Below are 56,129 nucleotides of genomic sequence, written 5' to 3'. Positions count from 1 at the left end.
TCGGTTTGTTCTTCACGGTGCACGCGGCAGCGGGCTGGATCTGGTCCTACCAGGTGAAGTCCTTCCCGAATCCCTTCCCGGACGGCGCGTTGCGCGTCGCCGATGTCAGTGTGGGGTACGGCAGCCTCGGCATCTTCGCCGTCGTCGGACTGGTGATGGCCCTGCTGTATCTGCTGTTCCGCTACACCGCGATCGGGTTGGCGATGCGGGCGGTGGCGTGTAATCCGCAGTCCGCCAGGCTCGTCGGCATCCGGGTCGGCACCGTGCTCTCGCTGGGGTGGGGGCTCGCGGCGCTGGTCGGGTCGGTGTCGGGGGTGCTGTCGGCACCGCTGCTGTTCCTCGATCCCAACATGATGAGCGGCGTCCTGATCTATGCCTTCGCGGCGGCGACGCTCGGCGGGTTCGACTCCCCCGGCGGCGCGGTGGCGGGCGGTCTGATCGTCGGCGTCGCCGAAACCCTCACCGGCGCCTACGTCGACGCGATCGGCACCGAGCTCAAGATCGGTGTGCCGCTGGTGATCATCCTGGGCGTGCTGTTGCTTCGCCCCCAAGGTCTGTTCGGACACGCGGCGGTGGAACGGGTATGAGTGACGTGAAGATCTCGGCAGCGAATCCTGTAGCACCCCAGGCGGAACCGGCACGTCCGGGAATCCGCGTCCCCCGGCTTCCGCTGGTCTGCACGGTCGCGGTAGTCCTGCTTGCGTGTGCCGCACCGTTCCAGCTGGTGCCCTTCCACACCTTCCAGCTGGCGATGGCCATGATCTACGCGGTCACCCTGCTCGGGCTGAACCTGCTCGTCGGTCACACCGGCCAGATCTCACTCGGCCACGGCGCGTTCTTCGCGATCGGCGCCTACACCGCCGCGATCGCAATGCACCGCTGGGACACACCGTATTTGGCGACGATCCCGCTGGCGGCGGTGATCACCTTCGTGCTCGGGTTCGCGCTCGGTATCCCGGCGTTGCGCCTGCGCGGGCTGTATCTCGCACTGGTCACCCTGTCGATCGCGATCTTCCTTGTCCCGTTGCTGAAACGGTTCGACGGACTCACCGGTGGCTCGATGGGACTCGGCGTCGACAAGCCGGTGCCGCCTGCCTGGACCGGGCTCGCCGAGGACCAGTGGCTGTACTTCCTCGCGCTTGCCGTCACCGTACTGAGCTTCGTGCTGGTCGCCGGGATGCTGCGTTCCAGGGTCGGTCGCGCCCTGCACGCGGTGCGCGACAACGAGACCGCCGCCGAGGTGCTCGGGGTGAACCTGGCGCACTACAAGACCCTCGCCTTCGCCTGGAGCGCGCTGCTGGCCGGCGTCGCGGGCTGCGTCTACACCTGGGTGATCGCCTTCGTCTCCCCCGACTCGTTCGCGCTCACCCTGTCGATCACCCTGCTGGCCGGGCTCGTCGTCGGCGGACTCGGCACCACCTGGGGGCCGGTGCTCGGCGGGCTGTTCGTGATGTTCGTGCCGAGCCTGGCCCAAGACGTCAATCAGGCCGCACCCGGCGTCATCTTCGGACTGCTGATCATCGCGGTCATGTACCTCGCACCCCAGGGACTGGCCGGTCTGGCCACCCGATGGGCGCACTGGCTCGGACAACGCGTCCGGAAAGGGAGAACTCATGCGCACTAGGACAATCCAGTGTCTCGGGGTGGCCGCCGCACTGGTCGCCACGCTCACCGCGTGCGGTGGCCGCAACGCCGACACCGGGACCGTCGGCGAAGGCGACTGCCGAGGTCAGCAGACCACCGGCATCACCGACAGCACCATCAAGCTCGGCGGCGTGTACCCGCTGTCGGGTCCGGCCTCGGCCTACGGCGAGGTGCCCAAGGGCATCAAGGCCTACTTCGACTACGTCAACGCCGAGAAGGGCGGCATCGGTGGACGCCAGGTGGAATACCTCGTCCGCGACGACGGCTACCAGCCGCCCAAGACTGTCGAGGAGACCCGCCGACTGGTCGAACAGGACCAGGTGTTCGCGGTCTTCCAGACCCTCGGCACCGCCACCTCCTCGGCGGTGACCGACTACCTTGGCCAGCGCAAGGTGCCGCAGGTGTTCGTCGCCACGGGCGCCACGAAGTTCGGGTCCGAGGACAACCCGTGGACCATCGGCTGGCAACCCAGCTACCGCACCGAGGGCCTCGCCTACGCCGAGTACGTGAAGAAGCAGCGCCCCACCGCGACCGTCGCGGTGCTGTACCAGAACGACGACTTCGGCAAGGACCTGCTCGCCGCGTTCCGCGAAGGCGCCGAGGGCAGCGGGGTGAAGGTGGTCGCCGAGCAGAGCTTCGAGGTCACCGACCCCACCGTCGACGCGCAGGTGCGCAACCTGGCCAACTCCAAAGCCGATGTGATGCTGAACTTCTCGACGCCGAAGTTCGCCTCCCAGGCCCTGGCCGCCGACGTGCGCAACACCGACTGGAACCCGCTGCACGTGCTCACCCAGGTCTCCAACACCATGGCGACCCTGCGCCCGGTCGGCCTGCCGAATATCCAGGGCACGGTCAGCGCGGCGTTCCTCAAGGACCCCGCCGATCCGCGCTGGGCCACCGACCCCGGTATGCAGACGTTCAAGACCGAACTCACCCAGTACGCGCCCGGCGCCGACACCGAGAACCAGCACGCGATGGCCGGTTGGGCGATGGCGCAGAGCTTCCACAAGACCCTCGAAGCGGCGAAGTGCCCGACCAGGGAGGGCCTGCGCGATGCGATGCGCTCGCTCGACAACGTCTCCGCCGACCTGATGCTGCCCGGCATCAGCATGAAAACCGGTGCGGGCGACGGCTTCCCGCTCGAGGCGGTCGGCATCCAGACCTTCGCCGGCGAGCACTGGTCGCTGACCGAGGGCCTGATCGATACCTCCGGCAAGTAGTCCCGTGCCGCGAGGCACAAGTTCACCCACGATCGATGAGGATCACCATGAAGATGTCAACCACGCTCGCGACGGCCGCCATGACGGCGCTTGCCCTGTGCGTCGGCTCCGCGAGCGCCCAGGCCGAGCCGACCCAGACCGAGGTCCACTACGAGATCAGCAGGCAGGGCGACGCGGCCGTGCTGTCGACGAACGACGGCAAACTGCAGGTCGTCGACGGTCAGCTCGTGCTCACCACCGAGGCCGATGTGCCCGTCGCGGCGCTGCCGCTGTCGTACCGGATGGACGACAAGGTCTTCCCGATCGCGGCGGCGATCGACGGTGACCGCGCCACCCTCACACCATCACGTGACGGCGGCACACCGGCCGAGGCGGCCACGAATGTCATCAGCCAGGATGCCGCGGTGCAGCAGATCGCCGAATCCTTCACCCCCCGTGACCAATCCGCGCTCGGTGTACTCGCCCAGCGGCTCACCATCGGCAGCGCGGTGGCCGCCATCATCGGCGCCGTGGTCGGCGGCGGGGTGGGCTGCCTGGTCGGCGGTGCGGCCGGTGCGACGATCGCCAGCCCCGTGATCGTGCTGCTCGTACCGTGGGTGGGCGCCACCGTGGCGGGATGTGTGCTCGGCGCGGCCACGCTCGGCGCGGTGGGCGGGATGGTCGGGCTGGTCACCGTCGGTGGTCCGCTGGCTTTGTTCGCCGCCTACCAGTACTTCTCCACCATCCTCGCGCCGTGCCCGGCCGAGCTGGGCGCCTACTGCAAGGACCCTGCGGTACCCGCGCCCGCGAAGTAGATCTCGTCCGCTGCCGGGCCGCGAACACGGGGGTGTTCGCGGCCCGGCCCGTGCGCACAGGCGCGCCGACAACAGGGGAATCGCTGATGCGCAGAACAGTTTTCGACGCCGAACTCGTCGCCTTCCGGGCCACGATCCGGGCTTTCATCGAAGCCGAGGTCGTCCCGAGCTTCGGCCGCTGGTACCAGGACGGACTCGTGCCGCGCGAATTCTATTACCGGCTCGGAGATCTGGGGGTCTTCGGTATCGAGGTACCGGTGGAGTTCGGTGGTGCCGGGCGTGACTCACTGGCCTATCGTGGCGTGCTCGCCGAGGAGATCGCCAGGGCCGCTGTCTCCTTCGGTGGGGCAGGCGCGCACCTGGGGCGCTGCCTGCCGTTGATCACCGCGCTGGCCACCCCGGCGCAGCAGGCCAGGTGGTTGCCGGGGATCGTCAGCGGTGACACGATGTTCGCCCTCGCGGTGGCCGAGCCGGGCACGGGCACCGAACCGGAGGGGATGCGCACCACCGCGCCACTGACAGCCGAGGGCAGCTATGTGCTGAACGGTTCGAAGACCTATGTCATCGGTGGGGTGCACGCCGATCGGGTCATCGTGTGCGCCCGCACCGCACCGCCGCGGCCCGACGACCCGTCCTACGGTCTTTCGCTGCTGGTGGTCGACACGAGCGCGGCCGGTTTCCTGGTGGGCAGGCGCCTCGACACATTGGGCCGCAAGGTCGGTGGCACCGCCGAACTCACCTTCACCGATGTGCGAGTCCCCGCCACCGACCTGCTCGGCGACCCGCACCGGGCCGCCGCTCACCTGGCCGCCCAGCTGCCGCAGCAGCGACTGAATATCGCGCTCGGCGCCTACGCCCGGGCCAAGGCGGCCATCCGCTTCGCCCGCGACCACACCCGCGACCGGCTCCCGGCCGCGCGCCCCGTCGCCGCCGTCCAGCACGGCAAGTTCGAACTGGCGGGCTGCCGGGCCGAGGTCGATGCCATCGAGGCCGTGATCGATCGTGCGCTCGCCGCCCACGACAGCGCGGCACTCGACCCGGCCCACGCCGCCTCCGCCGAACTCTTCGCCACCGAGACCGCGACGCGGGTCATCGACCGCTGCCTCCAACTACACGGCGGCGCGGGCTATCTCACCGACTCGCCCATTGCCCGCCTCTACGCCGACCACCGCGTGGACCGCCTCCAAGGCGGCGACACCTCCGACGCCCTGCGCACCGTCATCGCCACGGACATGGGTCTGTAGCACCGACGACGGAGACCGCCGAGGGTCGGCGCCGGGTCAGCGGACGGTGATGCCGTCGGCGCGCATGGCATCTTTGACCTGGGCGATGGTGAGGTCGCCGAAGTGGAAGACGCTGGCGGCGAGCACCGCGTCGGCGCCCGCGTGGACGGCGGGCGGGAAGTGTTCCACCGCGCCCGCACCGCCGCTGGCGATCACCGGAACGTGCACGGCGGCGCGGACGGCGGCGATCATCGGCAGATCGAAGCCCGCCTTCGTGCCGTCGGCATCCATGGAGTTGAGCAGGATCTCGCCGACACCGAGTTCGGCGCCGCGCACAGCCCATTCGACGGCGTCGATACCGGTACCGCGCTTGCCGCCGTGGGTGGTGACCTCCCAGCCGGACGGGGTGTCGGGCTGCCCGTCGGGCACGGTGCGGGCGTCGACCGAGAGCACGATGCACTGGGAACCGAAGCGCTGCGACATCTCCGAGAGCACCTCGGGGCGGGCGATGGCGGCGGTGTTCACCGAAACCTTGTCGGCGCCGGCGCGCAGCAGGCGGTCCACGTCCTCGACCGTGCGCACCCCGCCACCGACGGTGAGCGGGATGAAGATCTGTTCGGCGGTGCGGGTCACCACGTCGAGCATGGTCGCCCGGTCGCCGGTGGAGGCCGTCACGTCGAGGAAGGTGAGTTCGTCGGCACCCTGGGCGTCGTAGGTGGCGGCCAGTTCCACCGGATCACCCGCGTCGCGCAGGTTCTGGAAGTTCACGCCCTTGACCACCCGGCCCGCGTCCACATCGAGACAGGGGATCACGCGGACGGCCAGCGTGCTCTGCTGTGTGCTGGTACCCATCGTGTTCAACCTCGTTCTTCGTCGCTGACCGCGCAGATCATGTCAAGGAGTTCTTCGTGCACACCGGGTGCGGCGGCGAGCACCGAGCCGGAGGTGATGGTCCACGGCTCGCCCGCCAGGTCGGTGACCACCCCGCCCGCGGCCCGCACCAGCGCGACCCCGGCGGCGTTGTCCCACGGATGGTGCCCGAACACCACCGCGCCGCCGAGCACACCGGAGGCCGTGAACGCCAGGTCGATTCCGGTGGCACCGTGCATGCGGACCCGGGAGGACAACCGGCTCAGCGCGCCGAGCAGGTCGAACCGGAACTGGCCCGGGATGCGGCCGGCCGAATCCAGGTTGAACGCGCCGAAGCCGATCATGGCCTCGCCGAGTTTGCCGGGCGCCAGCGGCGGCAAGGCCACCCCGTCGAGATACACCGGACCGCCGCTGACGGCGGCGTACCGGCGGCCCAGCCCGGGCAGCCAGGTCGCTCCGATCACCGGTTCGCCCTCGTGCACCAGGGCGAGCAGGATGCCCGACATGGGATGTCCCACCGAATAATTGAAGGTGCCGTCGATCGGATCGAGCACCCAGGCCGTGCCCGACGTCAGCTCCGGCCCGCCGAATTCCTCACCGTGCACCGCGATTCCGGTGCGCTGCCGCAACTCGGCGGAAATGGTGCGTTCCAGTTCGAGGTCGAGTTCGGTGGCGAAGTCGTTGCGGCCCTTGGCGACCGCGCTCGGCGCGCCGACACCCTCGAGATAGCGCGGCACCACACCGTCCAGTACCTGGGTGGCGACGGCCAGCAGGTCGGACAGTTCGGCGGTGCTCGGCGCGGTGGTCATGGCGAGGTCAGCGCACCGCGGCCAGGGCCTCGGGCAGGGTGAACCGGCCCGCGTACAACGCCTTGCCGATGATGGCGCCTTCGACACCCTCGTCGGTGAGGCCGGCGATGGCGACGAGATCGTCGAGCACCGAGATGCCGCCGGAGGCCACGACGGGCGCCTCGGCGGCATTGGCCACCTGGCTGAGGAGTTCGAGGTTGGGGCCGGTGAGCGTGCCGTCCTTGGAGACGTCGGTGACCACATAGCGTGCGCACCCGTCGCGTTCGAGGCGCTCGAGGACCTCCCAGAGGTCGCCTCCGTCGGTTACCCAGCCGCGCCCGCGCAGCCGCCATTCGCCGTCGATCTGCTTGACGTCGAGCCCGACCGCGATCCGGTCGCCGTACTCGCCGAGTACGCGGGCACACCACTGCGGGTTCTCGATCGCCGCGGTGCCGATGTTCACGCGCGCGCAGCCGGTGGCCAGGGCGGCCTTCAGCGAGTCGTCGTCGCGGATTCCGCCGGAGAGTTCGACCTTCACGTCGAGTTCGCCGATCACCTGGGCGATCAGCTCACGGTTGCTGCCCTTACCGAAGGCCGCGTCGAGGTCGACCAGGTGCACCCATTCGGCACCGGCCTCCTGCCACGCGAGGGCGGCGTCGCGGGGCGACCCGTATCCGGTTTCGCTACCGGCCTCCCCCTGCACGAGGCGCACGGCCTCCCCATTGGCGACATCGACCGCGGGCAACAGCACAAGACTCACGCCGATCAGACTAGTAGGTCTCGCTCCGTGGGCCCGCAACGGTCCTGGTCGGTGCGCTCCGCGTCACTCCACCCGCTCCGGCCGCCTGCCGGAATCACACACCAGGTCGTGTGCCACAAGTTTGCCCGATTTCCGAAGTCCATTAGCCAGCTATGCGCCAGACCTTATGTGATCGATCGAACAGACCGGGTTGACCTGCGGAAACATTCTGTTTACCAAGTATTAATGGTGATAATCACCACGTGGAATCAATTAGCAATTCGTTTCCCGCATCGATTAACTTTCCATTTTGTCGGCAGGAACACCAACCCCTACCGAGTTCATCGCCGCACCGCCCCTTTGCGTTACCAGCCTGTGATTGCAGGCACCGAAAGGAAATCTCATGACTCGCAAGACCCTCGCTGTTGCCGGTGCCCTCGCCATCGCCGTGCTCGGTCCCGCCGCCGCCGCCAACGCCTTCACCGGCTCGGCCGCCGCCGCCACCGGTTCCGCCGCCCTGGGTGCCACCGGCTCGGCCGCCCTCGGTGCGACCGGTTCCGCTGGTGCGGGCGCCGCGGGTGCCGGTGCCGCCGGTACCGGTTCCGCCGCCGCCCTGCCCGCTCTGGCCACCGGTTCGGCCGGTCTCGGTGCCGCGGGCACCGGCTCGGCGGGCCTCGGTGCCGCCGGTACCGGTTCGGCCGCCGCTCTCGCGGGCCTCGAGGTGCTCGAGACCGGCAGCTCGGCATTCGACAGCCTCACCAGTGGTGGCGCCAACATCGTCGACATCCTGCTCGGCGCGCGCGAACTCAACACCCCCGCCGAGTAATTCGGTGTAGCCGGACTTGCCGACCACTCCCCTCAGGTCGGTGTCGAATGCGGTGACGTGCCAGACGCACGTCACCGCATTCTTTTGTCTCCGAATACATTTCCGCCTGAGAAATTGCCACCATATTTGCGGCAGGATTACCGATTCCGTTGTCGGTGCCCGGCCGACAGCTGATCAGCACCGGGCACTGCCCGATTCGGCGCTGTCGGCCAGTCGGGCGGGTGCCGGTGAGGCGGTCGGAGCGTGACACAGGCGAACACCAGGCAAAATACTCACCGGTCGGTAAAGAACCTTTACCGATGAGAGGTGATGGATGAACTGGCAAGAGATCGAAACGTTCCTCGCGGTGGCCGAGGAACTGCACTTCGGGCGAGCGGCGGATCGGTTGCTGCTGTCGCGGGCCCGGGTGAGCCAGTTGGTCCAGACACTGGAGGCCCGTGTCGGCGCACCTCTGCTCGAGCGGACGAGCCGTCGGGTTTCCCTGACGCCCTTGGGCATTCAGCTCCGCGACGACCTGCTCCCGCACCACTGCGGCGTACTGGACGCGGTAGCGGAGGTGACCGAAACCGCGCGCGGCATCGACGGCGTGCTGCGAGTCGGTTTCTCCAGCCCGCTGGCGGGCAAGCTGCTGATCGGGGCGGGTGATGCCCTGCGCGCACGCCACCCCGGCTGCACTCTCGATATCCGCGAGGTGCAGCTCTCCGATCGCTACAGCGCGTTGCGCTCGGGCGAGCTGGATCTGCAGCTCATCGAATTCCCCGCCACCGAACCCGACCTGGTGTGCGGTCCGGTGCTGCTGCGCGATGCCCGGGTATTGGCGGTGTCCACCCGCAATCCGCTCTCGCGGCGACGCTCGGTCACCGTCGAGGATCTGACCGGAGAGACCGTGCTGTTCATCGGTGGGGTGCCGGGCTACTTCCTCGATCACGTGGTTCCGCCGGTGACTCCCGCCGGGTCGCCGATCCGCCGTTCGACGACGACACGGTACTGGCAGGAGTTGCTGGCCCACGTCGCCGCGGATATCGGTGTCACCGTGACGGCCGCCCAGGGCATCGAGTACTACCCGCGACCCGACCTGGTCTACGTACCGTTCGAGGAGCAGGCGCCGATCGAATACGGTCTGCAGTGGCGCGCGTCGGGTCTGTCGGCGCGTGCGGCGGCCTTCGTGCGCACCGCCGTGAAGTGCGCCGGGAGCACACGATGAACTGGCAGGAGCAGGAAACCTTCCTGGTGCTGGCCGAGGAACTGCACTTCGGGCGGGCGGCGGAGCGGCTCGCGGTATCACGCGCCCGGGTGAGTCAGATGATCCACACCGTGGAACGACGCATCGGCGAACCACTGTTCGAGCGGACGAGTAGACGGGTGTCGTTGACCCCCTTGGGAACTCAGCTGCGCGACACCCTCGCCCCGCATCACCACGGCATTCTGGCCGCGCTGGCCCGAGCGGCCGACAGCGCGGGTGCCGCGGAGGTGTTGCGGGCCGGCTTCACACACCCATTGGGCAGCGAGATGCTGATGTCGGCGGCCACGGCGTTCCGCGCCGAGCGGCCCGCGTGCACGGTGGAACTGCGTGAGGTCCAGCTGTCGGACCGGTTCGGCCAGCTGCGGCGCCGCGAACTCGACCTCGTCTTCCTCGAGTACCCCGCCGTCGAGCCGGATCTGGTGAGCGGCCCGGTCCTGTTGCGTGACGCGAAGGTCCTCGTCGTCCCGACCTCCCACCCCCTGGCCACCCGCACCTCGGTCTCCGTGGCCGACCTGGCCGACGAAACCCTCCTCACCGCACGGGGACTGGCGGGCTACTTCCTCGACCACCACTTCCCCACCCACACCCCCACGGGCCGACCGATCCATCGCTCGATGACCATGCCGTACTGGCAGGAAGTGATGGTCCAGGTGGCAGCGGGCAACGGCATAGCCCTCGCCGCCGCCCAAGCCGGCCACTTCTACCCCCGCCCCAGCCTGGTCTACCTCCCCTTCGACGATCTCCCACCCATCGAATACGGCCTGGTCTGGCGCGCCTCCGGTTTGTCGCCTGCCGGCACCGCCTTCGTCCGCACGATCACCGAGACCGTTCGCACCTCGGCCGAACCGGTGACAGCTTCCGATGCGGCGGGCGGCCCTGATCGGTGATAACGCAGGGGTACGAGGCCTACCGAGCGGAAAATCCAGCCCGCTTGTTGGCCGGACCGGGCGCGGGAGACGATCGGTAGACCATGGCCAAACAGAACCGTCGGCGTCGCACCGGACGCAAGCCCGCTCCGCCGACCGCTTTCGACGCGCTGTCGGGTGATCCGGCGACCATCGCCGAGGCGATCATCGCCGCTGCCGCGCGGGGCGGGGCCGAGTCGATCGGCACGGTGACTGTTACCGACGAGCTCGCCGCAGGGGTCGAACTGGCAGGTCGGCGGCTCATTGCCCACGCCTCTGAGCTCGGCTGGCTGCCGGGCGACATCCATCAGGCCGCGCGCCGACGCCTCGACGAGTTCGCGGTGGGGTATCTGCTGGATCTGATGGCGGCGCACCATCCCGATGCGAGGTGGGACGCAGAGCTCGACGAGCTCGGTGCCTCTGTCTGGTGGACGACTCCCCACCTGCGGGCGTGGGCCGATCGTGCCTTGCTCACCGGCAGCGCGGCGCTGACAACGGTGATCGAAGCGCTCGCGCTGTTGCTGCGACTGCCGAAGCTCGAATCGTCCGGGCCGGTCCGGCCTCGGCACGGTGTGGACGAGAAGGTGCTCGGTCGGGTGCGCGGTCTGCTCGCCAAGGCCGAATCCACCTCGTTCCCCGACGAGGCCGAGACGCTGTCGGCCAAGGCACAGGAGCTGATGACCAAGTACGCCATCGATCACCTGCTGCTCGAGCCGTCGAGCGATCTCCCCGCCACCCGTCGCATCTGGCTCGACACGCCCTACACCGATGCCAAAGCGCTGCTCATCGACCGGGTGGCGCACGCCAATCGGTGCCGCGCCATCTTCGCCGCCGAATGGGGATTCGTCACCGTGGTCGGCGACGACACCGACCTCGACCTCGTCGAGCTGCTGTCCACCTCCCTGCTGGTCCAGGCCACCCGCACGATGATCGACACCGCCGACACCGGCGAATCCCGCTCCCGCCACTACCGCAAAGCCTTCCTCACCGCCTACGCGACCCGCATCGGCGAGCGCCTCACCGAGGCCACCGACACCACGATCGCCCACGCTCCGAACCACCTCCTCCCCGTCCTCGCGGCCCGGCAACACCAGATCGACAAGGCCTTCGACACCTACTTCCCCACCGCCCGCGCCAAAGGCATCACTATCCGCAGCGCCGAAGGCTGGGCCGCAGGCACCGAAGCCGCCACCGAAGCCCGCGTCGACCCCTCCTGATCGACATATAGCCGGTCAGTACGGGTTTCGACCTCATCTGTGCGGCGTGCCCATCGATCCCGCCATCTGGGTGGCCGCCCATACCGCCTCTAAGACGCCACGACGGTCGACACGCCCCGAGCGTGTGCAGCGCCCCGCTGCGGCTGATCGGCGGCGCATACGTCACCACCCACCTACGCTGGTGAGATGCGCCCGATCGTGTCCGAAGCGGAACTGGGTGGGGGCTGGGAGGTTGCGACTCCCGATTTCAATCGGGTTCCGGGCGCGATGATGGGCGGGTTCCTGGAGCGAGTCGGGACAGGCGCGCCGATGCGGGTGTGCGCGCGGCCCGAGGTGACCGTCGTGATCCAGTTCTGCGATGCTCCGCTGCGGGTCACAGCCGGTGGTGAACAGCGGCAGCTCGGCGGTGTGGTCGCCGGACTGGCACCGGTGCCGCAGCAGGTGACGGCCGACCGCATCGAATGCCTCGAGATACGGCTGTCGCCCCTGTCCACGCGCGCTCTGCTGGGCGCCGCTCCCTCCGAATTGCGCGGCGAGGCGGTCGATCTCGACGCCGTGTGGGGACGCGAAGCAACCCTACTGCGCGAGCAACTGTCCGAAACGTCCACGTGGGCAGGGCGATTCACCATTCTGACGGCATTCCTCGCCCACCGCGAACCAGTCGGCGCCGCCGATCCCGAGGTAGCGGCATGCTGGAACCGCATCGTCGCCACCGGTGGCCGAGTACGGGTGCAGGAACTGGCCGAGTGGACCGGGTGGAGCCGGCAGCGACTGTGGTCCCGATTCACCGCACAAGTAGGTGTCACCCCCAAGCAGGCCGCGAAGATAGTGCGATTCCGGCACGCACTGGATCGCCTCGCCGCCGGACAACCCGTGGCAGACGTCGCCGCGATCTGTGGCTACGCCGATCAGCCCCACCTCCATCGCGAGATCGTCGCTTTCGCCGGCACCACGCCGCGCACCCTCGCCAACTGACCAACCGACGCACACACACCGCAACCCGCACACACCACGCCGCGACGACCGCCTCGGCCGAACGGCGCCTGGCGATCGCCAGGCCACCCGGCGTCATCTCGCACGACATCCCCGCGGCCGCCAATCCCCACACCTCATCGCGCACCGGCGCACCCACAACTCATCGCGCACCAACGCACCAACGCACCAACGCACCAACGCACCAACGCACCAACGCACCAACGCACCAACGCACCAACGCACCAACGCACGGACGCACGGACGCACGGACGCACGGACGCACGGACGCACGGACGAGCATTGCACTCCGCACCGAAAGCGGACATTCGTTCAAGACCTACCCGCGTTCCCCGCGCGACAGTTGATCCATGACGCCCTCTCTCGACAATCGGATTCGCGCGATCGAACACCGGGTTGCCAGCGCACACGGTCTGACCATCACCGAACATCCACTGCCGCAACGTGATCCGCGTGTCAGAGTGCTCAGCGTCGGCGCGGGAAGTCCGTTGATCTACCTCAACGGCATCACCGCACCGGCGCTAGGCTTCGCACCTCTACTGTCCGAACTCCCCGGTTACCGCCACATCCTGGTCGAATTCCCCGGTCACGGACTGGCCCCTGCACCGCAGTGGACCGGCCCTTCACTGCGCGAATTCGCCGTCACCACGCTGACCGGAACTCTCGACGCACTCGGCCTGCCGAAAGCAACCATCATCGCCAACTCCCTGGGCGGCCTGTGCACATTCTGGACAGCATTGGACGCGCCCGACCGAATCTCGCGCGCCGTACTCGTCGGCGCACCGGCTACCGCCCTCCCCGGCGCCCGGCCCGTTCCCGCGATGGTCTCCCTCTCCACCCCGCTCCGTGGCCGGATGGAACAGGCGCTCATGGGACTGCCCTCACCCCGGTTCCTCGCCGAAGCCGCCCTGAGCGAGGCCCTCGGCGAGCAGGCGGTCGCCGCCATGTCGGACGACCTCGTCGACCTGCACCGGCTCCCCCTCCGCCGACCGGGTCAAGCCGCCGCCTATCGCTCGCTGCTGAGGCGGCTACTCGACGGCCGTACACCGCGCCCCGAAAACATCCTCACCCCAACAGAATTGAGCCGACTCGACATCCCCTTGCTCTTCGTCTGGGGCCGCGACGACGTCATCCTCTCCCCCGCCGACGCTCTCCCCAGCATCGAACACATCCCCACAGCGCACCTCGAAGAAGTCCCCGGCGGCCACAACCCCTGGTTCGACGACCCGGCCGCCTGCGCCACCCCGATCCACGCCTTCGTCACCACCGGGCACGGCTCCGAATCCGACCCGGCACCCCACCCGCTCCACTGACGATCACCGACCGAACCCGTCCAAGAAGGGCCGAACCATGCGCAAACACGACCCCATCACCACCGCGAAAACCCTCGCCCAGTTCGACTTCCGCGAACTGGCCCCGTTCAACACCGGAGCGTTCTGCATGTATCACGGCGCCGAACTCCCCGGCTCCGACTGGGAACTGCACCCCGACACCGACGAATTCCTGATGGTCCTGCACGGCAGTGTCACCGTGGAGATCCTCACCGACGACAGCAGTCACCGAAACCGGCTCACCGCAGGACAATTCGTCGTCGTGCCGAAGGGCCACTGGCATCGCCACCTCGACATCGACAACGTCGTGGAGCTGTACTACACCCCGGGCGAGACGATCGAATCCACCGCCGCCGACCCCAGGCTCGGCTGACCTACAGCGACCCGATCCAATTGCGCAGCAACTGAGCACCCGCGTCGCCGGACTTCTCCGGGTGGAACTGGGTGGCCGAGAGCGGACCGTTCTCGACGGCGGCGAGGAACGGCACACCGTGCTCGGCCCAGGTGAGTTTCGGCGGCGGAATGTGGTCGGCTTCGGGCAGTTCCCACTGCTGGGCCGCATAGGAGTGGACGAAGTAGAAGCGGGTGTCGGCGTCCATGCCGGCGAAAAGGGTGCTGTCGGCGGGCGCTTTCACCGTGTTCCAGCCCATGTGCGGCAGGACGGGGGCCTCGAGCCCCGCGACCGTGCCCGGCCATTCACCACAGCCCTCGGTCTCCACCCCGAACTCGACACCCCGGTCGAACATGATCTGCATGCCGACGCAGATGCCGAGCACCGGGCGTCCACCGGCCAGTCGCTGCCCGATGATGCGTTCACCACGCACCGCGCGCAGCCCGGCCATGCAGGCCGCGAACGCGCCGACACCGGGGACGACGAGCCCGTCGGCCGCCAACGCCGCGGTCGGGTCGGCGGTGACCTCTACCTGGGCACCGGCTCGCACCAGCGCGCGTTCGGCGGAGTGCAGGTTGCCGGAACCGTAGTCCAGCAGCACGACGGATTTCACAGCACACCTTTCGTGGACGGCACACCGCTCACGCGGGGGTCGATCTCGACGGCCGCTCGCAGAGCCCGTGCGACAGCCTTGAATTCGGCCTCGGTGATGTGGTGCTGGTCGCGCCCGTAGAGCACCCGGACGTGCAGGGCGATCCGCGCGTTCTGCGCGATCGACTCGAACACGTGCTTGTTGAGCACCGTCGAGTACGAAGCACCGGGGCCCGCGCTCGGAATGACGGTGTGCACCAGGTGTTCCGGTTCGCCGGTGAACACGCAGTACGGCCGGCCCGACACGTCGACGGCGGCGTGGGCGAGGGTCTCGTCCATGGGAATGAAGGCGTCGCCGAACCGGCGGATGCCCTTCTTGTCGCCCAGCGCCTGCCCGAGGGCCTGCCCGAACACGATGGCGGTGTCCTCGACGGTGTGGTGCGCCTCGATCTCGATATCGCCTTCGGCGCGCACCACCAGGTCGAACCCGGCGTGGGCGCCGAGGGCGGTGAGCATGTGGTCGTAGAACGGCACACCGGTGGAGATCTCGGTCTTGCCGCTGCCGTCGAGGTTCAGCTCCACCAGGATCGAGGATTCCTTGGTGACCCGTTCCACCCGCGCTGTTCTGCTCATGGTCTGTTTCTCCACGCTTTAGTGAGTGAGGTCGGTGGCGGCGATATCGCGGCTCACGCGCAGGAACTCGTCGTTCTCGGCGGCGAGCCCGATGGTGGCGCGCAGGTAGCCGGGAATGCCGACATCGCGGATGAGTACCCCGGCGTCGAGGTAGTGCTGCCAGGCGCGGGCCGCGTCGGTGAACCGGCCGAACAGCACGAAATTGGCGTCGCTGGGGATCACCTGGAACCCGAACGAGGCGAGCGCCGCGGCGACCCGATCACGCTGGGAGGCCAATTCGGCCACACTGGCAAGGGTTTCGTCGGCGTGGCGCAGGGCGGCGCGGGCGGCGGCCTGGGTGACCACCGAGAGGTGATACGGCAACCGGACGAGCAGGATCGCGTCGATCACGGCGGGCGAGGCCGCCAGGTAACCGAGGCGGCCGCCGGCGAAGGCGAACGCCTTGCTCATCGTGCGGGTGACGACCAGCTTGGTCGGGTACCGGTCGATCAGGGTGATCGCGCTCGGCGCAGCCGAGAACTCCCCGTACGCCTCGTCCACGACCACGATGCCCGGTGCGGCGTCGAGCACACGCTCGAGGTCGTCGCTCGGGACGCTGTGCCCGGTCGGATTGTTCGGGCTGGTCACGAACACCACGTCGGGACGGCGTTCGGCGATCTGCGCGACGGCGTAGTCGATGTCGAGGGAGAAGTCGCTGCCGCGCGCGGCCTCGAGCCATTCGGTGTCGATGCCCTCGGAGATGATCGGGTGCATCGAGTACGACGGCACGAAACCCAGTGCGCTGCGACCCGGTCCACCGAAGGCCTGCAACAGCTGCTGCAGGATCTCGTTGGAACCGTTGGCCGCCCACACATTGCGGGTGTCGACGGCGACACCGGTCTGGCGGGTCAGGTACTCGGCCAGATCGTGGCGCAGCGCGACCGCGTCCCGATCCGGGTAGCGGTGCAGGTCGGCGGCGGCCGCCCGCACCGACTCGGCGACATCGTCGACGAGCGCACGGCTCGGCGGGTGCGGGTTCTCGTTGGTGTTGAGCTGCACCGGCACCGTCAATTGCGGTGCGCCGTACGGAGATTTGCCGCGCAGGTTGTCGCGCAGCGGCAGCTGGTCGAGGGTCGCCGAGGCGCCGGGCACGGTGGGGGTGCTCATGACAATGCCTCGAATCGCGCCTGCACAGCCTGGCCGTGCGCGGGCAGGTCCTCAGCATTCGCCAGGGCCACAACGTGTCCGGCGACATCCTTCAGCGCCGCCTCGGTGTACTCCACGATGTGGATGCCGCGCAGGAAGGTCTGCACGCTCAATCCCGAGGAGTGCCGTGCGCAGCCCGCGGTCGGCAGCACGTGATTGGACCCGGCGCAGTAGTCACCGAGACTCACCGGCGCCCACGGACCGACGAAGATCGCGCCCGCACTGCGCACTCGTGCCGCCACGGCCGACGCGTCGGCGGTCTGGATCTCGAGGTGTTCGGCGGCGTAGGCATCGACCACCCGAAGCCCCTGGGCGATGTCGTCGACGAGCACGATCCCGGACTGCTTGCCGCTCAACGCTTCCCGCACCCGGTCGTGGTGCTTCACCACGGCCAACTGGGCATTGACGGCGGCATCGACCGCGTCGGCGAGGGCGACGGAATCGGTGACGAGCACGCTGGCGGCGAGCACATCGTGCTCGGCCTGACTGATCAGGTCGGCGGCCACGTGCACCGGGTCGGCGGTGGCGTCGGCCAGCACGGCGATCTCGGTGGGGCCCGCCTCGGCGTCGATACCGACCAGGCCGCGGCACAGCCGCTTGGCGGCGGTGACATAGATATTGCCCGGTCCGGTGATGAGGTCGACCGGCTCCAGCGCCGCACCGTCGGTATCGGTGCCGCCGTAGGACAGCAACGCCACGGCCTGCGCGCCACCGACGGCCCACACCTCGTCGACACCGAGCAGCGCGGCGGCCGCCAGGATCGTCGGGTGCGGCAGCCCACCGAACTGCGCCTGCGGCGGCGAGGACACCACCAGCGATTCCACGCCCGCGGCCTGCGCCGGGACGACGTTCATCACGACCGAGGACGGGTACACGGCATTACCGCCGGGTACGTACAGGCCGACCCGTTCCACCGGCACCCACTTCTCGGTGACGGTGCCGCCGGGCACCACCTCGGTGACCGAGTCGGTGCGGCGCTGATCGGCGTGCACCTTCCTGGTCCGCTCGATGGCGACCTCGAGCGCGGCGCGCACGGCGGGGTCGAGGGCGTCGAGGGCTTTGCCCAGCTCGGCGACCGGCACCCGGACCGCGCTGGGGCGGACACCGTCGAACTTCTCGCTGTAGTCCAGCGCGGCTTCGGCGCCCCGGTCGCGGATGTCTTCGACGACCGGCCGCACATGATGCAGCACCGAGTCGACGTCGACCCCTCCGCGCGGCAGCGCGGTGCGCAGCTCGGCGGCGGAGGGAGTACGACCGCGCAGATCGACGCGGGCGAGCTCGATGCGGGGAGTCATATCGGAGTGCGGTCCTGTTCTGTGCGTGGCATCAGGTCAGGTACCAGCCTAATGGGCGGCAACCACCGCTTTTCCGCCACATCCTCCTCGCGCGCCGATCCGCCCGTGTGTATCGGGCGGACCAGCGGTTTTCGGCGGCTGAGCTAGCGGGTGTCGCCGTCGATGCGTAGGTTCCCGTTGTAGTTCACCACGCGCATGACCATGGACTTGGTCTGGCCGTCGATGGTGATGCTGGCCAGGCGCATATCGGTCGAGCCGTCGGCGTTGTTGCCGCTGACGGCGGTGATGCTGGTGAAGCTGGTGATGACGCGCGAGTTCCAGTACTGCCGGAACTCGGCCTCGCTGCCGTACACCTGTTGCGCGGCGGGGGTGAGCATCGACCACGACCCGGCGGGATCGCTGAAGAAGTTCTCCACCAGCAAACCGGCCGAGCCGATGTTCACGGTGCCGGTATTGGGCGCCTGACCCAGCGCGGGGATCGCCGAGGTCGTCGTCGGCGCGACAGCGGCCTGGGCCGTCGTCGTCGAATTCGCCTGCACCTGAGGCGAATCGGAGTCCGACCCACTCATGGCACTGATCGCGACGGCGATCGCGGCGATCACCGCACCAACACCCGAGCCGATCAGCACCGCACGGCCCTTGCCCGGCTGCTTGCGGGGCGCGGGGGCGGGCTGGGCCTGGGTGGGCGGATGCGCGGCGGTGTCGTAACGCGGCTGCGGGCGCGGCTGCGAACGGATCTGACGGGTAGCCGCGCTGGACGCACCCGCGTGCGAGGCACGCCTGCCGCCGGACTGCCGGATCACCTGCGTGGTCGCGGCCGAATTGCGGCGGCCGTACGCCTCGCTGGCGGGGACGAATCCCGCGGGCACCGCGTCGGCATCGTCGGCGAAGGCGGCCAGCGCGTCGCGGGCCTCGGTCATCGTCGGACGATCGAGCGGTTCCGGGTTGAGCAGGTCGAGCAGGAAATCGGTGGCCGGACCGGCATTGTGCGGTTCGCGCACCTGGCCGTTGGCGGCCGCGTAGAGCACCGCGAGCGGGTTGGCGTTGGCGCCGTAGGGCGGTTCGCCTTCCAGCGCGTGGAACAGGGTGGCGCCGAGGGCGAACACGTCGGCGGCCGGTGTCGGGTCGGCGCCGCGCGCCACTTCGGGCGCCAGGTACGCGGCGGTGCCGCAGATGAGGCCGGTCTCGGTGAGGGTCACATCGCCCGCGGCCCGCGAAATGCCGAAGTCGGTGATCTTCACCTCACCGTGCTCGCCGAGCAGGATGTTGCCCGGCTTCACGTCGCGGTGCACGAGCCCGGCCTGGTGGGCGGCGATCAGCGAGGACGCCACCTGCTCACCGATGCGGGCCACCTCGAGCAGCGGCAGCGGGCCCTTCTGTCCCAGTTCCGCGGCGAGGCTCACCGACTTCAGGTACTCCATCACCAGGCACGGATCACCGTTGTGCTCGGTGATGTCGAAAACGACGATGGCATTGGGATGCTGGAAGCGTGCCGCGTTGCGTGCTTCGCGAATCGCACGCTGGCGCAGCACATCTCGCTCGGCCTCGGGCAGGCTCGGCTTGATGTGGATCTGCTTCACCGCAACCGAGCGTTGGAGGCGTTCGTCGACAGCGCGCCATACAACGCCTGTGCCGCCGCTACCAATACGCTCGACCAGGCGGTAATGCTCCGCGATCTTCTGACCGGTATCGATGGCGCCTACTCCGAACCTTCTCGAAATTGTGACATCCCGCGTATTGACCATGGGTATGGCCCGCCGACGAGTGTAGCTCGACTGGTGGTGACCGCGTGCGGCAGCGGGGGGATTGCACGCCTGCGGAGAGTGAGATGGCTCATCGTGTCACACGAAGCATCCTGCCCGCCGACTCGACCGCCGGTCCGGAGCTGCCCGCGTCGGCGACGAACACCGCGAAGGCGAGGTCGCCACGGATTCCGACGAACCATCCGTGTGCGTGTTCGTCGTCGATGTACTCGGCGGTGCCGGTCTTGCCGAGCAGGCCGGGGATGTCGCGCAGGGCGGTGGCGGTTCCGGCGCTCACGGTCTCGGCCATCATGGCTTCCACCTGCGAGGTCACCGCGGCGGGCACCGGTTCGGTCCGGCGATCGGCGGTGCCAGGACGACCGACGACGACCGACGGCGCGGGCGCGGTTCCGTGGGCGAGCGAGGCGGCGACGAGCGCCATCCCGAACGGTGACGCGGTGACCGTGCCCTGCCCGATGCTCGCCTCCACCTGCTGCGCCGGATTCTGCGCGGAGGGAACTTTCCCGGTGACTGTCGTCAAGCCGGGTGTCACATAGTCCACGCCGAGGCCGAGTTGCGCGGCGGCCTGGGTGAGCCCGTCGGCGGGCAGGCGCACACCGAGCTGCGCCATCGTCGTGTTGCAGGACCGGGCGAAGGCGGTGTGCAGCGGCACGTCACCGAGGTCGAAACCGTCGTCGTTGGGGATGGTTCGGCCCTCGATGGTGGCGCGGCCGGGGCACGGCAGGACGGTGTCGGCGGTGACACCGCCCGCCTGCAACGCGGCCGACACGGTGACGGTCTTGAACGTCGAACCGGGCGGGTAGAGCCCGGTGAGCGCGATGGGGCCCTGCGCGTCGGCGGGTGCGTTCTGCGCGACGGCGAGCACCTCGCCCGTCGAGGGCCGCAGCGCCACGATGGCGGCGGGCGTCGGCACGGGCGCCAGCGCGCCTTCGGCGGCGTTCTGCAGGTCGATGTCGAGGGTGGTGGCGATGTCGGTGGTCGCGGTGGCGTCGGGACCGGCGATGCGCTGGGTCCCCGAGGGGGTGTGGGCGCGTACCGCCCAGCCCGCCGCGTCGTCGGCCTGGTGCTGCCACAGTTCGGCCAGTCCGGCCAGGGTCGGTGCCGCGAGGGTCTTGTCGACGGTCAGCAGCCTCGGCTGCGGTGCGAGGGTCACACCGCGCAGCCCGGTCAGCGTGTCACGAACCGGTGCGATGTCGGCCTCGCGCAGGGCGACCGCGGTGATCGGTTTGCCTTGGGCCGCATCGAGATCCGCTCTCAGGGTGGTTTCGGTGACGCCGTGCGGCGCGAGCGCGGCGGCCACGGCGGGCAGGTCGGCGTCCGGGGCGACGGTCACCAGGGTGACCACCTGTTCGGTCATCAGCTCACCACCGCTCGCGTCGAGTACGCGTGCGGGTTTCGGCGGGACGGGGCTGTAGCTGAGCGGGCCGAGGTCGAGGCCGGGCGCCACGGTGGCGGGGTTCCAGTCGATCGTCCAGTCGTTCTCGTCGGCCGTTCCGGTGCTGGTGTAGGTCCATTCGTCCTGACCGCCCGTGCCGAGCTTCCAGGTGGATTCGAGGGTGAAGCTCGCCTCGTCGGTGGCGCTCACCCGCACGGTGTCGTTCTTGCCGAGGTTCTCGAACAGGGTGGTGAGCGTCTGGCGGGCCTGGTCGGGCGCGTCGGTGAGGGCCGCGGCGGCCGCCGCGTCACCGCTGCTCAGGGCCTTCGCGAAGGCCTCGGCGACGGCCTGTGGCTGGTCCGGTCCGGACGAGCACGCGACGGGCACGACAGCGAGCGCGACGAGCAGGACCGATGCCTTGCGGGGTATGCGCACCGGTCCGAGGGTAGCCGGATCCGCGGCGCGCGTGGTGATCTCGCTCTCACCACCAACCGGTGACGGCGGCGATCTGGCGGCCCAGTTCGGGGGCGAGTGATCGGGCGTAACTGGCGGTGAGGTGGTGTTCATCGCGATAGATCAGCACATTGCCCTCGACGACCCGGCAGCGTTGCGGGCGGCACACGGCGTCGGAGAGATCGAGCAGGTAGATGTTCGGATAGCCGGCGGCCGGTGCGGCGGCCGGGTCGACCGCGTCGAGCGCCTCGGCGCGGTCCATCCCGCAACTGTCGGGGTCGCCGCGATGCGCCAGACAGTCCGGGGCCCGGTAGAACACACCGTCGCGTCGCAGCCGCGGCGTGTCGCGCAGGGCGAGCACATTGAGCCCGCGATCCTGCAGCGCCGACCACACCTCGAGGTATTCGCCGGGCACCTCGTCGCCCGGTGCCTCCTGGCGGTAGCGGGTCGACAGCGTGACCACCCAGTCCGGTTGCTCGGCGGCCAGCCGGTCGAGCACTTCCACCGACCACTCGTGACATTCGGGGAAGGGCCATTCGGCGTAGGACGGCTCGTCGACCAGCACCAGCGGGCACCCTTCCTTGAGGTAGGACACCACCCGGAAGCCGTGTTCGGCGCCGAGCACCTCGAGTGCCGGCAACCAGTGTTCGGAGTGCGAGCCGCCTACGAGCGCGATCGAGCGGGTGGCGTCGGGGTCGCCGTAGACGCAGGTGCGGACCTCGCGGTTGGGCGTGATGCACCCGTCGGTGGTCGGCGACGGGGTGTCGACGTGACCTTCGAACACGGTGGGCCGCATGGGCGCTTTGGGGAATTCGGCGCCGGAGAGCAGCGCGGTTGCGCCCGGGTAACGCAGGCTGTCGAGGTTTTCCGGTGGCACCGCCGGGTTGGCGAACAGCACCATCTGCCAGCCGAGGGCCGAGGCGAGCACGGCGACCGTGAGCGCCCCGACGAGCGTCCCGGTGGCCCGGTGCGGCGGTGTCTCCTGACCACGCGGCCCCATCCGCAGGGGCGCCTCGATCCAGCGCGCGGTGGCATAGGCGGGGATCAGGGAAACACCGATCACCACCAGCCCGTCGACGACACCCGCATCGGTCCGCCCGGTCTCGCCCAGGTAGAAGATGAGAATCGGCCAGTGCCACAGGTACAGCGGGTACGCCATCGCACCCAGTTCGGTGCACACCCGTCCCGACAGCAGCCGGGTCGCGGTGCCCGGTGTGGTGCCCGATCCGAATCCGGCGGCGATCACCAGGCAGGCGGCGGTCACCGGCCACAGGGCGGCGACGCCGGGAAACTGGGTGGCGCCGTCGAAGAGCGGACCGCACGCGAACACCATGAGGAGCCCGACCGCAGCCGCCAGGCCGCGCAGCCGGGTCGGCAGGCGCAGCCACGGCGCGGCGACGGCGAGTACAGCGCCCGCGAGCAGTTCCCACCCGCGCGCGAGACTGTCGTAATAGGTCCAAGCCTGATGGTGGCCGGTGCCGACCGCGGCGTACCAGAACGAGAGCAGCCCGATTCCGGTCAGCGCCGCGATGAGGGTCGCCCGGTCGGCCCTGCCCCGGCGGCGCAACCACGCCCAACCAGCCAGGAGCGCGAAGATCACCAGGTAGAACTGTCCCTGCACCGACATCGACCACAGGTGTTGCAGCGGGCTCACGGTCGGGTCGGGCGCGGTGTAGTCGAGTTCGGCGACGGCCAGATACCAGTTCTGGACGTAGAACATCGAGGCGAGAGTCTGCGCGGCGGTTTCGCCGAGCAGGGTGTAGGGCCGCAGGGTGATCGTCGCGACCGCGACCGCCGCCAGCACGACGACCAGCGCGGGGGTGAGTCTGCGCAGGGTCCGGCGCGCGGTCTCGGTGGCGGCCACCCGGCCGCTGCGTTCCACCCCGCGCACGATCGCGCCGGTGAAGAAGAAGCCCGAGAGAACGAGGAACACGTCGACGCCGCCGGAGACCCGGCCCGCCCACACGTGGAACGCCACGACCAGCGCGATCGCCACGCCGCGCAGCCCGTCCAGGTCCGACCGCCAGCCGGGCCGGGCAGCGGCCCCGCTCGAACGGACCCCCTGCTCCGGCTGTCCCGGCAACGCGAAATGAACCTTCGGCACAAACGACCCCACTGAATCGGACCCCACCGCAGCGATCGGGGTTTGTTTCCCGGCAAGTAACCATCAATTTGCCGTAGCGACACGATGGAAGCAAACCGCCGAGCCGTGTCAGTGGTACCGAAATGCGGTCAGGCGGTGCGCCAGGGTGTGGTGACGAGCACGTCCGCGTCGGCGGGTTCGAGTTCGATGTCGAAGACGTCGGTCAGCACTTTCGGCAGGTCGGTGGCATCGATCTCGCGGCTTTCGCTGGTGCCGTCGGGGTATTCGGTCACCAGGGTGAGGTCGTCGAGCACGTGGTGGACGTCGGGCCGGAAGCGCTGCAGGAACGGCCGGGTGGTGAACGGTGAGTGTGGCGAGGTCGACACGAAGTGGTTCCCCACCGCGAAGTCGATGCGGTACTGCGGGTTCTCGGTGAAGGTGTAGCGATCGATCCAGCCGTCACGGCCGAACTGGTAGAGCACCCACAGGTTGTCGCGGTGCTCGAGCCGGAAGCGCCAGTCCCCCATCGTGAATTCGCCCGCGCTGTCGGCCAATTCGAACGGCGCGAGCGGACCGGCACCGAACCCGACATCGCAGATCCAGACCCGGTCGTCGTCGGGGGCCGTGACGCGGAGCAGGGCGTGGGTGGCGGGCCGGATCACCCCGGTGGCCAGCGAACCGAAGGTCACCCGGCCGCTCAGCCCACGAACCTCGAAGCCGAGGCGTTCCAGCGCGGCGGCGAAAAGTCCGGCGTTCTCGTAGCAGTATCCGCCGCGAGCGTGCCGGACCAGTTTGTCCTGCAGGGATTTCAGGTCGAGCGGGATGCCGCGGCCGAGGATGATCTCGAGGTTCTCGAAGGGGATGGTGGTGGTGTGGGCGCGTACGAGGGCGTGCAGGGTGTCGACCGAGGCCGTGCGCGGCCCGGCGTAGCCGATCCGGGCCAGATAGGCGTCCAGATCGAGCTCCTCGCCCAGCCAGCGTTCGTCGCGTGCCACGGCCTCGGTCATCGCATCCTCGTTTCGGTCGGCGTCTGTTTCGCACAACCGAGCCACGCCACGCGTTGTTCCCGCACAGCACACGGTCCCCGGCACCGGGTAAGGGTGGCGGGGACCGTGGCACCCGCGTGTCGGGCGCGGGTGGCGGCGGGCGACGTCAGCGCAGGGCTACCTCCGAGCCGCGGTGCAGCTCTACGGGCGCGGTCTTGCTCGCGGTGTCGGCATTGATCCCCTTGGCGGCCGGATTCGCCTGCTCGAGTTGGGGTTTGCGGTCGAGCAGGGTCTTGGTGAGGACGCAGGCGAGGTTCGCGTCCAGGTCGTCGCGGACCACGAGCAGGTTGGGCACGACCACGGTCGGCACGTCGGCGCTCAGGCCGTAGGTGGCGGCCGGGATCGAGCCCGCCTCGTAGACGGGGTTGATCTCTTTCAGCTTCGGCAGCGCCCCCGTGATGTCGAGGAACCTGACCTTGTCCCTCGCGGTGGTGAACAGGTCGGTGATGCCGGGCGTCGGCAGGCCACCCGACCAGAACATGGCGTCGATCGAGCCGTCCTTGAGACCGTCGACAGTCTTGGTGAGGTCGAGGCGCTGGGCGGAGACGTCGGTATCGGGGTTGAGACCCGAAGCCTGCAGGACGCGCTGGGCGATCACCTCGGTGCCCGATTTGGGCGAGCCGGTGGAGACCCGCTTGCCGCGTAGGTCGGCCAGGGAGTTGATGCCGGCATCCGCGCGCACGATCACCTGGGTGTAGTTGTCGTAGAGCCGGGCCAGCGCGCGTACCGGCTGGACGCTGGTGAAGCTGCCCTTGCCCTGCACGGCGTCGGCGGCGGAGTCGGCCAGCGAGAAGCCGACCTGGTAGGTGCCGCCGACCACCTGCTGGATGTTCTGCACCGAGGCGCCGGTCTCGGCCGCAGTGGCCTTGACCTTGCCGTCGGTGGCCGCCGAGATCTGTTCGGCGTAGGCGTTGCCGAGCGCGAAGTACACGCCGGTCGCATTGCCGGTGGCGATGCCGATCCTGGTGTCCTGCTTCACTTCACAGCTCACCTCGCCGCCGCTGTCGGCCGTCGGCGAGTCCTGTCGGCCGCCGCAGCCGGTGAGCAGGGCGGCGGCGGTGCTCGCCGCGACAACGATGCCAAGTGTTCTGATCATGACGACCTCTCTCCTCGACGGCGGCGCCGCCTGCTGACCGATCACGGTGTGCCCGTGGCTTTTCGATGACGCACGCGTTCGACGGCTCCCGCCGCTGCGGCGACTACGAGCACACCGAGCCCGATCGCCGTCGCCGTCGGGTGCGGGTACAGCAGTGTGAGGCCGGCGGCGCCCGCGAGTACGCGCGGCACCGCCCCCACCGCGCCGATGCCGAGGATCCAGCCGCCGGTCGCGGCCGCCAGCGCCGCGACGCCGACGCACGCGGCCGCGGTCACCCACAGCACGTCGAGCAGCGCGCCACGGCCGAGCAGGTGCTGCCCGGAGTCGGTGAGCACGAACATCAGCGGCACGAGAAAGGCGGGCAGCGCGTAGCGCAGCGCCGACCACATGGTCGGCATGGCCTTCGCGCCGGTGACGGCGGCGGCGCCGACGGCGGCCAGCGCGGTCGGCGGGGTCACCTCCGAGAGCACCGAGAAGTAGAAGACGAACATGGCGGCGGCGGGCGCGGCGACGTGCAGGTCGAGCAGGGCGGGCCCGATGATGACCCAGCCGATCACGAACGACGCCGTCACCGGCACCGCGAGACCGAGCAGCGACAACGCGATCGCGGCGAGCAGCGCGGTGGTGGCGAGGACGACGGCGGGGTCGTCGGATAGCACCGAGCCTGCCCGCACCAGCAGCGAGGCCAGCTGGGCGCCGAGACCGGTCTTGGTGGTCATCGCGGTGATCACACCCGCTGCCGCACACACGGCCACGACCGGCAGCGCCGAGCGCATCCCGAGTGAGAGCGCGCGCAGGGCTTCGAACATGAACCACTGCGGTATTTTTCGCGTCCAGATGCCGGTGGGGGTCGATGGCTTTGTCGCCATTGCGCCGGACGACGCGTCGCCCGTCGACGCCTCACCTGATGACGGGTCGCCCTTTGACGGGTCGCCCACCGGCGTGCCGACTGCCGACTCGCCGACTGTGGACAGGCCGTCTGTCGACGTTTCGCCGGTCGATGACGCGGCTCCGGTCGCCTCGCGAGCTCGCAGCATCCGATCCGGCACGGCCAGGATCAAGGCGAGCACCGTGGCGTAGACGACGGCACGGGTCGCGCTCACGCCGGCGAGCAGCAGCACCACGATGACGATCAGCGACGAGAAGTGATACCCGAAGCGTCCCAGCAGTTTCCACCACGGGGTCGGCAGCGGGCCGTCGGCGAGATCGGCCGGGGCGCGGCCTTCCGCATGGATGCGACGGGCATCGATCTCCACCGACAGCAGGATGCCGAGGTAGTACAGCAGGGTCGGGATGAGCGCCCAGCCGAGCACGGTCACATACGACACGTCGAGGTACTCGGCGACGATGAACGCCGCAACCCCGAGCGTCGGCGGTGACAGGATCGCGCCCACGCCCGCCGCCGCGAGCATGCCGCCCGCCTGTTCCGGCCGGTACCCCGCCCGTTTCAGGATCGGCCAGGTGACCGCACCGGTACTCACCGCCGTCGCCGTGCCCGACCCGGAGACGGTGCCGAGCAGGAATCCCGACGCCACCGCCGTTCGACCGGCCGCACTGTGCGAGCGCCGGAACAGCGACACCGACAGGTCGACGAAGAACCTTGCGGCGCCGGAGAATTCGAGTACCGCGCCGTACAGGGTGAACAGCACGATGTAGCTGGCCGCCACGTCGAGCGGGGTGCCGTAGAACCCGCTGCCCGAGTTGTACAGCGCGTCGACGATCTGGTCGATGTCGAGCCCGGCGTGGGCGATGGCCCAGTTCTGCGGCAGCAGGCCGCCGTAGTAGCCGTAGGCGAGGAACACCAGGCATACGATCGGCAGGATGACACCGGTTGTGCGCCTGCATGCCTCGAGTACCAGGACCAGCAGCAACCCACCCATCGCCACATCGAGTGGAGCGAGCATGCCCTGGCGGTCGAGGAAGGCGTTGTAGCCGCCGCCCGCCTCACCGAAGGTCACCGGCAGGATCGGATACAGGCACACCACCAGGGCGATCGCCGCGAGCACCCAGTCGAGCACCGAGGGCGCGTCGGCCCGGTCGAGCCTGCCCCACCAGGACCGGTAACTCAGATACACCAGCGGCAAGGCGATCCCGAGGAACACCACCAGGTAGTACTGGCTGCCCTGGGCCAGCGGCCGGAACACCTGCCAGATCGACAGCAGCGCCACCGCGAGCGCGACGATCCCGACCAGCCTGGCCGGGAATCCCGACAGGGTCCGTGCGGGCCGTTCCTCGTCGTCCACGCCCAGCTCAGCCGCGGTGACAACGGGTGGCGCAACGCTCATGTGCGGACGATAGCAACGGGATTCGGGCGTCGGAGCGAAAACGGTGACCGGGCGGTCTGCACAAAATGGACACTAAGCGGGCGGGCGTTTCTGTCGGTGGCCCCGCTTAGGATGCGGCCCATGGTCTCGATCGATAGCGCGCAGCGGCGGGCCCGCCTGGCGATCCGGCATCGCCTCGCCCCCTCCGCCCGGTCCACCGACCCGGTCGACATCGCCCGGTCGATGGTCGTCCTGCACGCCACCGACCCCGCGACGGTGTTCCTGTCGGTCGGCGCGCGCGGTATCGACCTCACCCCGGCGGATGTGGAGAAGGCGCTCTACGCCGACCGCACCCTGCTGCGTCTGCTCGCCATGCGCCGCACCATGTTCGTCGCCCCCACCGAGCTGCTCCCGGTCCTGCAAGCCTCCACCTGCGACGCGCTCGCCCACAAGCAGCGCCGCGCCTACGGCCGCTATCTCGAGCAGGCCGGGATCGACGACGACGTCGACACCTGGTTGCGCGCGGTGGAGGCCGAGACCCACGCGGCGCTGCTGGCGCGCGGCGCGGCCACCGGCGCCCAGCTGGGCAAGGACGTCCCCCGGCTGCAGACCAAGATCAATACCGCGCCCGGCAAGTCGTATTCCAAGCCCACGAGCATCACCACCTGGGTCCTGGTGATCCTCGGTGCCGAGGGCCGCATCGTCCGCGGCCGTCCCAACGGCGGCTGGACGAGCAGCCAGTACACCTGGTCTCCTGTGGAAACCTGGCTCCCCCAAGGCTTTACACCGATGCCCGCCGAGGATGCCCGCACCGAACTGGTCCGCCGGTGGCTCTACGCCTTCGGCCCTGCCCCCGTCAGCGACCTGAAGTGGTGGACCGGCTGGACTCTCAGCGAGGTCCGAAAGGCCCTGTCCCCCTTGGACACCACCGAAGTCGATCTCGACGGCACCCCCGGCATCATCCTGTCCGACGACCTCGCCCCCGTCCCCACCCCCGAGCCCTGGGCAGCCCTGCTCCCCGCCCTCGACCCCACCCCCATGGGCTGGCAGTCCCGCGACTGGTTCCTCGGCCCCCACGCCGCCGCCCTCTTCGACACCAACGGCAACATCGGCCCCTCCATCTGGGCCGACGGCCGCATCGTCGGCGGCTGGGCCCAACGCCCCGACGGCGAAATAGTCACCCGCCTCCTGGAAGACGTCTCCCCCGAAACCCGAAAACTCATCGACACCGAAATCGACCGCACCACCACTTGGTTCGGCACCACCCGCGCCATTCCCCGCTTCCGCACCCCCCTCCAACGCGAACTCACGACCTGACCACCGGACCATTTCCGCTGCCTCGGTCACAATGGTCAGATGATCCCTGTCGAGCCCGAGTGGATTCTCCTGCTGAGTTACGACGCCATCAAAGGCGCACCGCGACCGATCAGCGCATTACGGGGTTGACTGCGCGACCGCGGGATCGACTGGATGCCTTTCGCCGCCGATGAGATCCGCGTCGACCTCCCGCGAGTCCAACACCCCGACGGCCGTTTCGGCTGTTCGGTCTGCGTATCCGTCCGCGGCGAAGTCCTTCGACCGCTGGGACTACATCCCGACCAGCCCGAATCACGACCCGCCCACCCGTCACCGCCCACCTGGTGGCACGCTGCGGCGGAACGCAATTCGTGAGCGCAGCTGTGAGCGAAAGAAAATTGTGCCGAATATCTCAATTTCGATGTGAAGTCGGAAGAGTCACAAGATTTGCCCGGCTGAAATTTTCTCAGGTTGAATCATCGCGTCCCATCGACAATTCGTTACATGAAAAAAAGGGGGGAATATGACTCGTCGTCATGCCACCAGGTCTTTGAGCCGCGTACTCGCTATGGGCGCGCTTCCGGTGGCGATCGCCGTGACGTGTGCGGACGTGGCTTCCGCCGCACCCGTCGCACCGGTCGCGCCCGTGGTGTCGAGCATCGAACGCACCACTTCCTATGAGGGACACACCATCACGTTCGTCGACGCCCGGACGATGACGATCGACGGGCACACGCTGACCGTCGACGAGCAGAACGTGGTCCGCGTCGACGGTCGCGAGGTGTCGTTCCGCAGTGTCGCTACACCGGCCGAGGCGCTGATCTCGATCAACGCTCCGATCGACGCGCCGATCGTCGACCCCGGCAAGGTGGGCACCGGAGCGTTGGTCGGCGCCGGCGTCGGCGCGGCCGCCGCGGGTATCCCGGCCGCCGTCGTCGGCGCGATTCCCGGCGCGGTGGTCGGTGGCGTCATCGGTGCCGCCGCCGGCTTCATGATCGGCATCGGCACTGTCGCAGCAGGCGTCCTGATCGGTGCGATCGTCGGCTGTGTCACCACAGGCTGCCTCATCGACGTACCGATCTTCATCGCGGGCCTGGCCGCACAGGCCGTGATCGCCGGGCCGTCCATCGCGATCGGCGCGGTCGCGGGTGTCGCGATCGGCGCCGCGATCGGCGCCGGTCTCGCCGGGCTGCCCGCGGCGGGCATCGGCGGTCTGGTCGGCGCCGGTATCGGGGCGGCCGCTGTCACTCTGAATCCGCAGCTCGTGCCCTGACATCTCGCACATCGAAAAGCCCGTTCGAGAACACCATGTTCCGAACGGGCTTTTCCGTTCTCTACCCGGAAATCCGGGCGAGATCCACGCCGCAGCGCGCGAGTTGTTTCGCGAAGTCGAGGCTTCGGCTACTTCATCGGTTCGCCTTTGAACCGAGCGCTGTGCTCGCGCCGCTGTTCACATATCCAAACCCAGGTCGAGAACGCGCACCGAGTGGGTGAGGGCGCCGATGGCGAGGTAGTCGACGCCGGTGCTCGCGTAGTCGGCGGCCTGGTCGAGGGAGAGGCCGCCCGAGGACTCGAGTTTTGTGTCGGGGGCGGCGGCATCGCGGCGCTGGACGGCGGCCTGGGTCTGCCAGAGGGGGAAGTTGTCGAGCAGGACGAGTTCGACGTTCTCGGCCAGGACGGCGTCGAGCTGTTCGAGGCTGTCGACCTCGACCTCACAGGCGATGTCGGGTGCCAGTTCGCGGACCGCGCGCAGGGCGTCGACGACCGAACCCGCCGCCACGACGTGGTTGTCCTTGATGAGCGCGGCATCGCCCAGGCCCATGCGGTGGTTGACTCCCCCACCCACGCGCACTGCGTATTTCTGCAGTGCGCGCAGGCCGGGCAGGGTTTTGCGGCTGTCGCGGATCTGGCACCGCGTGCCCTCGACCGCGTCCACCCAGGCCGCGGTGGCGGTGGCGATGCCGGACAGGTGGCAGACAAGGTTCAGCATCGTCCGCTCGGCGGTGAGCAGACCGCGCGTCGGCGCGACGACGCTCAGCACGCTGGTGCCCGGTTCCACTCGGGTCCCGTCGGCAACCCGGCCGGTGATCTCGTAGCTGCCCGCGCCGAGCACTTCGTCGAGCACGAGCAGACCGACATCGATGCCCGCCACGGTGCCGTGCTGTCGCGAAACCACCGACGCCTTGCTCACGGCGTCGGCAGGCACCGTCGCCATCGTGGTGACATCTGGTCCGTATCGCAGGTCCTCGTCGAGGGCGGTGCGGATCAGAGTCAGCAGTTCGTCCTGGTCCAGCGCGGCATCGAGAGTCATTGCTGCACTCCTGTTCTCGGGGCGCACCTCGCGCCGGGTCGAGCGGGAGGTCATCGCCTCACCACAGTTCATCGGGTACTACAGGTTTCGCCGCGCCGCCCATGTGAGCGGCCGCCGGCGAGGGGCCATCGATCGATCGGCCTGGAAACCGTCGACGACCTCCCCGCAGTGCGGTTGCCATCGGAACGGCCGACGACGCTCATCGCGCGCAAACCACCGCGGTAGCTGCCGGCATAGCCGACACATCGAATCCACCCTGCGGATCGAGGCGAACGATCGTGCTGTGCCGCTGGACGTCGACCGCCTCGGGGTGGTCCGAGCGGGTGTGACACCCTCGGCTCTCGGCGCGCGCCACCGCCGCACGCAACAGCGCCCGGGCGGTGACGGTCAACGCCGCGTCCTCGACATACCGCAGATGTCGCGCCCACACGGACGCGGATTCGCCGGAGTCCCCGAAAGCCACACCGGGCTCGGACTGCATCACCCCACGAGAGTCGGTCAGCCCGGCCGCACCGGGTACCGACACCACGTCGGAAGCGGGCAGCCGCACGTCACCGACAACGGGATCCGGCACGGTCTCAGTCCCGATCGCCGCCTCGATGCGCTCGAGCGCATGCGCCAGACCGTCCCCGTCGCGGACCACCGAGGCATGTTCGGTCATCGCCTGCTGTACAACCGACCGCTCGGCGAATTCGGCTGTCCACGAACCGATCTCCGTAACCCGGGCGCGCACCCCGAGGCGTTCGGCGGCGGCCGCGCCTGCACGTTCACCGACGACGAGCCCCTCGAGCAGACTGTTGGACGCCAACCGGTTGGCCCCGTGAAGTCCGGTTCTGGCGACCTCGCCCGCCGCGTACAACCCGGGCACTGCGGTGCGCCCGTACGTATCGGTCGATACTCCACCGCACTGGTAATGCGCGGCGGGCGCGACCGGAATCAGCTGTTGGGCCGGGTCGATACCCGCGGCCAGGCAGGATGCGGTGATCGTCGGGAACCGCTGCGCGAAACCGGGGAGATGACGCGCGTCGAGGAACACGTGATCGGTACCGAGCGCCCGCATCCGCGCCGCGATCGCCCGCGAAACCACGTCGCGCGGTGCGAGATCACCACGAGGATGGACCCCGGCGGTCACCGAATCACCGTGGGAGTCGACAAGTCTCGCGCCCTCGCCGCGCACGGCCTCACTGATCAGCGGCCGCCGCCCGACCCCACCCGGTGTGAAGAGCACCGTCGGATGGAACTGCACGAATTCGAGATCGGCCACCGCCGCTCCCGCCCACAGCGCCAGCGCCACCCCGTCACCGGTGGCGCCGGGCGGATTGGTGCTCGCGGCGTAGAGCTGCCCGAGCCCACCGGTGGCCAACAGCACCGAGGGTGTGTGCACCACGCCGAAACCGTTGTCCGACACCGCGACAACACCGCACACACCCTCCGGACCGATCACCACCCGCAGCGCGGCGGCACCGAAGAGCACCGGCAGCCCGGCGGCATTGAGCGCCCGCTGCACCTCCGCGCCGGTGGCGTCACCGCCGGCGTGAATGATGCGCCGCGTGCTGTGCCCACCCTCGCGGGTCCGCGAGATCTGCCCGTCACGGCCGAGGTCGAAGACCGCGCCCAGGTCGGTCAGCGCCGCGATCGCCGCCTGACCGCCCTCGACGATCGAGCGCACCGCGTCGATATCGCACAGCCCAGCACCGGCCTCGACCGTGTCGTGCACATGCGAGTCGACCGAATCACCTTGCGGCGCCACAACGGCGATGCCGCCCTGCGCGTACTGGGTTGAGGTATCGGTGGGGCCGCCCTTGCTGAGGGTGAGCACCCGCAACCCGCGCAGCGAGGCGGTGCGGGCCGCGGTGAGCCCGGCGACGCCGCCGCCGATCACCACCAGGTCGGCCTCGGCCTCCCACGAGACGTTCATGATCGTCTATCCGCTCGATCGCGCCGGGGAGATCACTCCCCACCGCCGGGATTGCCGATCGCGATCATCCGCTGCACCGACGCGCGACCGGCCTCGGCCATGGCCGGGTCGACGTGCACCTCGTCGGCGTTATCCACCAGGCAGCGCAGCAGCGCGGCAGGGGTGATCATCTTCATGTACTTGCAGGAGGCGCGGTCGTTCACGGCCTGGAAATCGATGCCGGGCGCGGCCTTGCGCAGCTGGTGCAGCATGCCGACCTCGGTCGCCACCAGCACCTGGTTCGACGTGGACGCCTTGGCCGCGTCGATCATGCCGCCGGTCGAGAGGATGTGCACTCGCTCGGCCGGGAACGCGCCCTCACCCGCGAGGTAGAGCGCCGAGGTGGCGCAGCCGCACTCGGGGTGCACGAACAGTTCGGCGTCGGGGTGGGTGCGGGCCTGCTCGGTGAGTTCGTCACCGTTGATGCCCGCGTGCACGTGGCACTCACCGGCCCAGATGTACATGTTCTCGCGGCCGGTCACGCGCTTGACGTGCGCGCCGAGGAACTGGTCGGGCAGGAACAGCACCTCGGTGTCCGGGTCGATCGAGGCGACCACGTCGACGGCATTGGACGACGTGCAGCAGATGTCGGTCAGCGCCTTCACCTCTGCCGTGGTGTTCACGTACGACACCACCATCGCCCCCGGGTGCTCGGCCTTCCAGGCGCGCAGTTCCTCGGCGGAGATGGAGTCGGCCAGCGAGCAGCCCGCGCGCTGGTCGGGGATGAGCACGGTCTTGGCCGGGCTGAGAATCTTGGCGGTCTCGGCCATGAAGTGCACACCGCAGAACACGATGGTGTCCTCGGGCGCCTCGGCCGCGATCCGCGAGAGGGCGAGCGAGTCGCCGACGTGGTCGGCCACGTCCTGGATCTCGGGCAGCTGGTAGTTGTGCGCCAAGATGGTGGCGTTGCGCTCACGCGCCAGCCGCCGCACCTCCTTGGCCCACTCCGGCGTCGCTTCGACACCCGCGTATCCGCCGGGTCCGTCGAAGACCGAACCCATCAGCGTCGGCTGCGTAGTCGTCGTCGCCATGGTGGCTCCCTTCCTCGTGCGAGCGGCATCCGCGCCACGATTCGCACCAAACCAGGTTTTCGACTTAGAATCGAAAACGTGCCCCATAGTAACACCATCCACGAATCGCTCACCGCGGTGTTCCAGGTTCGCCGCTTCGGCTCCGACGTTTCCGCAGGTAGGAACGGTAAGCACCCCGAGCTGGCGGTCTTGTTGTGGGAACGCGCGCTCGATCCGCAGAAGGGAACGTGGTCGCTGCCCGGCGGCAGGCTGCGTGACGACGAGGATCTCGACACCTCGGCCAGGCGCCAGCTCGCCGAGAAGGTCGACGTGCGCGAACTGGCCCACCTCGAGCAGCTGTCGGTGTTCAGCGCCCCCGACCGCGTGCCCGCCCCACGGCGCATCGCCTCGGCGTACCTGGGCCTGGTCCCGTTGACCACGGAACCCGAACTACCCCCCGACACCACCTGGCACCCGGTGTCGAATCTGCCGGGCATGTCCTTCGACCACCGCACCGTCGTCGACCACGCCCGTACCCGCCTGGCCGCCAAACTCTCCTACACCAATATCGCCTTCGCCCTTGCCCCCGACACCTTCACCATGTCGACACTGCGCGAAATCTACTGTGCGGCACTGGGATACGACGTGGACACTACCAACCTCCAGCGCGTCCTCAGCCGCCGCAAGGTCATCACCCCCACCGGCGCGACGGCACCTTCCGGCCGCGCGGGTGGCCGCCCCGCCGCCCTCTACCGCTTCACCGACTCGGGCCTGCGCGTCACCGACGAATTCGCCGCTCTTCGCCCACCGACCTGACCTCGGCAGACGCCGTCGACGGCCCGAACTTGTCGGTGGTCGCTGTCACACTGCTCGCATGGACAACAACGCGGCGGATACGAAAAAAGTCACCTCCTACGACGATCCGGATGCCCCTTGGAACAAGGAGTTCTCGGCCGAGGAGATGACCGGCTGGAACGACGACGTCATCACCGAGTTCCGGGAGAACGGCGGCCAGGTGGGCGGTGACTACGCGGGCGCCACCCTGCTGTTGCTCACGACCACTGGCGCGAAAAGCGGTAAGCCCCATGTGGTTCCGCTCGGCGCGCTGTATCGGGGCGATGTGCTGTATGTGAGTTCGTTCATCGAGGACCGGTACCCGGCCTGGTACCACAACGCCAAGGCGAACCCGAGTGTGACGATCGAGCTCGGCGGGGAGAAGTTCGCGGCCAGGGCCGACGTGCTCACCGGCGAGCGGTACGACGAGTTCGCCGCCTGGGCGCTCACCGAGAACCCCCTGCTCGCCGACTACCAGTCCAAGGTGGACAAGCCGCTGCCGCTGGTGGTGCTGACCCGCGAAGCCGCGTAGCCGTCAGGATTCGTAGCGCCGATCACGGTGCTTGGTGGAGCGTCGATAGGTGCGGCCACTCGGCACCGCGGTCGCCGCGGACGAACTGCGCAGTGCGTGGCGCTTGCGCCAAGCTGCCAGATCGGGCCGCTCGGTCGGCGCCTGCTTGTCTTCGGTCTTCATGTCCAGGTCCTCCCCCGAAATTCGTCGTCCCCAGGGTAGGCAGCGGGTCCGACGGAATCCACCGATTTACCGGCCCGCGCGGAGGCGGGTCAGGCCGTTTTCATCTGGGGCGCGGGCGGCGGAACCTCGCTGTGGGTGGCGACCCGGCCGACCGCCCAGAAGAGCAGCTCCACGAACCAGAACACCACGAGTGCCGTGGTCACCACCACGACCGGGACTGCGAGGAACAGCACCGAGGGCACCGCGATCAGGAACCAGCCGAGGACGTCGCCCGCCGTCGCCCCACGCAGGCGCGAACCACATCGCACCGCGGCCCACATCATCCAGCGTCGCGGTATCGATACACCGGCTTCCCGAAGGCTGCGCCGGAACAGTCCGTCGGCATCCGCCGGCCCGACTTCACCTGTGCGGCACAGATAGTCGTGCAGGATCGCCGCACGGGTGTAGGCACCGTAGCGGGGTATGAGCCAGACGAGCGCACGGGGCACCGAGGCGAAGTCGGTGCGGAATCCCGCGGGCACGGTGAAAGTTTCGACCGCACCTCGATAGGTGAGCGGCTGGGTGAGCCGCCAGAATTTCGCATCGATCCCCTCGACGACGGGACCACCACCGATGAATGCCACGACTGCTCCTCTCGAGCCGCGCGCAGTCTCTCTACCTGCCGATATGCCGATGGTAGCGCGGTGGGGAGGCTCAGCCCCGAGGTTGCGAACTCGGGTCGAAATCGCCGCTGGGCCGATACTGTTCGGCTCCGTAGGGCAGGCGATAGTCCTCGTCGTCGTCGAAATCGGCGGGGCGCAGATCGCCGAGCAGCCCCGCCGCTCCTGACCCGAGGTCGGTGGCGGGATGCAGGGCCGCGAGGAACAGCAGCACGAGCGCGGCGAGGAACGGTTGCACGAGCAGCGCCATGTCCGTAGCGATTTCGGCGGGCAGGGCGATGATCTGACCGACAGGGGGGTCATCGGGCCGCGGATACCGCAGGCCCGCAACCCATTCCCCCATCCACATCATGATCGCCGCACCGAGCGCCGAGGCGAACAGCAGCCCGAGCACGAGCGCGGGCCCACGCACGATCCGTACCCGCCAGGCCGCGATCGTGGTGAGCACCGCCACCGCCGCACCGATACAGAGGAACATGCCGACGGCGTCGAACAGATGCATGCTCTCGCCGGTGAGCACCGCGGCCCGGCCGGGCTGGGTCACCCGCAACCGTTCGGTCGGCGCGAGCAGACCCCACACCACACCGGCGGCGGCACTCACCGCGAGAACGGCGACGATCACGGCACCGACGCCGATCACCTCGCGGCGCAGCACCTGCGGCCGTGGCTCGCTCACCGCGTCCACTACCGGCGTTCCAGCTGGGCCGATTCGGTGACGCCGTGCCGCGAGCACTTGGCCCACCAGCCGTCGGGGCTGATCTGCACGACCATCCGGCGCCCGCACTGCTCACAGAACCGTGGCGGTTCCAGCCCGAGCGCGGCGGCCGCGGGCATCGCGTCGTCGAGCCCTGGCACGATCCGCTTGCCCGTGAACGGGTTGTAGCGTTCGTCCATGGCGGTCACCTCCTCGGTCGCCGTGTCGGCCCTGGTCGATTCCCGATCGTACACAGCGATTTACAGCGTTTCGTTGAGCGCCTTGATCGGCATCTTCAGTTCGCCGAGCAGGTCGAGGTCGGATTCGGCGGGCCGGCCGAGGGTGGTCAGGTAGTTGCCGACGATCACCGCGTTGATGCCGCCGAGCATGCCCTGCTTGGCGCCGAGGTCGCCGAGGGTGATCTCGCGACCGCCCGCGAAACGCAGGATGGTGCGCGGCAGCGCGAGCCGGAACGCGGCGATGGCGCGCAGCGCGTCGGCGGCGGGCAGCACCTCGAGGTCACCGAAGGGGGTGCCGGGGCGGGGGTTGAGGAAGTTCAGCGGCACCTCGTCGGGCTCGAGCGAGGCCAGCTGCGCGGCGAATTCCGCCCGCTGCTCGATGGTCTCGCCCATGCCGAGGATGCCGCCGCAGCACACCTCCATGCCGGCTTCGCGCACCATGCGCAGGGTGTCCCAGCGCTCCTCGTAGGTGTGGGTGGTGACGACCTTCGGGAAGTGCGACTTGGCGGTCTCGAGGTTGTGGTTGTAGCGGTGCACGCCCATGGCGGCGAGCTGATCGACCTGCTCCTGGTTGAGCATGCCCAGCGAGCACGCCACCTGGATGTCGACCTCGTTGCGGATGGCCTCCACACCGGCGGCGACCTGTGCCATCAGCCGCTCGTCGGGCCCACGCACGGCGGCGACGATGCAGAACTCGGTGGCGCCGGTCTTGGCGGTCTGCTTGGCGGCCTCGACGAGGCTGGGGATGTCGAGCCAGGCGGCGCGCACGGGCGACTGGAACAGGCCCGACTGCGAGCAGAAGTGGCAGTCCTCGGGGCAGCCGCCGGTCTTGAGGCTGATGATGCCCTCGACCTCGACCTCGGGCCCGCACCACTTCATGCGGACCTCGTGGGCCAGCTCGAGCAGCGCTTCGAGCTGGTCGTCGCCCAGGCGCAGCACCTCGACGGTCTGTTCCTCGGTGAGGCCGGCGCCGCGCTCGAGCACCTGCTCACGGGCGATGGCGAGAATGTCGGTACGGACGGGTGCCTGCGTCACGACGTGATGTCCCTTCGTCGGGGGCGTGCACGCGCCGCTGGTGATGGTGGTGGCCGTGCAACTTGAACGGTGTTCAGGATAGGGTAGCGGGAAGTAGTGAGTCACGACACTCGGGTCGCGAATCGGCGGAAGGACACCTGTGCAGCTGCGGAAGACGGACGTGGTCGATGCCGCGGTGACGATTCTGGATCAGTACGGGCTGGCGGATCTGACGATGCGCAGGTTGGCCGGGTCGCTGCAGGTGCAGCCGGGGGCGCTGTACTGGCACGTCAAGGACAAGCAGTCGCTGCTCGGCGCCGTCGCCGACCGGATCCTCGCGCCGATGGATGAGCCGATCGCCGCCACCGAGTGGCCCGACCAACTCACCGAGCTCGCGCATCGGCTGCGCGACTGCCTGCTCGCCTACCGTGACGGTGCCGAACTGGTCTCGGCGACCTACGCGTCGCGGTTGACCACGAGCAAGGCACGAGAACGACTGGCCGGCATCGTGATCCGGGCGGGCATGACGAGGGAGGAAGCCGAGCTCACGGCCTACACCCTGCTGTACTACGTGCTCGGCCAGACCGTCGACGAACAGTCGCGCATGCAGATGGACTCGGTCGGTGCCCTGCCCGCCGACAACACTCCCCTGTTCGAGACACCGGACGCCACCGCACGATTCGACTTCGGCCTGCAGTTGTTCATCGCCGGGGTGCGTACCATCCTCGGTTCCCGGGTGCGCTGATTCCTCACCGGCGGTCGCGGACCGCCTGCTGATAGCGGAACAGGAACGGCAGCACCTGCGACTCGATCGCGGCGTTGTATTCGCGCGGTCGCTGTATGGGGTTCGCGTGACCGGTTCCGGCCGCCCGCACGACGAGCAGGTTGCCGTCGACTCCGCCCGCGTGTTCGGCCAGCACCCGGTGCGAGTACTCGACATCGACGACGTCGTCGCGCGCGGCGTCGCCGGGGCGGATGAACACGATTGCCGGGCTTTCGCGATCGGGGTTCGGCCGGGCGAGCGCCCGCAGATCGGCGGCGCCACCGCCGGCAACGATGGCCAGGAACTGCGATTCGATCAGGCCGTTGCTCGCCGCGTTCTCGGAGAAGATCTTGTCGCGCAACACTTCTTCGGCCACTTCGCGCAGTTCACCGAAGTCGATCCCGGGCAGCGGAGCACCGGGGACGGTGAAACGTTCACGCCTGGCCGCCATTTCGACAGTGAAGCGCAGCAGCCTGCTCTCCCGCGCGCCCGGCAGCCAGCCGGTCCAACGCAGCAGTTCGGCTCCGCGACTGCGGCTTTCGGGGCGAACGGCGTGGAGATCGATCGGCGTGCAGTCGAGAACCACCCCGACCAATCGCCGGTCACTGCCCAGATGGATGTGGCGGGCCACCTCGAGCGCGACCACCCCGCCCATGCTGTGCCCCACGAGCACGATATTGCGCACGGCGCCGTAGCGGGCGGCACGCACGATCATGTCGGCGATGACCTTGGTGTCGATACCGGCGTCGTCGTAACGCACCGCCCACACCACGCCCAGCCGGTTCAGCGCGGGCAGCGCCGACGCGGTCGGGACGGCGTTCACCCCGCCGAGACCGACCAGATCGACCACCGCGGTGTCCCAATCCCGGGAGTCGGCGGGCAACGACACCGGCAGCAGATCTGGTGCGGTCTTTTCGAGCCGAGCCCGCTCGGGCATCACGTCGTACTTCCAGTACTGGGCGAACACGATGAGCCCGACGAGCACCACCCCCACCGCTCGCATCGCCGTCATCCGGACGCGCCCCCAGCGCCGGAGTCCTACCCGGGTTTCACGCAGCCGTGCCCGCCGTCGCGCGTCGTCGTAGTCCGCGACGGTGGACGGATGCCGCTCGAACGTCGACATATTTCCACTGTAGGGGCCGCCCGCCGCGGCCCCGGCCCGACGATCGTCAGCCGCCGAAGCCGTCGTATCGCTGGGCGTAACCCGTCGGCGGCTCCCCGAAAACGGTGCGGAAATCCCGGCTGAGGTGGGCTTGGTCGGCGTATCCGAGGTCGGCGGCCAGCGTCGCCCAGTCGACCTCCTCTCCGGTCGCGAGGCGCTCGGTGATCTCCCGCAGCCGATACCGCCGAATCACCCATTTCGGACCGATTCCGACGTACTCCGCGAACAGCCGCTGCATCCCGCGCACCGTGGTCCCGAACCGATCCGCCACCTCGTCGACCCTGGTCACGGTGGGGTCGGCGGCGATACCGGCCACCACCCGCGCCGCGAGATCGGCGCGGGGATCGGGCGTGGGCAGCCGGGCTTCGAGGAACCGGCAGGCCGCTTCGACATCAGTGAGACTTGTCACGCTGGGTCCGAAAACCGTTGTGGCGTCGATCGTCCGGTCGCGCAACGACGCGACGGATGCGCCGAGGACCGGCCGGAACATCCCCGGACGGAAGGCGACCCCGAACACGGAGCCGATGCCGGAGAGCTCGCGATACACGTGTGAGGACGACGGGCCGTGCAGTTCGGCGCGTCCGTCCCGACAGGTGAGGTGGACATTGGGCAGCGGTACGACCAGCTGGCGGTAGGGCAGCTCGTAATTCCAGGCTACCGCCCAGAACCGTTCCACGTATCCCGCCAGCTCGGCGGGCGGCTCGGTGAAGGTGTGGCGTTGCGAGGTCCGCCACGCACCGCCGAGTTCCCGTGGGTCTCGCTGCACGCCGGGAGTGTATGTCGCGTTTGTTCAAGACACGGATGGCCGCCGGTGGTTGGCTGGCCCCATGTCCGAGAACGAACGTGTGGCCCGCGCTGCGGTGCCGTTGTCGAAGATCATCCGTACTGTCACACCGGATCAGCTGACCGCGCCGACACCATGTGCCGAGTTCGATGTGCGTGCTCTGCTCAATCACCTGTTGTTCTGGGGCCCGTCGCTGATCGGGGCGGGTCGTAAGGAAAGTGTTCCGCCGCCTGCCGCTGCCGAATCCGACGTCGACCTGGTCACCGCAGAGTGGGCGGCGGCCCTCGAAACGCAGCTCGACGAACTCGCCGCCATCTGGCGTGACCCCGCGGCGTGGGAGGGCGTCACCCACATGGGTGGCCCGACGGAACTGCCCTCGGCGATGATCGGCGGGATGGTCGCCGGCGAGCTGATCGTGCACGGCTGGGACCTGTCCCGAGCGCTCGGCACGCCGGTGTCATGGGATGACGATCTCCTCGCGGACGTCTACGCCGAAACCGCCGCCACCGCCGAGCAAGGGCGCGGCATGGGAATCTACGGGCCCGAAGTACCGGTCTCCCCCGATGCCCCGCTCATCGACCGGATCCTCGGTGTCACCGGTCGCGACCCTGAGTGGCAGCCACCCGCGCGATAGCGCACAGCCATGGGCCGGGTCGATCCGGCCGACGCCCTGATCGCATTGCCCCGCTTGGATTCCGACTGCCCCAGGGCTTCCTGACGAATCCCTGGTCAGCCGTCGGTACGCGAGATCGGCCCGGGAAACCACCGATACATCGCGACCGTCCCGAGCCCGAGGGCGACCGCAAGGAGCCCACCAGCGGCGGCCAGCCCGGCGAAGGTGCCGACCAGCCCGACCGCGACCGGCCCGGCGAACATCCCGGCGTCGTGGGTGACGCGCCACGCGCCGAGGAATTCGGCGCGCCGGTCCGGTGGGGCGGCGAACGCCCCGACGGTCATGATGAGACCGTTGCTCAACCCGTTCGCCAGGCCGAGCAACATGGTGGCCGCGCCCATGGTGAGCACGGAATCGGTGAGAGGCAGTGCCGCGTAACCGGCGGCGAAACAGATGCCGCAGGCGACGCCGGTGACGCGGCTGCCCGCCCGGTCCAGCCACACGCCGGCCGGGTAGGACATGAGCACGTCGATCGCACCCGCCAGCCCGAACAGCAGACTCGTCGTCGCGGCATCGATACCGAGGTGCACCGCCCACAGCGGCAGCAGCGCCGATCGCGACGCGCGTGCCGCCCCGACCGCGACCGCCGCGAGGCCGAGAGTGCCCAACGCCCTGCGGTTTTCGGAAACCACGGTGTGCAGCGGCCGTGACGACGGCTCGTCCGGTGCACCCGAGCGGATCGTCAGCATCGCCGTGGCCGCCACCACGGTGGTCACGAGCTGCAACCACAGTGCCCCGATCGGACCGAACCCGTGCACCAGTGCCGCACCGAGGAACGGCCCACAGAAGAACCCCAACCGGTGCGCACCAGCCAATGTCGACATGGCCCGCCCACGCTGCTCCGGCGCGACCACCGACACCAGATAGGTCTGTCTGGCCAGCCCCCACACCGCGCCCGCCGCACCGATGAGCAGCAAACCCACCGCCAGCACACCGAGATTCGGCGCGAGGATCGCCGCGACCACGCCGACCAGACCCAGCCCGCTGCCGACACCGATCGCGGCCCGCTCCCCGACCCGCGCGACGATCCGCCCAGCGGGCAGATCCGTGAGAACCATCCCGAGCCCACTCAACGCGACGATCAAACCGGCCGCACCCGCCGACGCACCGAGATCGAGTGCCCGCAGCGCGTACATCGGTGCGGCGGCACCGGTTCCGATGCCGTACAACACCATCGGCGCGAAGACCGGCAGCACAAGCGTCCGCAGCCGAACAGCAGAATCGTCGAGCATCACCGCCCGGCGACCGATCCATCGCTATGAGCCGGACAACAGCTTTCGTCGCTCATCCAACACTCGCCGGTTCGGGCGCGAATCGGCTCGCGGGCCGGGCGAGACCGAAGTGGTCGCGCAATGTCGTTCCCGAGTACTCGGTGCGGAACAGGCCGCGCTCCTGCAGGATCGGCACCACCGTCGAGGTGAACACCTCGAGCCCGCCCGGGTACCAGGGCGGCATCACATTGAATCCGTCGGCCGCGCCGTGGGTGAACCATTCCTCGATAGTGTCAGCGATCTGCTCGGGGGTTCCGGCGATCACCCGGTGCCCGCGCGCACCGGCCAGCCGGTGCAGCAACCCGCGCAGCGTCGGCCGTTCGCGTTCGACGATTCCGGCCACCACCTGCAGCCTGCTGCGCGCGTTGTCGGTGACATCGCCCGCCCCGGCGAAGACCTCCACCGGCACCACCTCGTCGAGCGCGTACCCGCGCAGCGACGTCCCGGTGATCGATTCCAGTTGCTTCAACCCGTATTCCGGCACGGTGAGCTCGTTGAACTCATGCTCCAGACGCCGCGCCGCGGACTCGGTGTCGGCGATGAACGGGCTGATGCCCGGCAGGATCCGCACCTCCTCGGCGTCGCGCCCGTACTCCGCGGCCTTGGCCTTGATGTCGGCGTAGAAGGCCTGGGCATCCGACAGGCGCTGGTGCGCCGTGAAAATCGCCTCGGCGTACCGACCCGCGAACGCACGGCCCTCGTTGGAGGCACCGGCCTGCACCAGCACCGGGCGTCCCTGTGGTGTCCGGGCCGAACTGAAAGGTCCACGCACACGCAGGTATTCACCGACGAAATCAATCGGATGGATCTTGTCCGCGTCCGCGTAGATGCCCGCCGCCCGGTCGAGCACGATCGCGTCGTCTTCCCAGCTGTCCCACAGCGCGACCACCGCGTCGACGAATTCACGTGCCCTGGCATACCGCTCACGATGGTCGGGATGCCGGTCGAGCCCGAAATTTGCGGCCGCCACGTCGGTTCCGGTGGTGACGATGTTCCAGCCGGCCCGGCCACCCGAGATGTGGTCGAGCGAGGAGAACAACCGTGCGAGGTTGTACGGCTCGTAATAGGTCGTCGACGCCGTGGCGATGAGACCCAGATGCGTGGTGGCGGACGCGATCGCGGTGAGCAGCGTGATCGGTTCGAGCCCCGGCGCGGCATTGTGGCGGACATCGGTACGCAAGGCGGGCCCGTCGGCGAAGAACACCGCGTCCAGCTTCGCCGCCTCCGCGGTGCGCCCGATCTCCTGGTAGTAGGTCACGTCGTAGATGCGGTCCGGCCGGCTGTCGGGATGCCGCCAAGCGGCCTCGTGATGACCGGACGGGTAGATGAAGGCGTTCAGACTCAATTGCCGAGGTGCGTTCACGATGCCTGCCTCACTGTCTCGAGGTCGGTGGTGTCCACGCCGAGCCCGGCCAGCAGCACCTCACGCAACCGGATGAACTCGGGGTGGGCGTGCCTGCGCGGTCGGGCGATGTCGATGCGCTGATCGATGGCGATACGACCCTCGTCGAGGACCAGCACCCGGTCGGCCAGCAGCAGTGCCTCGTCCACGTCATGGGTCACCAGCAACACGGCGGGCTGGTGCCGTGCGCACAGCGCCTGCAGCAGCGAGTGCATGCGGATCCTGGTGAGGGCGTCGAGCGCGCCGAACGGTTCGTCGGCCAGCAACAGTTCCGGCTCACGCACCAGCGATCGGGCCAGCGCCACCCGCTGTTGTTCGCCACCGGAAAGCTCACGGGGCCACGCCTTCTCGCGCCCACCGAGGCCCACCTCGGCCAGCGCTGACCGGCCCCGCTCGGCGGCGTCGCGGCCGGTGAGTCCGAGCACCACATTGTCGAGTACCCGTGCCCAGGGCAGCAGCCGCGAATCCTGGAAAACCACAGCGCGCCGCGCGGGAACGGTCAGTTCTCCGGACCCCGGTACTTGCCCGTCGAGTTCGGCCAGGGCGCGCAACAGTGTGCTCTTCCCGGACCCGCTGCGCCCCAGCAGTGCCACGAACTCTCCGCGACGGATCGCAATATCTATACCCCGCAATATGACACGCTGCCCGAAGCCCCGGGTGAGGCCCCTTGTCCGCACCACCGCGCGGTCGTCGCGCTCGATCAGTCGCCCAGCGTCTGTCGCCATGCCAGCACCTTCCGTTCCGTTGTCCGCACGGCGAGGTCGCCGAAGAGTCCGAGAAATCCGTAGATCACCAGGCCGACGACGATCACGTCGATCTGCCCGTAGGTGCGCGCCTGCGTCATCAGGTATCCGATGCCGCTGGTCGCGTTCACCTGTTCGACGACCACCAGCGCCAGCCACGAAATGGTGACCGCGAGCCGCAGCCCGAGAAAGAAGCCGGGCAGCGACCCGGGCAGTGCGACGCGGCGCAGGAATCCCCACCGCGACAGCCCGACCGTCTCGGCCAGCTCCACATAGCGCGCGTCCACGCCGCGCAGATACGCGTGGGTGTTGAGATAGATCGGGATCAGCACGCTGGTCGTGATGACGATCAGCTTCATCTCCTCACCGATCCCGAACCACACGATGAACAGCGGGATCAGCGCCAACGTCGGAATGGCACGCTTGATCTGCACCGGGCCGTCGACCAGCGCCTCCCCGATCCGGCTCAACCCCGCGATCAGCGCGAGCGCCACCCCGATCACCACACCGAGCACCAGCCCGATCGCCGCCCGTTGCAGCGAGGTGAGCAGATTGGACTGCAATCGCCCGTCCGCGATCAGCTCCCCCGCCGTCCGCGCGACCGTCCACGGTGCGGGCAATGTCTCGGGATCCAGTGCACCCGTGGCCGATCCGACGACCCACGCACCGACGAGCAACGCCGGACCGAGCGCGAAACCGAACGGAATGGGCTTGCCGGGGCCGAGCCTTCGCTTGCCGCGTCCACGCGGAGCCAATTCGGGTTCGCCGGTCCGGTGTGCCCGTACGCGCCGCACCACACCGGCTTCGAGGGTCGCCATCAGCTCACCGCCCCGGCGAAGGCCGCGCCGCCGGCGGTGACGGCCTCGGTGACCGCCGCGTCGAAACGCAGGTCGAAACCGTCGGCGGCGGTGATCTTCTTCGGCAACTCGCCGGCGGCATCGATCGCGTCGATCGTGCTCTGTTGACGTGCGACCAGCTGCTGGTCCAGGTGCGGGAACGTATAGGTGCCGAGCGATTCCACGATCCGCCGCGCGTCGTCGGGGCTCACCTTCTGATTGCGCACGTAGTACGCGTCGGCCCATTCGGCGCTGTGGGTGTTGGTCCAGTGCCAGGCCCGCACGAACGCGCCGACCAACGCCCGGGTCGCGGCCGCCTTCGCCGGATCCTGCACCACGGCACGCCGCGCGTACAGATAGGCGAGCCCGCTGTAGATGCCGCTCGTCTCCGAATCCGGGATCAGCGACGTGCCGGGAGTGCGCAGCAACCTGGTCACATTCGGTTCGATCAGCGGCGCCACCTCGACCTGCCCGGTACGCACCGCGTCGAGGAACTCCGCGAGCTGCAACCGGATCAATTGCACGTCACCGGTTTTCAGACCCGCCTTGCTCAGTGCCTTCAATACCGCCGCCTGCTGGGCGGTGCCCTCGGCGTAGGCGATCTTGCGCCCCTTCAGGTCCGTCAGCTTCGTGATCGACAAGCCCGGGGCGACAGCGAGTTTCAGCGCCTGCGGGTTGGTCTGGTACGAACCGACGATCGGCACGTCCTGTCCCGCCGCGAGTGCGTGGATCGGCGGTACGTCACCGACCTGGCCGACATCGGCCGCCCCGGCCCGGAATGCCTCCAGGATCGCCGGCCCGCCGACGAAGTTCGCGAACTCGATCTTGAAGGGCAGCTTGTCCAGCTCCCCCGAGAGCCGAAGCGCATTCTGCAACCGCTCCTGCTGGTCGGCGACCACGAGGGTGGTACCCGGCGGAACCTCGGTCGGCAGCGGTGCGTCGGGGGTGCCGAGCGGCTTGTCGTCACCGCCCGCGCATCCGGTCAGGCCGAGAGTCGCGGCGGTGGCCACCGCGAGAAACGCGGCGGTGACGCGGCCACGCAGGCCGTGCCCAGAGGTGTTCGATCGGTACATACCCGGATTCAAGCAACCGGACAAACCGGCGAACACCCTTTGCCTTACCGTGAGCCGAACCCGGCGCTGTGCCGGCACCCGGTGCCGCGCTACAGTCGGTGAGTCATCCCCGGTGGGTGCGGGAATCCGGTGCAATTCCGGGACGGTCGCGCCACTGTGATCGCCTCACGGCGAAAGTCAGACCTCCCTCGCCGGGCACCCTCTGAAAGGGCCGCGCCTTGCCTCTGGAGAATCCGCGATGATCCGTGCACGGATCTCGCTCGCACTACCCGTGCTCGCGGTGTTGCTGCTGGTCGCCATGATCGCCGCCACCGGCTTCGGCGCGGAAACCGTTCCCGTGCGCGCGGTACTCGACACCCTCGGCGCCCGGCTCACCGGAACCACCCCCACCGACCCCGGCATCGACACCATCGTCTGGCAGCTGCGCGTCCCACGCACCATCCTCGCCGCCGTGGTCGGTGCCGGTCTCGCGGTGGCGGGCGCCGCGATGCAGACCCTGGTCCGCAACCCGCTCGCCGACCCCTACCTGCTCGGTGTCTCCTCCGGCGCGGCCGTCGGCGCGGCGGCCGTCATCACCTCCGGCCTGTTCGCGGGAGCCGGCATGTGGGCGTTGTCCGGCGGTGCGCTGGCGGGCGCTTTCGGTGCGGCGACCCTCGTGTTCCTCATCGCCCTTGCGCAGGGCGGACTCACCCCGTTGCGGCTGGTGCTCACCGGTACCGTGCTCGGCTCGGCTTTCGCCGCGTGCAGCAGCTACCTGGTGTTCCGCAGCACCGATCCCGCCGCCGCCGAATCGGTGCTGTTCTGGCTCCTCGGCAGCCTCGCGGGCGCCGACTGGTCGACCCTTGCCCTCCCGCTGATCGTCGTCGCGCTCTGTGCCACGATCCTGGTCGCGATCGCGGGCTGGCTCGACGCCCTCACCCTGGGCGCCGACACCGCCTCCTCCCTCGGTGTGCCGGTGACCGGCCTGCGGATCGGGTTGTTCGTGCTGCTCGCGGTGCTCGTCGGTGTGCTGGTCGCGGTGTCGGGTGGGATCGGTTTCGTCGGCCTGGTCGTCCCGCATGCCGCGCGCATGATCGTCGGCCCACGGCATCGCGATCTGCTGCCCGCCTGCGCATTGTGCGGGGCGTTGTTCCTGGTGGTCGCCGACGCCGCCACCCGGGTGCTGGTGCGCCCCACCGAGATTCCGGTCGGTGTCCTCACCGGCCTCATCGGCGCCCCCACCTTCCTGTTGCTGATGGGCAGACGCCGCTACCGGTTCGGTACCTCATGAGCACCGACGAACCGCCGCTTCTCGAACACGGCAGGCTCGGTGCGCGCGAGCTCGCCTGCGCCATCGGCCGGCGCACTGTTCTCGCGGAGGTGGACTTCTCGATCGAGCCGGGTGAGACCGTCGGCATCGTCGGCCCCAACGGCAGCGGCAAAACCACGCTGCTGCGCACCTTGTCCGGTGTGCACCGCCCCCGTTCCGGCCGGGTCCTCGTCGACGACCAGGTCCTGCACGATCTGCGGCCCCGCCGCCGCGCCGCGACCGTCGCGCTGGTCGCCCAGGACGAGATACCACCCGACGACATGCTGGTCGGCGAGGTCGTCGCGCTGGGGCTCACCCCGTACCTGCCGCCGTGGGGTCTGGACGCACCACGCGAACAACAGCGGGTGACACAGGCTCTGGCGTCGGTCGACCTGCACGGCTTCGCCGCACGACCGGTGCGCCGACTCTCCGGTGGCGAACGTCAACGCGTCCTGCTGGCCCGCGCACTCGTCCAGGACACCCCCGTCCTGCTGCTCGACGAGCCGACCAACCATCTCGATGTCACCCATCAGCTCGAATTGCTCACCCTGGTCCGCGGTCTGCGCCGCACGGTGGTGGCCGCCCTGCACGACTTGTCGCTGGCCGACCGCTATTGCGATCGGATCATCGTGTTGCACAAGGGACGTGCGCGTCCGCCCGCACCGCCGGCCGAAGCGCTCTCCCCCGCCGTCGTCGCCGAGGTGTTCGGTGTCGACGCCAACCGAGTCCGGCATCCGGTCACCGGTGAGGACCACCTGTTGATCACCCCGCGAGAGGCACGACGATGAACAAGAATCCCGGCCGGATCCTGGCCACCACCGCACTCGCCGCCGTACTCGCGGCCTGTACCGGAACGTCCGCCGAATCCGCGACCACCGTGACGGTCCGCAATTGCGGTGTGGAGACTCGTTTTCCGGCACCCGCGCAGCGCATGTTCGTCAACGACGGCAATCTCATCTCGATGGTGCTGGCACTGGGTGCCCAGGATCAGGTGGCGGCGGTCTCCAGCGTCAAACGCGACGCGGCCACCCTGCGCGCCCATTACGGTGCCGAACTCGTCGACGGACTCAATGATGTCGCCCCCGAATACCCTTCGCGCGAAACGGTTCTCGCGCAACGTCCCGACGTGATGGTCGCGGGCTGGAGCTACGGTTACGACGAGGCGAGCAACCTCACCCCCGCCTCCCTACGCAAGGACGGCATCGCCGCCTACGTGCTCACCGAGAGCTGCCGCCAGGCCGACGGGGGCGCCGCGCGCGGCACCGTCGAACCGTGGACGGCGCTGCGCACCGATCTCACCGATCTGGGTGTCATCACCGGCCGCACCGCCCGCGCGAGCGAGGTCACCGCCGATCTCGACACCAGGCTGGCTGCCCTGGCGGCCGCTCCGAAACCGGCGAAGGCCCCCACCGTCTTCCTCTTCGACAGCGGCACCGACACCATCTACTCGAGCGGGAAATTCGGTGCACCCCAGGCGATCCTGGAGGCGGCGGGCGCCCGCAACATCCTCGACGACGTCGCCGACACCTGGACCAAGGTCTCCTGGGAGCGCCTGGCCGCCGCCGACCCCGACGCCATCATGTTCGTCGACTACCCCGGCCAGACCTACGCGCAGAAGGTCGACATACTGCGCGGCAAGCCCGGCATCAACAACCTGCGGGCGGTGCGGGAGAGCCGCTTCTTCAACCTGCCCTACGCCCTGTGGACGAGCGGACCGCTCAATATCGACGCCGCCGAGCAGATCCGCAAGCAATTGGAGGCCTGGAACCTGGTGCCCGCCTCGACCGTTGTCCCGCGCGCCGACGACGCGGTGCGCTGACCGGTCAGCGCGGGGTGAGCAGAACCAGCGGGATCTCGCGAGTGGTCTTGGTCTGGTAGTCGCCGTATCCCTTGTACGTCGCGACGACCTGCGGCCACAGATCCGCCCGTTCGGCTTCCGTCGCGACGCGGGCGATCATCGGTGTGCGCGGACCGTTCTGCACGGCGACCTCGACCTCGGGGTTGTCGCGCAGGTTCAGGAACCAGGCGGGATGGGTGGGATCGCCACCGCGCGAGGCGACGACGACGATCCGGTCCTCCTCCAGGATCGGAGCCGTGAGCATCACCGAACGCGGCTGCCCTGATTTGCGTCCGATCGTGGTGAGCTCGAGCGACGGCATCCCCATCACGGTCTTCCCGATGCGCCCACCGGTCACCGCGAGCAGTGCTCGATGAACGCCGTTCATGATCTTCAACTGCAGGTCGCTTGGCATATCGGCAAATCTACTCGGCGCTCGCGCGCAGGTCACCCTGTTGCGCGCGGGCCAACGTCTGCAACGGATCGGTGAGCAGCTCGGCGAAGGCCAGTTCGGCGGCGCCGACGAGCGGAGCGTCGTCGGCGAGCGCGGAAGTGCGCAACCGGACCCGCTCGCGGAGCGCGAGCAGTCCGTCGACCGCCAGCCGGCTGCGCACCTGCGCCGCGGCAGCCAGGTAGATCTCGCGCAGGACCCCACCGAACACCACCATGGTCGGGTTGAACACGTTGACCAGATTGGCCACGCCGTACCCGAGCCAGTCTCCCACCTGGTGCAGCGCGTCGCGGGCGTCGGCGTCGCCGCGCGCCGCCGCGTCGACGATCGCCGCGACCGCCGCCCGGCCGGTCAGGTCGCTGCGACCGGCCGCCGCGATCAGGGCGAGTTCCCCGGCCTCGGCTTCCAGACAGCCCCGCGAGCCACACCGGCAGGCCCGGCCGCCGGGATTCACGATCATGTGCCCGACCTCGCCGCCGTACCCGCCTTCGCCACCGAGCAATTCGCCACCCATGATGACGCCGCCGCCGATCCCGACCTCACCGTGCAGGTAGATCAGGTCGCGTACCCCCGCCCCGACACCACGTTCACGCTCGGCGATCGCACCGAGGTTCGCGTTGTTGCCCACCGCGACAGGCACACCGAGCCTTTCGGACAGCAACGCCCCGACCGGCACATCCACCCACCCGATATTGGGCCCGTACCGCACCACGCCGTCGCGCTCGCGCACCATCCCGCAGAACGCGAGCCCCACACCGACGCACACCGCACCCTTGTGCGCCGCGTCCATCATCGATTCCGTCATTCGCGCCAGTTCGGCGATCACCTCATCCGGATCGAAAGTGCCCGTGTCACGGGGTATTTCGCACCGGTCCATGATCGCGCCACCCAAACCGACGCGCGCCACCGCGAGCCGGTCGGCACCCACGTCCAGCGCGAGGACATAGACCCGGTCGGATTCGGGGCGCACCACCAGCGACGGCCGCCCCGCTTTCCCGGTCTGTCCCGGCAATTCCTCCCGCACCAACCCCGCGGCGGCGAGGTCGGTGGTCAGGGCGAGGATCGTGCTGCGGTTCAAGCCCATCCGCTCGGCGAGCTCCGCCCGCGACAACGGGCCGCTCACGTGGACGTGGCGCAGCAGCACCGCGAGATTCCGGCGGCGGATCTCGTCCGGGGAGGGTGCTGCTTTCATCCGGCCGCCCTCCCTTCCCCGTCGTCGGTCAACTTCCTGGCAGCGAACGCTTGCGCGACAGCGCGTCCACCCCCGCCGCGAGCAGCAGAACAAATCCTGTCACAACGAATTTCGTGCCCGCGCTGTAGCCCATCAGGCCCATCCCGTTGTTGATGACCGCGACCACGGCGGCACCGAGCACCGCGTCGAGCATCCGGCCGCGACCACCGAACAGGCTGGTGCCGCCGATCACCGCCGCGCCGACTGCCGTCAGCAGCACATCGGACCCACCGGTGTTCGGATCGACGGAGTTGGCTCGCGACGCGGCGATCAAACCGCCGACCGCGGCCATCGTCGAACAGAGCACGAAGGCGCTGATCTTGATCCGGTCCACCGGAATGCCCGCGCGCCGAGCCGCTTCCACATTGCCGCCCACCGCGTAGATGTGGCGCCCGAACGAGGTGCGGTTGAGCACGAACGTCCACAGCAGCAGCAACGCCACGATGATCGGTACCACGATCGGCATGCCCTGCAACGAGTTGACTTCGGGATTGCGGCTGCGTTCGTCGTTGAGGATCGCCACCGCGACACCGGCGACCACCGCCACCGCCGCGATCCGCAACGTCACCACCGGGGCACTCTCGCCGGTTAGCCCGAGCTGGTTACGTGCCCGCAGCTTCCGGTACTGCACGAACCCGAACCCGGCGAGCAGCACCGCGTACATCGCCCAGCCGAGCAGCGGCGGCACGTTCTTGTTCGCGATGGCCAGGATGGTCTCGTCGTGGATGGAGATATTGCGCCCGTTGTCCATGATCTTGAGCGCCACGCCCTGCAGTGCCAGGAACGCCGCGAGGGTCACCACGAACGAGGGCACCCCGATCTTCACCACGATCGCCCCGATGGCCAGCCCGATCACCACACCGGTGAGCAGCGCGACGAGCACCGCCGAATACCAGGGCCAGCCCTTGTCGGTGAGCAGCACCGCGAGCACCGCCGCGCACCCACCACTGGTGAACCCGGCCGACAGGTCGATCTCACCGAGCAACAGTACGAAGATCAACCCCATGGCGATCACCGCGATGGCGGCGCCCTGGGTGAACAGATTCGCGATATTGCCCTGCGTCATGAACACCGGCCGCGCGATCCAGAACACCACCGACAGCACCACAAGCGCGATCACCGAGGGCAACGCCCCCATGTTCCCACTGCGCACCCGTCCGACATACGAGTTCACCAGTTCGCTGACCGGAGCCGTCGCGGCCGTGCTCTTCTCCGTCACCGTCGTGCTCATGCCTTCACCCCGAGACTGCCGCTGCGGCCGGAGGTGATCAGCTCGACCACCTGCGAATGGGTCACGTCGGTGGTGCGGACCTGCGCGGCCATCCGGCCCAGATACAACGCCGCGATCCGGTCGGAGACCGCGAACACGTCGTTCATGTTGTGTGAGATCAGCACCACCGCAAGACCTTTGTCGGCCAGCCGGCGCACCAGTTCCAGCACCTGCTGGGTCTGGGCGACGCCGAGTGCGGCGGTCGGTTCGTCCAGAATCACCACCTTGCTGTTCCACAGCACCGCTTTGGCGATGGCCACGGTCTGGCGCTGACCACCCGACAGGCTCGCCACCTTCTGCCGCACCGACTTGACGGTCCGCACCGACAGCCCGGCCAGGGTGCGCCCGGCCAGCTCCTCCATGCCGTATTCGTCGAGCACGATCCCGTGCTTACGTTCGCGGCCGAGAAACATGTTCTGCACGATGTCGAGGTTGTCGCAGAGCGCAAGGTCCTGATACACGATCTCGATGCCGAACTCGGCGGCGTCACGTGGGTTGCCGATCTGCACCGGTTCGCCCTCGAACAGGATCTCGCCCGCATCGATCGGATGGGTGCCGCCGATGCATTTGACCAGGGTCGATTTGCCGGCGCCGTTGTCGCCGACCAGCGCGGTCACTTCGCCTGGGTAGACCGAGAAATCAACCGTGTGCAAGACGTGGACGGGGCCGAAACTCTTGTCGATACCCCGTAATTCGATGACCGGGGTGTCCATCAGCGCACGCCGTTGTCGGCACAGAGCTTGGCGAACTCACCCGCGCACAGCTCGGCCTTGTCGACGAATCCGTCCGCGACCACATCGTTGACGTTGTTCTTGAAGATCGCCTTCGGCTCCAGCAGTACCGCGGGCACCTTCGTCTTCGACTCGGGATCGTCGACGGTGCTGTTCGCCTCGCCCTTCTCCCCCTTGGCCAGCGCGATGGCGAGCTTCGCCCCCGCGGCGGCCTCGAGCTTGATCGCCTTGTAGACGGTCATACACTGATCGCCGGCGAGCACGTTCTGCAGTCCCTGCACGGTCGCGTCCTGGCCCGTCACCGGCACCTGACCGTTGAGCTTCTGCTTCTTCAGCACCGCGATGGCGGCATTGGCCAGCCCGTCGTTCGCCGCCACGACGCCGCCGAGGTTCGGTGTGCCGGTGAGCATCTGCTCGAAGATCGTGCCGGCCTTGGTGTTGTCCCACTCCGGCACAGCCTGGTCCGGCCCCTTCACCAGCCCGCCCGCGGCGAACTTCGGCGCCAGGGCACCGTCGTAGCCGTTCTTGAACAGGGTCGCGTTGTTGTCGGTCGGACCGCCGTTGAGATACGCGACGACCGGCTTCACGGCCTGCTTGTCGGTCAGACACTTGGCCAGGCCATTGCCCATCAGCTCGCCGACCTTCACGTTGTCGAACGAGACGTAGTAGGGCGCACCGCCGCCCAGCGTGAGCCGGTCGTAGTCGATGACGGTGACACCCTGAGCCTTGGCCTTCTGGATCACAGCCTTGCCGGTGCCGCTGTCGAGGTTGGTGATCATCAGCACCGAGGCGCCGTTGGTGATCATCTGGTCGGCGATGGTCTGGAAGGCGTTCTTGTCGCCCTGCGCGTTCTGGATGTCGGCCTTGATCCCGGCCTCGTCGAACGCCTGTTGCAGGTACTTGCGATCCGCCGTCTCCCACCGCGCCGAGGTCTTGCTGTCGGGCAGGATCACGCCGATCTTGGCGCCGCTGCCCGAGCTGGAGCTGCTGTCATCACCACCGCAGGCGGTGACCGAGGTGAGAAGTGCGATCGAGACGGCCGCGATGCCGAAGATCCCCTGACGCATGAGGGTGGGCCTTTCGTGGAACCACCGCCCGCTGGGCGGACGAGCTGGAGCGAATGTTGTGCTCGACAACTTATTCGAGGCCGTCCGATTGCACAGCGGATTGAGCAAAGGATTTGTTGTCGGCGATAACAATCAAGCAACGAGCTGTCGCATGTCCGACCTCATGACCGATGAGAGAACGTCGGTCTCCGGTCGCGCTACCACGGCATCGGGGCGTTACGTCTGCTCCGCCATGGCCGCGAGCTTGGATAGTGCCGTGCGCCAAACGGCCTCGTTGTCGGCCGGATCCAGACCTGGTGGTAGGTCGTCGTGCACCACGTCCAGCTCGGTGCCACCGTCGGCCCCGTCGGACAGCGTGAAGACGACACTCTGCGCCCCCGCCAGTTCCGGCTTCTCGGTGACGAACTCCAGGACTTCGACGACCTCTTCGTCCTCGGTGAGGGCAAGGTAGCGCCCGTAGTAAGCGTCGTGCTGGGGTTCCTCACCGACGTCGTAGGACAGGGTGATCGAGAAAGAGCCACCGACCTCGGGCTCGAACCGGTGCACCACCCCGGTCATGCCGTCGGGCACCATCCAGACCTTCACCGCATCCGGGTGGAGCAGCAGTCGATATACGGTCGAGCGGGCCGCACGGATATGCGTCCGGATCTTGGTCGTAGCCATGATGCTTCACCGCCTTCCGCTCCATGTTGCGCCGAGCCTAGCAGCCGGCCGCTCGTCGACAGCCCGTCGAAGGTGACGGGTCGGGACCACTCGGATAACACACAAGGGCGCGTAAACGACGAAAGCCCCCTGACCGTAGTCAGAGGGCTTTCGTGAATGATTGTCCGGCGGTGTCCTACTCTCCCACACCCTGTCGAGTGCAGTACCA

Annotated in this window: 55 protein-coding genes (1 of these 55 running past the window's edge); 21 read left to right on the top strand and 34 right to left on the bottom strand. The window is 68.8% G+C overall.

The features are described from left to right. From ACWEVR_RS24355 to ACWEVR_RS24335, 5 genes are all read left to right on the top strand, one after another. Positions 1-587: the 3' portion of a branched-chain amino acid ABC transporter permease gene (locus tag ACWEVR_RS24355; RefSeq protein ID WP_452468863.1), read on the top strand. Its footprint begins 292 nt before the window's first position; only the last 587 of its 879 coding nucleotides appear in the window; the start codon falls outside the window, past its left edge; it ends in the stop codon at positions 585-587. Continuing rightward, positions 584-1,624 (top strand): branched-chain amino acid ABC transporter permease, encoded by a 1,041-nt coding sequence (locus tag ACWEVR_RS24350; RefSeq protein WP_452468862.1) that lies wholly within the window; start codon positions 584-586, stop codon positions 1,622-1,624. Before ACWEVR_RS24355 ends, ACWEVR_RS24350 begins: the two co-directional genes overlap by 4 nt. Next, a complete protein-coding gene (locus tag ACWEVR_RS24345) occupies positions 1,614-2,864 on the top strand; it encodes an ABC transporter substrate-binding protein (protein ID WP_067498170.1) in 1,251 nt (416 codons plus the stop codon). The genes ACWEVR_RS24350 and ACWEVR_RS24345 overlap by 11 nt, the downstream gene beginning before the upstream one ends. 47 nt (positions 2,865-2,911) lie before the next feature. Beyond that, the gene (locus tag ACWEVR_RS24340) at positions 2,912-3,658 is read left to right on the top strand and encodes a hypothetical protein (protein WP_452468861.1); all 747 of its coding nucleotides are present in this window, start codon (positions 2,912-2,914) and stop codon (positions 3,656-3,658) included. A gap of 86 nt (positions 3,659-3,744) precedes the next feature. After that, positions 3,745-4,902: an acyl-CoA dehydrogenase family protein gene (locus ACWEVR_RS24335; RefSeq protein WP_452468860.1), complete on the top strand. Its 1,158-nt coding sequence runs from the start codon at positions 3,745-3,747 to the stop codon at positions 4,900-4,902. 36 nt (positions 4,903-4,938) lie between these two features. On the opposite strand, the gene hisF is transcribed toward ACWEVR_RS24335, so the two are convergent. From hisF to priA, 3 genes are read right to left on the bottom strand one after another with little or no spacing between them, the layout of a single operon-like run. Continuing rightward, positions 4,939-5,733 carry an imidazole glycerol phosphate synthase subunit HisF gene (gene hisF / locus ACWEVR_RS24330; protein WP_067498179.1) on the bottom strand — a complete coding sequence of 265 codons (795 nt, stop codon included), beginning with the start codon at positions 5,731-5,733 and terminating at the stop codon, positions 4,939-4,941. 5 nt (positions 5,734-5,738) lie between these two features. Continuing rightward, positions 5,739-6,560 carry an inositol monophosphatase family protein gene (locus ACWEVR_RS24325; RefSeq protein WP_452468859.1) on the bottom strand — a complete coding sequence of 274 codons (822 nt, stop codon included), beginning with the start codon at positions 6,558-6,560 and terminating at the stop codon, positions 5,739-5,741. 7 nt (positions 6,561-6,567) lie between these two features. Further along, positions 6,568-7,299, bottom strand: coding sequence for a bifunctional 1-(5-phosphoribosyl)-5-((5-phosphoribosylamino)methylideneamino)imidazole-4-carboxamide isomerase/phosphoribosylanthranilate isomerase PriA (gene priA / locus ACWEVR_RS24320; RefSeq protein WP_067644748.1), 732 nt, complete (start codon positions 7,297-7,299; stop codon positions 6,568-6,570). A gap of 382 nt (positions 7,300-7,681) precedes the next feature. Here priA and ACWEVR_RS24315 point away from each other — a divergent pair, with 382 nt between their 5' ends. From ACWEVR_RS24315 to ACWEVR_RS24285, 7 genes are all read left to right on the top strand, one after another. After that, a complete protein-coding gene (locus ACWEVR_RS24315) occupies positions 7,682-8,104 on the top strand; it encodes a hypothetical protein (RefSeq protein ID WP_067644751.1) in 423 nt (140 codons plus the stop codon). 313 nt (positions 8,105-8,417) lie between these two features. Further along, complete coding sequence (locus ACWEVR_RS24310) at positions 8,418-9,308, top strand: LysR family transcriptional regulator (protein ID WP_452468858.1); 891 nt, start codon at positions 8,418-8,420, stop codon at positions 9,306-9,308. Further along, on the top strand, positions 9,305-10,234 hold the full coding sequence (locus ACWEVR_RS24305) for a LysR family transcriptional regulator (RefSeq protein WP_452468857.1): 930 nt from the start codon (positions 9,305-9,307) through the stop codon (positions 10,232-10,234). The genes ACWEVR_RS24310 and ACWEVR_RS24305 overlap by 4 nt, the downstream gene beginning before the upstream one ends. An 83-nt stretch (positions 10,235-10,317) precedes the next feature. Further along, positions 10,318-11,469, top strand: a complete 1,152-nt coding sequence (locus ACWEVR_RS24300) for a DUF2786 domain-containing protein (protein WP_452468856.1) — start codon at positions 10,318-10,320, stop codon at positions 11,467-11,469. Positions 11,470-11,655: 186 nt separating this feature from the next. Further along, positions 11,656-12,444, top strand: coding sequence for a helix-turn-helix domain-containing protein (locus ACWEVR_RS24295; RefSeq protein WP_452468855.1), 789 nt, complete (start codon positions 11,656-11,658; stop codon positions 12,442-12,444). Positions 12,445-12,812: 368 nt separating this feature from the next. Then, a complete protein-coding gene (locus tag ACWEVR_RS24290; protein WP_452468854.1) occupies positions 12,813-13,775 on the top strand; it encodes an alpha/beta fold hydrolase in 963 nt (320 codons plus the stop codon). 37 nt (positions 13,776-13,812) lie between these two features. After that, entirely contained in the window at positions 13,813-14,166 is a 354-nt protein-coding gene (locus ACWEVR_RS24285; RefSeq protein ID WP_067644770.1) for a cupin domain-containing protein, read from the top strand. Position 14,167: 1 nt separating this feature from the next. Here ACWEVR_RS24285 and hisH read toward each other — a convergent pair whose 3' ends face one another. From hisH to ACWEVR_RS24235, 10 genes are all read right to left on the bottom strand, one after another. Continuing rightward, a complete protein-coding gene (gene hisH, locus ACWEVR_RS24280) occupies positions 14,168-14,797 on the bottom strand; it encodes an imidazole glycerol phosphate synthase subunit HisH (protein WP_067644773.1) in 630 nt (209 codons plus the stop codon). Next, positions 14,794-15,408, bottom strand: a complete 615-nt coding sequence (gene hisB, locus ACWEVR_RS24275; protein WP_452468853.1) for an imidazoleglycerol-phosphate dehydratase HisB — start codon at positions 15,406-15,408, stop codon at positions 14,794-14,796. Before hisB ends, hisH begins: the two co-directional genes overlap by 4 nt. 18 nt (positions 15,409-15,426) lie before the next feature. Beyond that, complete coding sequence (locus ACWEVR_RS24270) at positions 15,427-16,554, bottom strand: histidinol-phosphate transaminase (protein WP_452468852.1); 1,128 nt, start codon at positions 16,552-16,554, stop codon at positions 15,427-15,429. Continuing rightward, the gene (gene hisD, locus ACWEVR_RS24265; protein WP_067644779.1) at positions 16,551-17,888 is read right to left on the bottom strand and encodes a histidinol dehydrogenase; all 1,338 of its coding nucleotides are present in this window, start codon (positions 17,886-17,888) and stop codon (positions 16,551-16,553) included. The genes ACWEVR_RS24270 and hisD overlap by 4 nt, the downstream gene beginning before the upstream one ends. A gap of 143 nt (positions 17,889-18,031) precedes the next feature. Continuing rightward, positions 18,032-19,633 carry a serine/threonine-protein kinase gene (locus ACWEVR_RS24260; RefSeq protein WP_084457573.1) on the bottom strand — a complete coding sequence of 534 codons (1,602 nt, stop codon included), beginning with the start codon at positions 19,631-19,633 and terminating at the stop codon, positions 18,032-18,034. An 88-nt stretch (positions 19,634-19,721) separates the two neighbouring features. Then, positions 19,722-21,461: a penicillin-binding transpeptidase domain-containing protein gene (locus ACWEVR_RS24255; RefSeq protein ID WP_452468851.1), complete on the bottom strand. Its 1,740-nt coding sequence runs from the start codon at positions 21,459-21,461 to the stop codon at positions 19,722-19,724. Positions 21,462-21,507: 46 nt separating this feature from the next. Continuing rightward, positions 21,508-23,583, bottom strand: a complete 2,076-nt coding sequence (locus tag ACWEVR_RS24250; protein ID WP_452468850.1) for an acyltransferase family protein — start codon at positions 23,581-23,583, stop codon at positions 21,508-21,510. A 128-nt stretch (positions 23,584-23,711) separates the two neighbouring features. Continuing rightward, positions 23,712-24,569: an arylamine N-acetyltransferase family protein gene (locus ACWEVR_RS24245; protein ID WP_452468849.1), complete on the bottom strand. Its 858-nt coding sequence runs from the start codon at positions 24,567-24,569 to the stop codon at positions 23,712-23,714. 145 nt (positions 24,570-24,714) lie between these two features. Further along, positions 24,715-25,704, bottom strand: a complete 990-nt coding sequence (locus ACWEVR_RS24240) for a TAXI family TRAP transporter solute-binding subunit (RefSeq protein WP_452468848.1) — start codon at positions 25,702-25,704, stop codon at positions 24,715-24,717. Positions 25,705-25,745: 41 nt separating this feature from the next. Continuing rightward, positions 25,746-27,989 (bottom strand): TRAP transporter permease, encoded by a 2,244-nt coding sequence (locus ACWEVR_RS24235; protein WP_452468847.1) that lies wholly within the window; start codon positions 27,987-27,989, stop codon positions 25,746-25,748. A gap of 120 nt (positions 27,990-28,109) precedes the next feature. On the opposite strand from ACWEVR_RS24235, the gene ACWEVR_RS24230 reads away from it, so the two are divergent. Together ACWEVR_RS24230 and ACWEVR_RS24225 are read left to right on the top strand one after the other, a co-directional pair. Beyond that, on the top strand, positions 28,110-29,285 hold the full coding sequence (locus tag ACWEVR_RS24230; RefSeq protein WP_452468846.1) for a winged helix DNA-binding domain-containing protein: 1,176 nt from the start codon (positions 28,110-28,112) through the stop codon (positions 29,283-29,285). A 502-nt stretch (positions 29,286-29,787) separates the two neighbouring features. Further along, on the top strand, positions 29,788-30,537 hold the full coding sequence (locus tag ACWEVR_RS24225; protein ID WP_452468845.1) for a hypothetical protein: 750 nt from the start codon (positions 29,788-29,790) through the stop codon (positions 30,535-30,537). Between the two features lie 177 nt (positions 30,538-30,714). On the opposite strand, the gene nadC is transcribed toward ACWEVR_RS24225, so the two are convergent. The 3 genes from nadC to nadA all read right to left on the bottom strand — a co-directional run bounded on the left by nadC (position 30,715) and on the right by nadA (position 34,563). Then, positions 30,715-31,575 (bottom strand): carboxylating nicotinate-nucleotide diphosphorylase, encoded by an 861-nt coding sequence (nadC, locus tag ACWEVR_RS24220; protein ID WP_452468844.1) that lies wholly within the window; start codon positions 31,573-31,575, stop codon positions 30,715-30,717. Between the two features lie 199 nt (positions 31,576-31,774). Then, a complete protein-coding gene (locus ACWEVR_RS24215) occupies positions 31,775-33,493 on the bottom strand; it encodes an L-aspartate oxidase (protein ID WP_452468843.1) in 1,719 nt (572 codons plus the stop codon). 32 nt (positions 33,494-33,525) lie between these two features. Then, positions 33,526-34,563: a quinolinate synthase NadA gene (gene nadA, locus ACWEVR_RS24210; protein ID WP_452468842.1), complete on the bottom strand. Its 1,038-nt coding sequence runs from the start codon at positions 34,561-34,563 to the stop codon at positions 33,526-33,528. A gap of 78 nt (positions 34,564-34,641) precedes the next feature. Here nadA and ACWEVR_RS24205 point away from each other — a divergent pair, with 78 nt between their 5' ends. Together ACWEVR_RS24205 and ACWEVR_RS24200 are read left to right on the top strand one after the other, a co-directional pair. Then, entirely contained in the window at positions 34,642-35,358 is a 717-nt protein-coding gene (locus ACWEVR_RS24205; RefSeq protein WP_452468841.1) for an NUDIX hydrolase, read from the top strand. 58 nt (positions 35,359-35,416) lie between these two features. Beyond that, on the top strand, positions 35,417-35,908 hold the full coding sequence (locus ACWEVR_RS24200) for a nitroreductase/quinone reductase family protein (RefSeq protein WP_452468840.1): 492 nt from the start codon (positions 35,417-35,419) through the stop codon (positions 35,906-35,908). Between the two features lie 3 nt (positions 35,909-35,911). Here ACWEVR_RS24200 and ACWEVR_RS24195 read toward each other — a convergent pair whose 3' ends face one another. The 5 genes from ACWEVR_RS24195 to bioB form a co-directional block, all read right to left on the bottom strand. After that, positions 35,912-36,070: a hypothetical protein gene (locus ACWEVR_RS24195; RefSeq protein WP_166655832.1), complete on the bottom strand. Its 159-nt coding sequence runs from the start codon at positions 36,068-36,070 to the stop codon at positions 35,912-35,914. An 89-nt stretch (positions 36,071-36,159) separates the two neighbouring features. Beyond that, entirely contained in the window at positions 36,160-36,693 is a 534-nt protein-coding gene (locus ACWEVR_RS24190; protein ID WP_452468839.1) for a DUF1353 domain-containing protein, read from the bottom strand. A gap of 70 nt (positions 36,694-36,763) precedes the next feature. After that, positions 36,764-37,405, bottom strand: coding sequence for a DUF2567 domain-containing protein (locus ACWEVR_RS24185; RefSeq protein ID WP_452468838.1), 642 nt, complete (start codon positions 37,403-37,405; stop codon positions 36,764-36,766). Between the two features lie 8 nt (positions 37,406-37,413). Further along, positions 37,414-37,623: a biotin synthase auxiliary protein BsaP gene (gene bsaP / locus ACWEVR_RS24180; protein ID WP_067498764.1), complete on the bottom strand. Its 210-nt coding sequence runs from the start codon at positions 37,621-37,623 to the stop codon at positions 37,414-37,416. 60 nt (positions 37,624-37,683) lie between these two features. Next, positions 37,684-38,697 carry a biotin synthase BioB gene (gene bioB, locus ACWEVR_RS24175; protein WP_452468837.1) on the bottom strand — a complete coding sequence of 338 codons (1,014 nt, stop codon included), beginning with the start codon at positions 38,695-38,697 and terminating at the stop codon, positions 37,684-37,686. Between the two features lie 139 nt (positions 38,698-38,836). Here bioB and ACWEVR_RS24170 point away from each other — a divergent pair, with 139 nt between their 5' ends. Next, positions 38,837-39,421, top strand: a complete 585-nt coding sequence (locus ACWEVR_RS24170) for a TetR/AcrR family transcriptional regulator C-terminal domain-containing protein (protein WP_452468836.1) — start codon at positions 38,837-38,839, stop codon at positions 39,419-39,421. 4 nt (positions 39,422-39,425) lie between these two features. Here ACWEVR_RS24170 and ACWEVR_RS24165 read toward each other — a convergent pair whose 3' ends face one another. Together ACWEVR_RS24165 and ACWEVR_RS24160 are read right to left on the bottom strand one after the other, a co-directional pair. Next, positions 39,426-40,562: an alpha/beta fold hydrolase gene (locus ACWEVR_RS24165; protein ID WP_452468835.1), complete on the bottom strand. Its 1,137-nt coding sequence runs from the start codon at positions 40,560-40,562 to the stop codon at positions 39,426-39,428. A 46-nt stretch (positions 40,563-40,608) separates the two neighbouring features. Continuing rightward, positions 40,609-41,367 (bottom strand): helix-turn-helix domain-containing protein, encoded by a 759-nt coding sequence (locus tag ACWEVR_RS24160; protein ID WP_452468834.1) that lies wholly within the window; start codon positions 41,365-41,367, stop codon positions 40,609-40,611. A gap of 61 nt (positions 41,368-41,428) precedes the next feature. On the opposite strand from ACWEVR_RS24160, the gene ACWEVR_RS24155 reads away from it, so the two are divergent. Then, entirely contained in the window at positions 41,429-42,019 is a 591-nt protein-coding gene (locus ACWEVR_RS24155; RefSeq protein ID WP_452468833.1) for a TIGR03086 family metal-binding protein, read from the top strand. Between the two features lie 95 nt (positions 42,020-42,114). Here ACWEVR_RS24155 and ACWEVR_RS24150 read toward each other — a convergent pair whose 3' ends face one another. The 5 genes from ACWEVR_RS24150 to ACWEVR_RS24130 are packed head-to-tail and all read right to left on the bottom strand — an operon-like array spanning position 42,115 to position 47,383. Beyond that, positions 42,115-43,290, bottom strand: coding sequence for an MFS transporter (locus ACWEVR_RS24150; RefSeq protein ID WP_452468937.1), 1,176 nt, complete (start codon positions 43,288-43,290; stop codon positions 42,115-42,117). A 52-nt stretch (positions 43,291-43,342) separates the two neighbouring features. Beyond that, complete coding sequence (locus tag ACWEVR_RS24145) at positions 43,343-44,695, bottom strand: LLM class flavin-dependent oxidoreductase (RefSeq protein WP_452468936.1); 1,353 nt, start codon at positions 44,693-44,695, stop codon at positions 43,343-43,345. Further along, the gene (locus ACWEVR_RS24140) at positions 44,689-45,456 is read right to left on the bottom strand and encodes an ABC transporter ATP-binding protein (protein WP_452468832.1); all 768 of its coding nucleotides are present in this window, start codon (positions 45,454-45,456) and stop codon (positions 44,689-44,691) included. The genes ACWEVR_RS24145 and ACWEVR_RS24140 overlap by 7 nt, the downstream gene beginning before the upstream one ends. Beyond that, positions 45,432-46,292: an ABC transporter permease gene (locus ACWEVR_RS24135; protein ID WP_452468831.1), complete on the bottom strand. Its 861-nt coding sequence runs from the start codon at positions 46,290-46,292 to the stop codon at positions 45,432-45,434. The genes ACWEVR_RS24140 and ACWEVR_RS24135 overlap by 25 nt, the downstream gene beginning before the upstream one ends. Beyond that, positions 46,292-47,383: an ABC transporter substrate-binding protein gene (locus ACWEVR_RS24130; protein ID WP_452468830.1), complete on the bottom strand. Its 1,092-nt coding sequence runs from the start codon at positions 47,381-47,383 to the stop codon at positions 46,292-46,294. Before ACWEVR_RS24130 ends, ACWEVR_RS24135 begins: the two co-directional genes overlap by 1 nt. Before the next feature lie 238 nt (positions 47,384-47,621). Between ACWEVR_RS24130 and ACWEVR_RS24125 the strand changes: the two genes are divergently transcribed. From ACWEVR_RS24125 to ACWEVR_RS24115, 3 genes are read left to right on the top strand one after another with little or no spacing between them, the layout of a single operon-like run. Further along, complete coding sequence (locus ACWEVR_RS24125) at positions 47,622-48,653, top strand: FecCD family ABC transporter permease (protein WP_067498715.1); 1,032 nt, start codon at positions 47,622-47,624, stop codon at positions 48,651-48,653. After that, positions 48,650-49,459: an ABC transporter ATP-binding protein gene (locus tag ACWEVR_RS24120; protein ID WP_452468829.1), complete on the top strand. Its 810-nt coding sequence runs from the start codon at positions 48,650-48,652 to the stop codon at positions 49,457-49,459. The genes ACWEVR_RS24125 and ACWEVR_RS24120 overlap by 4 nt, the downstream gene beginning before the upstream one ends. Next, complete coding sequence (locus ACWEVR_RS24115) at positions 49,456-50,490, top strand: ABC transporter substrate-binding protein (protein WP_452468828.1); 1,035 nt, start codon at positions 49,456-49,458, stop codon at positions 50,488-50,490. The genes ACWEVR_RS24120 and ACWEVR_RS24115 overlap by 4 nt, the downstream gene beginning before the upstream one ends. Positions 50,491-50,494: 4 nt before the next feature. On the opposite strand, the gene ACWEVR_RS24110 is transcribed toward ACWEVR_RS24115, so the two are convergent. The 6 genes from ACWEVR_RS24110 to ACWEVR_RS24085 all read right to left on the bottom strand — a co-directional run bounded on the left by ACWEVR_RS24110 (position 50,495) and on the right by ACWEVR_RS24085 (position 55,921). Continuing rightward, positions 50,495-50,923 carry a nitroreductase family deazaflavin-dependent oxidoreductase gene (locus ACWEVR_RS24110; RefSeq protein WP_067498711.1) on the bottom strand — a complete coding sequence of 143 codons (429 nt, stop codon included), beginning with the start codon at positions 50,921-50,923 and terminating at the stop codon, positions 50,495-50,497. 10 nt (positions 50,924-50,933) lie between these two features. After that, positions 50,934-52,151, bottom strand: coding sequence for an ROK family protein (locus ACWEVR_RS24105; RefSeq protein WP_452468827.1), 1,218 nt, complete (start codon positions 52,149-52,151; stop codon positions 50,934-50,936). Positions 52,152-52,179: 28 nt separating this feature from the next. Beyond that, positions 52,180-53,421 (bottom strand): sugar ABC transporter permease, encoded by a 1,242-nt coding sequence (locus ACWEVR_RS24100; protein WP_452468826.1) that lies wholly within the window; start codon positions 53,419-53,421, stop codon positions 52,180-52,182. Then, a complete protein-coding gene (locus tag ACWEVR_RS24095) occupies positions 53,418-54,173 on the bottom strand; it encodes an ATP-binding cassette domain-containing protein (RefSeq protein WP_452468825.1) in 756 nt (251 codons plus the stop codon). Before ACWEVR_RS24095 ends, ACWEVR_RS24100 begins: the two co-directional genes overlap by 4 nt. Further along, on the bottom strand, positions 54,173-55,258 hold the full coding sequence (locus tag ACWEVR_RS24090) for a sugar ABC transporter substrate-binding protein (protein ID WP_452468824.1): 1,086 nt from the start codon (positions 55,256-55,258) through the stop codon (positions 54,173-54,175). The genes ACWEVR_RS24095 and ACWEVR_RS24090 overlap by 1 nt, the downstream gene beginning before the upstream one ends. Before the next feature lie 216 nt (positions 55,259-55,474). Then, the gene (locus tag ACWEVR_RS24085) at positions 55,475-55,921 is read right to left on the bottom strand and encodes an SRPBCC domain-containing protein (protein ID WP_084457577.1); all 447 of its coding nucleotides are present in this window, start codon (positions 55,919-55,921) and stop codon (positions 55,475-55,477) included. Between the last annotated feature and the right edge of the window lie 208 nt (positions 55,922-56,129).

The organism is Nocardia sp. NPDC003979 (genome assembly GCF_053605015.1).
This window is presented reverse-complemented; position numbering and strand designations above follow the sequence as displayed.

Excerpts from the sequence above, each read along its gene's own strand:
- ACWEVR_RS24350 (WP_452468862.1), top strand. The coding sequence starts at position 584 with ATGAGTGACGTGAAGATCTCGGCAGCGAATCCTGTAGCACCCCAGGCG.
- ACWEVR_RS24345 (WP_067498170.1), top strand. The coding sequence starts at position 1,614 with ATGCGCACTAGGACAATCCAGTGTCTCGGGGTGGCCGCCGCACTGGTC.
- ACWEVR_RS24340 (WP_452468861.1), top strand. The coding sequence starts at position 2,912 with ATGAAGATGTCAACCACGCTCGCGACGGCCGCCATGACGGCGCTTGCC.
- ACWEVR_RS24335 (WP_452468860.1), top strand. The coding sequence starts at position 3,745 with ATGCGCAGAACAGTTTTCGACGCCGAACTCGTCGCCTTCCGGGCCACG.
- hisF (WP_067498179.1), bottom strand. The coding sequence starts at position 5,733 with ATGGGTACCAGCACACAGCAGAGCACGCTGGCCGTCCGCGTGATCCCC.
- ACWEVR_RS24325 (WP_452468859.1), bottom strand. The coding sequence starts at position 6,560 with ATGACCACCGCGCCGAGCACCGCCGAACTGTCCGACCTGCTGGCCGTC.
- ACWEVR_RS24315 (WP_067644751.1), top strand. The coding sequence starts at position 7,682 with ATGACTCGCAAGACCCTCGCTGTTGCCGGTGCCCTCGCCATCGCCGTG.
- ACWEVR_RS24310 (WP_452468858.1), top strand. The coding sequence starts at position 8,418 with ATGAACTGGCAAGAGATCGAAACGTTCCTCGCGGTGGCCGAGGAACTG.
- ACWEVR_RS24305 (WP_452468857.1), top strand. The coding sequence starts at position 9,305 with ATGAACTGGCAGGAGCAGGAAACCTTCCTGGTGCTGGCCGAGGAACTG.
- ACWEVR_RS24300 (WP_452468856.1), top strand. The coding sequence starts at position 10,318 with ATGGCCAAACAGAACCGTCGGCGTCGCACCGGACGCAAGCCCGCTCCG.
- ACWEVR_RS24295 (WP_452468855.1), top strand. The coding sequence starts at position 11,656 with ATGCGCCCGATCGTGTCCGAAGCGGAACTGGGTGGGGGCTGGGAGGTT.
- ACWEVR_RS24290 (WP_452468854.1), top strand. The coding sequence starts at position 12,813 with ATGACGCCCTCTCTCGACAATCGGATTCGCGCGATCGAACACCGGGTT.
- ACWEVR_RS24285 (WP_067644770.1), top strand. The coding sequence starts at position 13,813 with ATGCGCAAACACGACCCCATCACCACCGCGAAAACCCTCGCCCAGTTC.
- hisB (WP_452468853.1), bottom strand. The coding sequence starts at position 15,408 with ATGAGCAGAACAGCGCGGGTGGAACGGGTCACCAAGGAATCCTCGATC.
- ACWEVR_RS24270 (WP_452468852.1), bottom strand. The coding sequence starts at position 16,554 with ATGAGCACCCCCACCGTGCCCGGCGCCTCGGCGACCCTCGACCAGCTG.
- hisD (WP_067644779.1), bottom strand. The coding sequence starts at position 17,888 with ATGACTCCCCGCATCGAGCTCGCCCGCGTCGATCTGCGCGGTCGTACT.
- ACWEVR_RS24260 (WP_084457573.1), bottom strand. The coding sequence starts at position 19,633 with ATGGTCAATACGCGGGATGTCACAATTTCGAGAAGGTTCGGAGTAGGC.
- ACWEVR_RS24245 (WP_452468849.1), bottom strand. The coding sequence starts at position 24,569 with ATGACCGAGGCCGTGGCACGCGACGAACGCTGGCTGGGCGAGGAGCTC.
- ACWEVR_RS24240 (WP_452468848.1), bottom strand. The coding sequence starts at position 25,704 with ATGATCAGAACACTTGGCATCGTTGTCGCGGCGAGCACCGCCGCCGCC.
- ACWEVR_RS24235 (WP_452468847.1), bottom strand. The coding sequence starts at position 27,989 with ATGAGCGTTGCGCCACCCGTTGTCACCGCGGCTGAGCTGGGCGTGGAC.
- ACWEVR_RS24230 (WP_452468846.1), top strand. The coding sequence starts at position 28,110 with ATGGTCTCGATCGATAGCGCGCAGCGGCGGGCCCGCCTGGCGATCCGG.
- ACWEVR_RS24225 (WP_452468845.1), top strand. The coding sequence starts at position 29,788 with ATGACTCGTCGTCATGCCACCAGGTCTTTGAGCCGCGTACTCGCTATG.
- nadC (WP_452468844.1), bottom strand. The coding sequence starts at position 31,575 with ATGACTCTCGATGCCGCGCTGGACCAGGACGAACTGCTGACTCTGATC.
- ACWEVR_RS24215 (WP_452468843.1), bottom strand. The coding sequence starts at position 33,493 with ATGAACGTCTCGTGGGAGGCCGAGGCCGACCTGGTGGTGATCGGCGGC.
- nadA (WP_452468842.1), bottom strand. The coding sequence starts at position 34,563 with ATGGCGACGACGACTACGCAGCCGACGCTGATGGGTTCGGTCTTCGAC.
- ACWEVR_RS24200 (WP_452468840.1), top strand. The coding sequence starts at position 35,417 with ATGGACAACAACGCGGCGGATACGAAAAAAGTCACCTCCTACGACGAT.
- ACWEVR_RS24195 (WP_166655832.1), bottom strand. The coding sequence starts at position 36,070 with ATGAAGACCGAAGACAAGCAGGCGCCGACCGAGCGGCCCGATCTGGCA.
- bsaP (WP_067498764.1), bottom strand. The coding sequence starts at position 37,623 with ATGGACGAACGCTACAACCCGTTCACGGGCAAGCGGATCGTGCCAGGG.
- ACWEVR_RS24165 (WP_452468835.1), bottom strand. The coding sequence starts at position 40,562 with ATGTCGACGTTCGAGCGGCATCCGTCCACCGTCGCGGACTACGACGAC.
- ACWEVR_RS24155 (WP_452468833.1), top strand. The coding sequence starts at position 41,429 with ATGTCCGAGAACGAACGTGTGGCCCGCGCTGCGGTGCCGTTGTCGAAG.
- ACWEVR_RS24150 (WP_452468937.1), bottom strand. The coding sequence starts at position 43,290 with ATGCTCGACGATTCTGCTGTTCGGCTGCGGACGCTTGTGCTGCCGGTC.
- ACWEVR_RS24140 (WP_452468832.1), bottom strand. The coding sequence starts at position 45,456 with ATGGCGACAGACGCTGGGCGACTGATCGAGCGCGACGACCGCGCGGTG.
- ACWEVR_RS24135 (WP_452468831.1), bottom strand. The coding sequence starts at position 46,292 with ATGGCGACCCTCGAAGCCGGTGTGGTGCGGCGCGTACGGGCACACCGG.
- ACWEVR_RS24130 (WP_452468830.1), bottom strand. The coding sequence starts at position 47,383 with ATGTACCGATCGAACACCTCTGGGCACGGCCTGCGTGGCCGCGTCACC.
- ACWEVR_RS24125 (WP_067498715.1), top strand. The coding sequence starts at position 47,622 with ATGATCCGTGCACGGATCTCGCTCGCACTACCCGTGCTCGCGGTGTTG.
- ACWEVR_RS24120 (WP_452468829.1), top strand. The coding sequence starts at position 48,650 with ATGAGCACCGACGAACCGCCGCTTCTCGAACACGGCAGGCTCGGTGCG.
- ACWEVR_RS24115 (WP_452468828.1), top strand. The coding sequence starts at position 49,456 with ATGAACAAGAATCCCGGCCGGATCCTGGCCACCACCGCACTCGCCGCC.
- ACWEVR_RS24110 (WP_067498711.1), bottom strand. The coding sequence starts at position 50,923 with ATGCCAAGCGACCTGCAGTTGAAGATCATGAACGGCGTTCATCGAGCA.
- ACWEVR_RS24105 (WP_452468827.1), bottom strand. The coding sequence starts at position 52,151 with ATGAAAGCAGCACCCTCCCCGGACGAGATCCGCCGCCGGAATCTCGCG.
- ACWEVR_RS24100 (WP_452468826.1), bottom strand. The coding sequence starts at position 53,421 with ATGAGCACGACGGTGACGGAGAAGAGCACGGCCGCGACGGCTCCGGTC.
- ACWEVR_RS24095 (WP_452468825.1), bottom strand. The coding sequence starts at position 54,173 with ATGGACACCCCGGTCATCGAATTACGGGGTATCGACAAGAGTTTCGGC.
- ACWEVR_RS24090 (WP_452468824.1), bottom strand. The coding sequence starts at position 55,258 with ATGCGTCAGGGGATCTTCGGCATCGCGGCCGTCTCGATCGCACTTCTC.
- ACWEVR_RS24085 (WP_084457577.1), bottom strand. The coding sequence starts at position 55,921 with ATGGCTACGACCAAGATCCGGACGCATATCCGTGCGGCCCGCTCGACC.